The sequence below is a fragment of the Bacillus cereus group sp. Bc061 genome (assembly GCF_027715825.1).
Classification (GTDB): domain Bacteria; phylum Bacillota; class Bacilli; order Bacillales; family Bacillaceae_G; genus Bacillus_A; species Bacillus_A paranthracis.
This window is the reverse complement of the sequence record NZ_JAQFTZ010000003.1, coordinates 1-57,671: the sequence shown is the minus strand read 5'-3', so window position 1 is coordinate 57,671 and position 57,671 is coordinate 1. Positions and strand designations below refer to the sequence as shown.

The window sequence follows — 57,671 nt, the reverse complement described above, 5'->3', positions numbered from 1 at the left end:
CCGTGAACAAGTTCTTCAAATGTATGTTCATACGTCCCCGTCTTCTCTATTTCAACTCGAATTTCTTTCATGCGTTCTTCTATGAATTGTTCTTTATTAAGCTCTTTATAGCAAATCGTAATAAAATGACTCGCTTCCTCTATTAATTGCTTCGTTTTACTCATAAGCGATCTCCTTCTATTTCAACAAAACGTTATTACTTTACAGTATAAGCAAAAAGAATAAGAGTCACAAACGAAAGTCGAAGTGTTACTTTTATTGTACTATCTTTCAGAAAATTAAGAGATTACTATTGACTTTCATGAAAAATAGGTGTATTTTTTACTCAGGTAAATTATTTTTACCTAGACCAACTTTTAGAGAGAAAGGAGGAAATGTCATGTCTTCATTTCAATTGCCAAAGCTTTCATATGACTATGATGAACTAGAGCCATATATCGATAGCAATACACTTTCTATTCATCATGGAAAGCACCATGCGACATACGTAAATAATTTGAATGCCGCATTAGAAAACTATTCGGAATTACATAATAAATCTTTAGAAGAGTTACTATGTAATTTAGAAGCTTTACCAAAGGAAATTGTTACAGCTGTCAGAAATAACGGTGGTGGACATTATTGTCATAGTCTTTTTTGGGAAGTAATGAGCCCACGGGGTGGCGGCGAGCCTAATGGAGACGTTGCAAAAGTAATTGATTATTATTTCAATACCTTTGACAACTTAAAAGATCAACTGTCTAAAGCAGCAATTAGCCGTTTTGGAAGTGGTTATGGATGGCTTGTCCTTGATGGTGAAGAACTTACTGTAATGAGTACACCTAATCAAGATACACCTTTGCAAGAAGGCAAAATTCCATTACTTGTCATTGATGTATGGGAACATGCCTATTATTTAAAGTACCAAAATCGTCGCCCAGAATTTGTTACCAACTGGTGGCATACAGTGAACTGGGACCGGGTAAATGAAAAATATTTACAAGCAATTCAATCACAAAAACATTAGTCGTGCGTATAAGGTAAGTTTGGTAATGTAAAATTAGTATTGTCGAAATCCTCCAGAATCCCCCGGATTGCCACCGGGGGATTTATGATCATTTCATTGCATGTATGTAATAACGTAATACTTTTTCTATTTCTATTTTCAACCCTCGGAACGGGAATCCTAATTCATTAGCTTTTCCATTATGTAATGTACAATTAGTCAATTCATTATAAGGTGCTACATGATCTCCTACTTCTTGAATGAGTGATTTTATTCCCGTATTTTCTTCTATAAAATGAATAATTTCCCGAGTAGAAACTACCCCGTTGCTACAAGCATTAATTGGCCCTTCTATATCTTTCATCCCACACCAAGCTAAAAATTCCCCGGCTTCTTCTTCATGTATAAACGACAATTTTCCATCTAGATCATTCACTGCGACAGGTTCTTCTCTCACAATATGTTCAACGTAAAATTGTAACCTTTTCGTATAATCGTTTTCTCCAATAACAACCGGAAAACGAGCTGCAACAACTGGGAATGTTGCTTGTTGAAATACAACGGCTTCGGCTAATCTTTTTCCTTCACCATAATTGAAGTCATTCCTATCTCCATACGCAATTGCATACTCGTACGGATTAAAGTCTTCTTCTGATAAGCTTAGTGCAGGTTCATAGACAGCCATTGAAGATGTCATAACATACTTCTTCGTTTTCCCTCGTAACACTTCACATATTATCTTCGCTGCATTCGAGCTATAGCATAAATTATCGTATACAATATCATAACTTTTATCTGTTAGACGCTCTGTTAGTTGTTTTTCATCTTCTCTATCTACAATAAGTCTTTTTACTCTACTCCCAAAAAAATCTTCCGTAATTCCTCTCGTCGCAATCGTTACATCGTGCCCATCTTGCAAAAGTGTTTCTACTAAATGTTTACCAAAAAATCTAGTTCCCCCTAGCACCAATACTTTTTTCAACTTTATCATCCCCATTTCGATAAATTGTAAAATACTACCTCTCTATTATAAATGCTAACATATAAAAAGCATGGAATTCGTTTAACGATTCCATGCTTTTCTACAAAAAATATATTAACGTACTCGATATTTATAAATACAATAACAGAAGTATAAAATAGAAATTACAGATACATAAACCCATAATTCATATACGAATCCCTCTCCCCATACTCCCATAAAATAAAAGAGTGAAGGTAACGTCAATGTTACCCATGATTGTACGAAGGCAATCCTTCCAAGATATTGATTGATGTTCTTTTTTTGTGTATTTAATACAAAGAATAAATACCAAAGTAATGCCCACATAAACCACGTTAACGCATTCACAACATCGTGGAATTGAACAAATGAAACAACCATATAGAATAAAGCAATAATTGCTACCCAAATGCAGAACCAACCTAAACCGCTACTATCCATTCCTTTTATAAAAGTAACACCTACATATAAATAGGTTAATCCGAATAAGAAAGTAGCTGCATATGAATATACCGTCCAATTACTTTGATCAGAAATCATGATTAAATAGAACGGAATAATAATTTGTAGTGCACCCACAAATAAATTAAAAACACCTGCACTTTTCATCTCTGCTTTTCCTAATATAACGAGACTATTTAAAAATAAAGCTGCACCCGAAAGTAATAATCCTACGTAACCCATATGTATTCGTGTGAAAGTCTTTCCCTTTCACACTTTTAACCTCCCCACAATATAAAGTAATTCTTTATTATTTTTCTTCCTATTTAAAACTACATACATAATTTTTAATCCAAATAGGTCAGACTTCCTACCTTGAAGAACACCAAATTTAAAACGCTTTCAATCATAAATAACCCTATCAGAACATTAATAGGATTCCTTGATTATAAACGTACTCTAACCATGACACAAGTATTGATGTTATTTTAAATATTACGTTTTTTATTTCTATAAAAGTTAATAGGATAATGCACTTTTTCTATCTTATTCTACTAATTTCTAACATGGAATATTATAAAATGAGCTAGTCAGTAATACATTCATCTTTATAAGATAATCGTATACTGACCTAAACTTTCATATTCAATATTGATAGTTTCTCATCCCTAATAATTGCTATTTATCATAAATATCATTCGGATTAATTGTAGGAATAAATCCATTTATAGAACTATATTTTTTAGATACGGTATTTGGAGTAACGGTAAACGTTACAATCTTATTACTTTGTTGTTTAAAATAGTGCATCCAATTTTGACTCCATTCATCTTTCGTAATAACTTGTTTATTGAAGTCCTCCCACAATACACCATGTATAAAATTCAAGGATGTATTTTTGATTGTGTCAAATCCCCAATTCTGTATAAGAAGCAAATCAGAATTAACACCTTTTATTTCTTTTAATAAATTTACATATGCTTCGCGAAATTTCCCTTGTGTAACTGGCTGATCATAAAAATAGTCGTCAATATCACCAGCGGTATCTAAAAACACACCGTCTATTCCTTTTCCAATAATTTGCTGTTTCACCTTATTTACAACAATCCGTCGGTAATGTTCATCAGCTAAATTCATAATATATGTATCCCACTGCTCAATCTTCATTTTCTTACCGTCTCGATAATAATAGTCTGATTCAACTACTTGCGATTTATGCCACGATTCTAATTCTAAAACACTAACATACCCAAGGACTACTGTTCCTGATTTTTTTAATTGCTGAACTTGCTCTTTCGAAAATGCATATGGCTCTATAATGACCATGTCATACTTTGAAAGTCCCTCAATTACTTGCTCATTTGCTTCACCATAATAAATTTTATAACTTCGTACATTTTTTAAAACTGGTTCCACGACATTTGCTTGGGTGGATGTACTTGAGGAAAAAATAAAAGAAAATATAGCTAAAAAGCATATGGAACGTTTCCACTCCATAATAATATTCCCCCCCTATAAAACTGTAATTTTTTATCATTTTAAATATTAATACAAGTATAGTAATACAATAACATTTTACATTTTTTCAAGCTCGATATTTAATAAAAATCCCAATAAATACAATACATTAACAAAAATTAGAATTTATTTCACTTGAATTTACTACATCTCTGTTGATAAAATGATTTGGGCTTTATATATTTTAAAATAATTCTTTTAAATTATGTATTTTATTTCAGTGTACTATTCCTCAAAATTAAATTTGCAAACGAAAGAAGGGATTTTTTATGCACTATAGACAATCTAATTTATTACAAAAAATGATTGAACCTACGATTCTCTTTATTGCTCTATTTTTTCTCTCAATACTAACTGATTTTCTAACACCAACGTATGAATACTTCTTACTCTTATTTATTACATTAATTATTTCTAGCCGGTATGGCATATCTATCGCCCTTTTCACCTTTCTAGAAGCAATGATTTATATTTTTGTAAGCGGTATATATAAGGAAGATGATATATTACTGTACTTTTATTCATTAGATTACTGGATTAATTGGATTTTCTTACTTGTTATTAGTTTATGTTGTGGACTAATGAGTACTGCACAAAAGGAACGGTATGAAGATGTACATATGATAAATAATGAGCTAAAAGCCGAAAATAAAGAATTAAAATATGTTGTGAAACAATTGGATGAAACACGTATTACACTACGTTCTCGTGTACTTGAATCAAATAATCACTTATCTAAAATGTATCATATGTTTAAAGCTTTAAATCATACACATCCTGAAATTGTACTCGATGAGGGGATAAATGTATTAAAAATGTATTTCGGAGCAAAAAAAATTGGTATCTATCACGTCGATAACAATAAACAATCACTTCGTATTAAATTAAGAGCAGAAACTGGTAAAAATACCTTACCTCAATCCATTTTTGTTAAAAATGCTTCGCTAGTCATCAAAAATGCTCTAGCACATAATCGACCTTTTTTCCGTACAGAAGAGGATTTTCAAGACGCTCCACTTTTAGTTGGTCCCGTCCTATTCCAAGATGATGTACAATATGTCATTATATTAGACGAAATTGAATTTTCAAAAGTAACTTCTGAGCAATTCGAACTTTTCACATGGTATTTACGCTGGATGGGTGATCGTTTACAAAACGCTTCTAATCTTTGGCTATCAAGTCAAGAGGATCGTACATTCCCTAAAACGAGCATTTATTATGAAGATGAATTTGAACATTTACTAAAAATAGAAAAGAAACGTTACGAAACATTATCTTATCCATATTCCTATTTTGAATTTACTGTTCCACAAGATTCCTTAGAAATGATAAATTCTATTTTAAAAGATCATTTGCGTGATATTGATATATTCGGTTATAGCACGACCGAACAAAAAGTTATGATTCTATTACCTGGCACTGAAGAAAAATTTTTATTACCAGTCAAAACTCGTATACAAAACGCTCTTTCTTCTAAAGGAGTGGTATTCTAATGATTTTACTCCTTCTTTACTTTATTTATGCTATTTTGGTTTTTCTTTTATTTCGATTTACGAAAGGTTTGATTACTGAAGATAAGAAAGGAATTATTGAGTTTTGCTTGATTATCTCTCTCCTTTTCCCGCTTGTCGGACTTATTGTATCAGCAATCATGTTATTACTGAATATAAGACGCTCCAAGACCGAGTGGTTACAGCAATACTCTGAGTATGTTTCCTTTCAAGTTGATCATTATGAAGATATTTTGGCATCAGCAAAACAAGATATGGACCTAATTTCATTTTCTTCTGGATTAGAACTAGATAAGCCTGAATTACATAAACAACTCATTGTACAATTAAGCTCCTCCCCTATTTCCAATGAAGGAGGCTTATTGAAAGAAGCCATTCACCATAAAGATCCTGAAACTGTACATTACGCAGCAACTACTATTAATTTACTAAATGAACGGTACGAAAAACAGATCGAATACTTAAATAAGCAATTCCTACAAAATCCACAAAATGAAATTGCAAAAGAATTGGTTTCTAACTATTTAAGATATGTAGACAGTGGTCTTCTTTCTAATCAGCAAAAGGAAAAAATAATCGCCGAATTTATGAATTTTATTACACAAAGTGTAGAACTATTCCCTACCGAACCTCTTTATCCTTTCCACCTTGGAAATCTGTTTCTACATACAAAACAATATGCAAAGTCTGAAGAACAATTTTTAAATCTTATTCATTTCTATCCTGAATCATATTACGGTTACGTTGGGTTACTTGAAATATATTATGAGCAAAAGTTATGGGACGAGCTCTATAACTTAATCAATAATCTAGCAGCTGCAAAAAGAGTTCATATACTACCGCGTAAATATCAATTATTTGTAAGGCAGTTTGGAGGCGCACACATTGAAAAAGGGGATTAATATATATCGGAATTGTTAGTATCATTTTATTTCTCTTAATTATATCCATCCTTATATATCGAACAGAAAATTTCTATCAAAAGTTTTCTGTTCCTAAAACTAAAGAAACAGATACTGTTAAAACACTCAAAGCAAAAGATGTAGCCCAAAATGGACAAAAAATGCAATTATACGTTTTAAAAACGGATAATACATTAGGGCAACAAGTCGAATTTAATACGAAAAAGGCAATGGATTACGCACACCTACACTATAAAAATATTACAGCCAATGAAATTAAGGGACTTACTCCCTCTCCCTATACAGGAATTATTATTACAGGTGAAATAATGGCGCAACTTCCACAAGCCGATATTCAAAATTTTGTACAAATGGGCGGAAGAATTATTATCGCAAACCGACTTAATTCAGATTCTTCCTGGAACACATTATTTGGTATTACAAAAAAAGAAGGCTTCAAAGATGTGAAGGGATTAACCTTTGAAGAAGTTTTATTCCCTGGTTATCCTGATCTCTCAAGTTCTTCTCCATTGTTCACTCATAGCTCAATGAATATTACGCTAGATGAGAATACAACTAATACTTGGATTACTGCAGAAGATACTCCCATCCTTTGGACCAATGACTACGGTGAAGGAAAAGTCTTATATTGGAATACAACAGCATTGAACGATAAATTAGGTAGAGGTATGTTCGTTCAATCACTGGGTACTATTTTCCCGACTTTCGCTACAGTACAACTTGGAGCGGAGATTATGTATATCGATGACTTCCCATCTCCAATTCCAAGTGGAGAACTAAAAAACTTAACAACAGAAAAAATTTCTGTTGAAGAATTTTATAAAAAACATTGGTGGAAAAATATGAAGGATATCTCTGAAGAGCTTGATATTAAATATACAGGGGTTGCAATTGGGACATATCAAAATAAAGTAACGCCACCCTTTGAAAATTTTACAGGTAAAAATAGAAATACCTATTTATTATTTGGGAGAGAATTATTAAGTCACGGTGGAGAAATCGGTATTCATGGCTATAACCATCAACCTTTATTATTATCACCAGACCCAGTAGATAAAGCACTTGAATATGTTCCATGGAATTCAAAAGAGGACATGGAGAGATCCTTAGATGCTTTACAAAGACTCGTGTATAACTTCTTTCCAAACGAAAAACTGAAAACCTATGTACCACCATCCAATATTATAAATACGACTGGATTAAGTGCATTAAACGACGCGGTCCCAACTATGGAAACAGTTGCTTCTCTATATGTGGGAAGTAAAAGTAACGGCAGTTTAATTCAAGAATTTGGACCAGACGAGCACAACAAAAATATTTATCACTTCCCACGTATTACGAGTGGCTATGCCATTTCAGATGAAGAACAATTTATTTTAGCTGATGTTACTGCAAATTTAGGGGTTATCTCACATTTCGTCCATCCAGATGATATCCTTGATGAAAAACGTTCGGGTAATTTAACGTGGGAAGAATTATTTAAAGCTTATAAAACGACAATTAAAGAAATACGAGAAAGATATCCTTATATAAAAAGTATGACACAAAGTGAAGCAACTGCTTCCATGAAAATTTATCAAACCGGTGATTTAGCTGTTTCTTATGAAGATGATGCTGTTCACATTGCATATAAAGGATTACCAAACCACACTGCAACAATTATACGTGTGGAAGAAGGGAAAAAATTAAAAACCGGTTCATTCCCATACGGCACAGTTACAAAGCTAGATTCACAAATTTATAGCGTTATATTAAAACAAGCTAACGCTACAATTCCAATTAAAGGGGTATAGCAGATGAGAATAGGTTTAGTCGTTGAAGGAAGTTATCCTTTTGTCAGTGGCGGAGTAGCAAGTTGGGTACAAATGATTATCCAACAATTTAAAGAACATGAATTCACCATCTTTGCGATCGTACCGCAAATAAAAACAGAAGAGGAATATCAATATGAAATTCCTAACAATGTAAAAGATATCATTATGATTCCCTTACAATCAGAAAGTGACTCAAACCATATAAAAACCAATTTAACGACTGATGAAGTACAAACACTTCAAAAATGGTTTACATTCCAAGCTAACGACACAGAAGCATTACAAATATTAGGGAACAAGCAAAAGCTAGGAACACTACATTCCTTCTTCGAAAGTCGTGAATTTTATGAAATAGTGAAAGAAAGCTATTTGTATGAAGAAAGTAGTGGTTCTTTCTTAAATTACTTTTGGATGTGGAGATCTATGTTCACACCAATCATTCAAATTTTACAAATTGATTTTCCTGAATTAGATCTTATCCATTCTGTATCTACAGGCTATGGTGGGCTTCTTGGAGCTGCAATTAGTGCCAAATCTGACATACCATTTATTCTAACAGAGCATGGTATTTATTCTCGGGAACGTGAAGAGGAAATACTCCAATCAACTTGGATACCAATCGAATACAAAAAAAGATGGGTTTCTTTCTTCCATCATTTATCTCACCAAGCATATGAACAAGCTGCTGATGTGATTACATTATTCAGACGGAATAGTACATATCAAAAAGAACTAGGAGCTCCGGCCCATAAACTAAAAATTGTTCCAAATGGTGTTACTTTATCTGATTATAAAGGGCTACGTAAGCCAAAACATAATTCAGATAAACTCATTATTTCTGCTATTATACGAGTTGTGCCAATTAAAGACGTAAAAACAATGATTTATGCAGCTAAATTATTATTAGAAAAAGATATTCCGTTTATCTTCTACTTATTAGGTCCTGATACAGAAGAACCAGAGTATGCCCAAGAATGTCGTGATTTAATTCAGCAACTTGGATTAAAAGAACATGTAATAATGACTGGCAGAGTAAACATTAAAGATTACTTAAAACAAACGGATATTCTCGTATTAACTAGCATATCTGAAGGGCAACCACTAGCTATGTTAGAAGGAATGGCATCGGGATTACCATGGGTTGTTACAGACGTTGGTTCTTGTAAGGAGTTAATTTATGGACAAGATGAAGATCCTTACGGCCAATGTGGCTTTGTTGTACCACCTGTATCTCCTGAACAAGTTGCCACCCACTTAGAATGGTATTATCGCCACCCTGAATCCATTCAACAATTCGGAAACAATGGGCGTAATCGTATTGAAGCATATTATCAATTATCAGGTGTTGTTGATAGTTATCGTAAGCTTTATTTAGAAAGGGGTGCGAAAACATGGCAGGTATAGGATTTCGATTACAAAAATTATTTCAGGAAGACTACTATTCTTCAAGGGTAAAAGCTTATGGATTTTCGTTATTTGTTACAGCTGGTCCTTGGTTAGTCGTTATTTTAGCAGTAACAACTATTAGATTCATTTTGAGTTTATTTCATTCTATTTCAATTGAAGAACAGCGTCTTTTCACTATTTCAATTTCATATTGCTTTATTTTTTCTCAAATTATTTACGGAGCATTGCAGCTCATTGTAACTAGATATGTAGCTGACCTTTTATACGAACAAAAAGCTGATAAAGTATTTTCTTCATTTTTAGGAATGACGAAGATCACACTTTTTTTAGCTATTATGTTATGGCTTTTGTTTGCATTTTTCACACCGTTAGCTTTATATTATAAAATCGTGATGCTATTTTTATTTTTAGCTTTAAATATCATCTGGATTCAGTCCATTTATTTAACAGCAGCTAAAGATTATCAATCAATTGCACTGGCATTTTTAATCGGATCCATTTTTTCCCTATTAGGAATTATCCTAGTAGCTTACTGGCACCCTACACTTGGGTTAGAACATGGATCTGCCCTATTGCTTTTAATTTCTTTTACAATTGGTACTTTCATTACACTAGTATGGTTAAGTATCGTTATTGTACGAATGTTTCCAAATAGCGATGCTACTGAACAATTTACCTTTCTTTCTTATTTAGATAAATATCCAGAGTTATTTTGGTCAAGCCTATTTTACAATGTGGGTATTTGGGTATGTAATTTTGTTATTTGGTTTGGAGACGGTCGGGGAAATATTGAAAACACATTTATTTATCATCAAATTTATGATACTGCTGTTTTCTGGGCGTATTTAAGTATTATCCCAACCTATATTTTCTTTGTAGTATCCATTGAAACCAGGTTTTATGAAAGATATAAAAAGTTCTTCGGTTCGGTAAACAATGGCGGAACATTACATACGCTTTTACAATTAAAAGATTCCATGAACTTTGTCTTAAAGCAGGAAATGGAACGTATACTTCGTAATCAAGGTATTTTTTCCTTACTTATTATTTTTATAATATGGATGTTTAGTTCGCAATCTGGAAACACAACACTTAATTACTCTATTCTGCAACTAACTATAGTTGGTGCTTATGCAAATGGAATGGTGCTCGTTATTACATTACTACTCCTATACTTTGAGGATCGTAAAGGGGCATTTCGAACATCAGCTATTTTCTTTTTTGCAAACTTGTTATTAAGCCTCATCCTGCTTCCATTTGGATTCAATGGTTACGGCATTAGTTTCGCAGTTGGATCTTCTATTACATTCCTATATGCTATTTCTAGACTCTTTACTTACATTAAAGATATTGATTATTATACATTTTGCCAGTCAAATATTCCTATAAAACAGCGGACCTTTTTTACCAAATTAGCTAATAAACTTAACGGGAAATAGATACAAAAATGACCTTTGCTCATGCAAAGGTCATTTTTTATATCTACATATTAAACTTCCAAATAGCCATTTTTATTATTTGATTGCCATCTCCAAGAATCTGCACACATTTCTTCTAATCCACGTTTTGCTTCCCATCCTAGTTCACGTTTTGCCTTTGATGCATCTGCAAAACATATTGCCACATCGCCAGGACGACGCTCTGTAATTTTATAAGGAACCTTTTTTCCTGAAACCCTTTCAAATGCTTCAACCATCTCAAGTACACTATACCCTGTACCTGTGCCCAAATTATAAGCATCTACTCCTGTTGTATTCAGTACTTTCTCTAGCGCTTTTACGTGACCTTTTGCTAAGTCTACAACATGTATGTAGTCACGGATGCCTGTTCCATCTTTCGTTGGGTAGTCATTTCCAAATACACTTAATTCTTTTAGCTTACCTACTGCCACTTGTGTGACATATGGCATTAAGTTATTTGGAATTCCATTTGGATCCTCTCCAATACGTCCACTTTCATGTGCACCAAATGGGTTGAAATAGCGAAGTAATGCGATACTCCATTCTCTATCTGCAAATGCTACATCACGCATAATTTGCTCAATCATTAATTTCGTTTGACCATATGGATTTGTTGCACTTAATGGAAACTCCTCTGTAATCGGTGACGTTTCCGGGATACCATATACAGTTGCGGATGAACTAAAAATCATCTTCTTTACATTATGTTTCTGCATTACTTCACATAGCACTAAAGTGCTCGTAATGTTGTTATGATAATATGTTAATGGAATTGCTACTGATTCCCCTACAGCTTTAAACCCTGCAAAGTGAATAACTGCTTCGATTGCATTTTCTTCAAAAATCGCGTCAAGTGCTTCTTGATTTAAAACATCTTCTTTATAAAACTTAAATTGCTTTCCTGTTATTTCTTTCACTCGATTTATAGATTCTACCGAGCTATTCGAAAGATTATCAACTACTATAATTTCGTAACCGCTATTTAGTAATTCTACACATGTATGACTACCAATATACCCTGCTCCACCTGTTACAAGTATTGCCATAATTATAGTCCTCCATATTTCATTCATTATAAACTTCTCAAAGTATATCACATATTTCTTATCCTATGTTTAATATGCGAACACAGAAACTTACATTTTATCCCATAATAATTTTATAACATATACGATTCCAATCAAGTAATAAGAAAAACGCCACATAATTTTTGTTATGTGGCGTTTTTCTTATTAAATTACGTAACAATATACACTTAGAAAATGTGCAAGACTACCTAATAATACAAAAACGTGAAAAATCTCATGATGTCCCATATATTTAAACTCTAGCCATTTTGGCTTTGTTCCATAAATAAATCCACCAATTGTATAAAAAATGCCCCCAAGTACTAAGAAAACAATGCCCCCTGTACTTAAATTCTCAGCTAACGGTGCAAAGAATAAAACAATTAACCAACCCATCGTAATATAAATTGCTGTCGATAACCATCTTGGACAATTAAACCAAAACATTTTAAACACAATGCCACAAATCGCAGTTGCATAGACTAAACAAAATAATAGCAAACCACTTGCTGAATTTAATGTAATTAAGCAAAAGGGTGCATATGTACCTGCAATTAATATAAAAATCATAGAATGATCTAGCTTCCTAAAGAAGTAAATAACACGTTCATTGGCCACAACACTATGATATACAGCTGATGCCGTATAAAGGACCATCATTCCAATCCCAAACAAAATAACAGCTGTAATTGCAGCAAATGATGGCATCTTGATAGAAACTTTCACAAGCATAGCTAATAAGGCAATAAATGATAATATCGCTCCACCTAAGTGAGTAAATGCATTAACTGGTTCCCTTACGTAAGCATTCATAATAACACCCCTCATATAATTACATGTAGTTTTAATAACTACATGTAATTATATATACATTTCTTTTTAAGGTCAACATTTACAATTTATTTGTTTCGTAATACCATATTTAAGGATGTATTAGACATTAAGTTCCACTAAGTTATAAAAGTGAGGGATTCTACGTGGAAAATATAAATGAATTACTTGAGACATTGCATTTAGAAAAAAATATTAAACTTGAGGATATTCCAAATGTCGACTTATATGTAGATCAAGTTGTCCAACTATTTGAGAATACTTATGCAGATACAACGAGAACGGATGATGAAAAAGTATTAACAAAAACGATGATTAATAATTACGCAAAAGGGAAACTATTCATCCCTATCAAAAATAAAAAGTATTCAAAAGAGCATATGATTTTAATTAGCTTAATTTATCAATTAAAAGGTGCTCTTTCCATTAACGACATAAAAAGTTCATTAGAAACTATAAATGACTCCTTATTAAATGATGATTCATTCGAATTAAATACGTTATACAAAAATTATCTTGCTCTTACTGAAAGCAATGTCGAAAGCTTTAAACAAGACGTAAATAACCGTGTTACAGAAGTAAATGAGATTTCTTCCTTAGAAGACACAAAGCTAGAAAAATTTCTACTACTAACATCCTTCGTGACTATGAGTAATATGTATAGACGTTTAGCGGAGCAACTAGTGGATGATTTAAAAGAATCATAAATAAAAACTATCCACCTATTAAAGTGGATAGTTTTTATTTACTTAATTGCTTCATGAACTTTTAGTTGTTTCCCTTTAATCGTTGTAGTCTTCATGACTTTCAAGACAAGTGGTCCTTTTCCATTTAATATTTCAACGTAAGAAACATTATCTTGTATCGTAATAATGCCTATATCTTCTGCTGTAATACCTTTAATTTTAGCGATTGTACCGACGAAATCTACCGCCCTAATTTTCTTTTTCTTCCCGCCATTAAAGTAAAGCTTCATAATGCCTTTGTTGATGTCTGCATTTTTATCTTTCTTTATAATTGGTTTAGCATGTATCTTTTCTTCAAATGCAGCTTTCCCTTTCATAACTTCTTCTTTTGAAGGTCCAATTGCCTTTGGAATTTCAAAGCCAATATACTCCTCAATCTCTTCTAAAAATCTATTTTCATATGGTGTTATAAATGTAATAGCTTTTCCACTATTTCCAGCTCGTCCCGTTCTTCCAGTACGATGTACATAGCTTTCTTTTTCAAGTGGAATATCATAATTAATAACATGTGTAATATTATCAATATCAATTCCCCTCGCAGCCACGTCTGTTGCTACTAAATAACGAAATTTTCCTTTTCTAAAATCATCCATGACTTCAAAACGATCTTCTTGTACCATACCACCATGTATTTTGTCACAAGGATAGTTAGCTCGTTTTAATTGTCTATATACATGATCTACATTTTCTTGTGTACGGCAGAAAATAATACAGCTATCAGGATTCTCAATCGTTGTTACATCTTTAAGTAGTGAAAGCTTCTCGTCTTCTATCGCCTCAAAAAGAGTATGTTCAATTTTATCCGTCGTAATCCCAGCCGCTTTAATTTCAATATGAGTTGGTGCATTCATATATGTACGTGATAACCTTTCAACATCTTCCGGTAAAGTTGCTGAAAATAGCATTGTCATTCTATTTGTAGGTAATTCATCAATAATTGCCTCTACTTGATCGATAAAGCCCATGTTTAGCATTTCATCCGCTTCATCAATCACTAAATATTTTAATCGCTCTAAAGAAAGGGTCCCTTTTTCAATATGATCCAATACACGCCCTGGAGTCCCTACTACAATATGCGTCTTTTGCTTTAACTCTAATTTTTGACGTGCAAATGGGGATTTACCATAAATTGCGGCGGCTTTAATTCTTTTGAATCGCCCTATATTTGTAATATCTTCTTTCACCTGTACCGCAAGCTCTCTCGTTGGTGTTAAAACTAATGCTTGTGGTTTATTCTCTGCCCACTCCACCATTTCACAAAGTGGAATACCAAATGAAGCTGTTTTTCCACTTCCCGTCTGGGACTTCACAACAAGATCCTTCTTTTGTAATGCGACTGGAATAACCTTACCTTGTACTTCTGTTGGATGATCATACCCTAAGCCAGTAAGTGCCCTTACAATTTCTTTACTTAATTTATACTCAAAAAACCCTTTTTTACTCATATATTAACCTCATTTTATTCTGTATTATTTTCTTTTTTATCTTTTGTATACGTTACTATCGCCCTACTTATTATACTTGAAACCTCACATAAAAAGATGGATTATGCCAGATTCATCTTTTTACATAGAAATAAACCTTATCATTTCATATATTGTTCAACTACTTGATAACATCTTTTGCTCGTATTGTTAGCATTAACCTTTTCATAGAATCCTACATCCACTCAAAAAAAATAAAAAGAATACATACATCCTTATATAATTATCTTAATTTTTCAACCTTTTTATAGACGAACAATATAAAACAAAAAACATTTTAAATTCGTTTTTAACGTTGTTTTTTACATATAAAATCTACTTTTTAAAAAAACGTTAAGAAATCCTTTGACTTTTTAATGAAAACAATGTAAATTATCATATGGACGAACATTTTTAATTAATAAAAATAAAATATTCGTATTTTAGGGGTGTGAATGATGGAAAACGTATTCGACTATGAAGATATTCAATTAATTCCTGCAAAATGTATTGTAAATAGCCGCTCTGAATGTGATACAACTGTCACTTTAGGAAAACATAAATTTAAATTACCTGTCGTACCTGCAAATATGCAAACGATTATTGATGAAAGAATTGCAACGTATTTAGCTGAAAATAATTACTTCTATATCATGCATCGTTTCCAACCAGAGAAACGAATCTCATTCATCAGAGATATGCAATCACGTGGATTAATCGCTTCTATTAGCGTTGGTGTAAAAGAAGACGAGTATGAATTCGTACAACAATTAGCTGCTGAGCACCTTACGCCTGAATACATCACGATTGATATCGCGCATGGACATTCTAATGCTGTAATCAACATGATTCAACATATTAAAAAGCATTTACCAGAAAGCTTCGTTATCGCTGGAAACGTTGGAACTCCAGAAGCGGTAAGAGAATTAGAAAACGCTGGTGCTGACGCAACAAAAGTTGGTATTGGACCTGGTAAAGTTTGTATTACTAAAATTAAAACAGGCTTTGGAACTGGTGGTTGGCAACTAGCTGCACTTCGCTGGTGTGCAAAAGCTGCAAGTAAACCAATTATCGCTGACGGTGGTATTCGTACACATGGCGACGTAGCTAAATCTATTCGATTTGGGGCGACTATGGTTATGATCGGTTCTCTATTCGCTGGTCATGAAGAGTCTCCAGGGGAAACAATCGAAAAAGACGGCAAACTTTATAAAGAGTACTTCGGTTCAGCTTCTGAATTCCAAAAAGGTGAGAAGAAAAACGTTGAAGGTAAGAAAATGTTCGTTGAGCATAAAGGTTCTTTAGAAGACACTTTAATCGAAATGGAACAAGATCTTCAATCTTCTATCTCTTACGCTGGTGGAACAAAATTAGACTCCATTCGTACTGTAGATTATGTAGTCGTAAAAAACTCTATTTTCAACGGTGATAAAGTATATTAATTTTTAAACTTAACTCGAAGGACAAGCAGTTTTATGCTTGTCCTTTTTCATATATAGAAATGTAAAATATTTTCATTTTACTGAATTTTCTAGTATCATATTTTTAGATACTTATAATAAGGGGGATATAATATATGAAAGATGTAATTGAGAAACGCTATATTCGTGCAGAAGTTCCTACTGAATTAACATGGGACCTCTCTGATTTATACGAATCTGATAAAGAGTGGGAAACTGCATTACGTGTATTAACAGATGATATAAAAAAACTTGATGCGTTTAAAGGACAATTACACAATAGCCCTACCACCTTATTACATTGCCTACTTTTAGAAGAAGAGCTTTTAATGAAGTTAACAAAACTATATTCATATGCAAATTTAAAAGAATCTACTGATCGTACAAATCCAGTTATTCAAGCGAACTCTTCCAAAATTGCCGCTTTATGGACGAAAGTACATACGGCGCTATCCTTTATTCATAATGAAATTCTCTCATTAGAAGAAGGCACAATTGAAAAATATTTAACGGAAGAAACAAAACTTGAACCTTTCCGTAAATCATTACTAGACATATTACAAAAAAGGCCGCACACGCTCTCTCCTGAAACTGAAGAAGCACTTGCTGCACTTGGCGAAGTACATAGTTCTCCATACAAAATTTACGGTATGACTAAATTAGCCGATATGGATTTTAACTCCATACAAGATGAACAAGGAAATGAACTCCCTGTGTCGTTTGCATTATTTGAAAGCAAATATGAGTTTTCTCCAAGCGCAGACATACGTAGGAAAGCATACTCATCATTTGTTTCCACCTTGAAACGATATAAGAATACAGTGGCAACAACATATGCGACTGAAGTAAAAAAACAAGTAACACTCTCTCGCTTACGCAAATTTGAATCTGTTACTCATATGCTTTTGGAACCTCAAAAAGTTCCACTTGAAATGTATAACAATCAACTCGATATTATTTATAAAGAATTGGCGCCTCATATGCGCCGTTTTGCAGATTTAAAAAAGAAAGTATTAGGACTCGATGAAATGCTGTTCTGCGACTTACACGCACCTTTAGATCCCGAATTTAATCCGACAATTACTTACGAAGAAGCTGGAAAACTTATTCAAGACTCTTTACAAGTACTCGGGGATGAATATAGTTCCATTATCGAAAAAGGATTCAAAGAAAGATGGGTCGACCTTGCAGATAACGTAGGCAAGTCAACTGGAGCATTTTGTTCAAGTCCATATGGTTCTCATCCGTACATTTTAATTACATGGCAAAATACGATGCGCGGCTGTTTCACATTGGCTCATGAATTTGGGCATGCTGGTCATTTTTATTTAGCAAATAAAAACCAGCGTATTATGAATGTACGTCCATCTATGTACTTCGTTGAAGCACCATCTACAATGAATGAATTACTATTAGCCCAGCATTTATTAGCGACGAATGACGATAAGAGAATGCGTAGATGGGTGATCCTGCAACTACTCGGCACATATTATCATAACTTTGTTACTCACTTACTTGAGGGAGAATATCAAAGAAGAGTATACAGCCTAGCAGAAGAAGGTGGAGCACTTACAGCTACAACTTTAACTGAAATAAAAGCAAATGTACTTTCAACATTCTGGGGAGATTCCGTAAAAATTGATGAAGGTGCTGGATTAACTTGGATGCGTCAACCTCATTATTATATGGGCTTATATTCTTACACGTATTCCGCAGGCCTCACTGCATCTACTGCGGTGGCTCAAATGATTAAAGAAGAAGGACAACCTGCTGTTGATCGCTGGTTAGATGTACTTCGCGCTGGTGGTACGATGAAACCACTGGAATTAATGAAACATGCTGGAGTCGATATGTCAAAACCAGATACAATCCGCAGAGCTGTTTCTTACGTTGGTTCCTTAATTGATGAATTAGAAAGCTCTTATCAAGAATAAAGTGAAACTTTAATCAGTGGGGGCCATCCCCCACTGATTATTAGCCCTCACCAATCGGGCTTTTACGGACAGTTGATTCCCTACCTAACTTCTTTGCTTCCGCTGAATTTTGAGGTAGGAATCTTACTGCCCGGCAAATAGCGGGATAAAAAATAAGCCCTCGCTTTATGAGGGCTTATTTCATGTTTACTTTCCAAATCTTTTACGGTATCCACATTTTCTACATAGCTCTTCAACTGCAACTCTTCTGGAAAATCCATCAACAATGTTTGTTGCTCTTTCGCCTTCTATAATGTTAGAGAATGAATCATTATTAATATTTCCAAGGTTAATAATCCCTTCACCATCTAAACAACAAGGAATAACCGTTCCGTTCGCTAAAATACCAGCTTGATTTCGAAGCCCATGACAGAATCCTTTTCCATCATCCTCTTCTTCATGCAATGCTGGCCACTGGAATTCATAGTCTTGATTAATAAAGACACGTTCCGCAATTTTTATACCTTTTCCTGGTGTAAGCTTCTCTTCAATTTGATAAGATAAATTAAACTCATTTTCAATGATAGATAATAACTCTCTATTCTTCTGGATTTCAGCATTTGTTTTATTATCCTGCGTTAAGTTCCATAATCTAAGTGAAACGATTAAATCCGATTGACTTGTCGCCTCTCTAATGAAGGAAAGTATACTTCTTACATACCCCTCTTTGTCTTGTGAACCTGGGTGCCCATCAAAACTATGCAGTGAAAAATTCATTTGTCTTAAAGCAGGCTTATTTAACAATCTATGCCTTCTCTTATTAATTAACGTTCCGTTCGTTGTAATATTAACTTTAAACCCTTTTTCATGGCTTAAATCTAACAATTGATCTATTTTTGGATGCAGCAACGGCTCACCCTTCACGTGCAAATAAATGTAGTCTGTGTGTGGTTTAATTTGGTCTAACCTTTTCGCAAAATCCTCCACAGAAATGAATTGCTTCTGTCTTTCCGTCGGCGGACAAAAGCTGCACGCAAGATTACATACACTCGTAATCTCCAAGTAAAATTTCTTAAACTTCTTCACCTTTAACTCCTCACTTCTATGACTACTTATACTTTTTCCTCTTCATATTACAGCATACTTTTTTAGAAATAGAAACATACTTATTTTAGGAAATATAGAAAACGGCCACATCTGTAGCCGTTTGAATGTACTATTACTATTTATGATACGGTTCTCCACGATTAATCCGAAACGCCCTATACACTTGCTCAAGCAATACTAATCGCATTAATTGATGTGGTAACGTCATCTTTGAAAAAGAAAGAGATTCATTTGAACGCTTCATTACTTCTGAACTTAGTCCAAGTGATCCGCCAATTACAAAGGCAACTTTACTCTTCCCATATGTAGCAAGACGATCTAAGCTTACTGCAAATTCTTCTGATGATTTTTGCTTTCCTTCTATCGCTAACGCAATGACATGCGTATCATCAGAAATTTTATCTAGTATACGTATACCTTCTTTTTCTTTTACAATTAACATTTCTGCTTCACTTAAATTTTCTGGTGCCTTTTCATCTGGCAATTCAATTACTTCTACTTTTGCGTATGCAGATAATCGTTTTAAGTATTCTGCTATACCTTGTTTTAAATATTTTTCTTTTAATTTCCCAATTGAAATAATCGAGATATTCACACGTATTCCCCACCTTACAAACATGTTATCCACATAACTTATCCACATATCCACAATTGTTACCCACATATTGTGTGAGAATCTGTGTTCGATACAACATATGTCGCCTCATTTTGACAAAATTCACATGTTTTTTTCTCTTTTTCTGAGTTATCCACATTGTTAATAACTGGCGCGACTTCACACTCATCCACAATAATATCTAAAGCTAATTCAACATGTTCTAAACAACAAGGTAAGTTCATATTCTTCACCTCACTTTTCTACAATAGAAAACAGGAGGTAGGCCCTCCTGTTTTTAATACTTTTGAATGCCTAGTTTAACCGTTGTTGTTGCTCGTTTTGTACCACGATAAAACGTAAGAGTCATTTTATCATTAATTTTTTTATCATATAAGGCCGTACGGAATCCGATAATATCGCGAACTGGTTTCCCATCTACTGCTACAATCACATCGTGTTCTCGCAAACCAGCATCTGTACCTGGCGAAGGGCTTTTCACATCTAAAATGCAAACTCCCTCTGTTACATTGCCTGGTAAATGCAATGTTTTTGACCAATAGTAGTTTGGAATTTCATTTAATGATCTCAGTTCAATTCCAACATACGGTCTTCTTACTTTTCCGTACTTCTCTAATTCATTCATAATTGGAACAGCTCTAGTAACAGGAATAGCTAGCCCAATTCCTTCTACTTCTTTTGCCGCAATTTTCATTGAGTTAATACCAATTAATTGACCTGCTGCGTTTACAAGCGCACCACCACTATTACCCGGATTAATTGCTGCGTCTGTTTGCAATACTTCTACTTGCCAATCATAATGTCCATCTTGATCTAAATCTACAGGGACAATACGCTCATTAGCCGAGATAATACCTTGTGTGACGGTTCCAGAAAATTGGAGCCCGAGCGGGTTTCCAATCGCAATGACTGGTTCTCCTCTACGAACAGTATTAGAATCGCCAATCTCAATTACTTTTTTCACATGCTTTGCATCTATTTCTAGTACAGCCAAATCTGTGACCACATCGGTTCCTAATACCTTTCCAGGAACCTTCTTACCATCACTTAAACTTACTTCAATACGATTTGCTCCAGCAACAACATGATTATTCGTTACAATGTAAGCTTGACCATCTGTCTTCTTATAAATTACACCTGATCCCGTACCTGCTTCTGAATCTGCCTCTGAAAAATTATCTCGTTGAATATTAATAACTCCAACAACAGCTTCAGACGCACGATCAACAGCATCCACAAAACTAATTTGTTTAATGCCTTGAGCTTCCGCCATATTACTTCCACTTGCTTCAGCTTGCGGAAACGCGTCCGTATCATTTGAAAATAAAGGAGCTCCAAATGCAAATAAAGAAGCTCCTACAATTGTTCCTGCTATGCTAGAAATAACAATACCTTTATGCTTCTTTTTTCTTGCACGTTTCATACGATAATTTTCTTCATCAATAAAGGACATATTTGTTCACCTATCTTCCTGAAAACAACTATATTCACCTTTATTGTTTACTAAAATGAAGAATTATACGTATTGAATTTTTGTCGGCATTTTTGGATCTGTATCGTGAATTTCAAAGGCTTCGCCCACTCCAAATCCCTTTTCCTCTAATACTTGTGATACTGACATACGCGCTAGTTCTTTCATGTTATTATCTAAACTTAAATGGGCTAAATAAATATGTTTTGTCTCATCTGTAATTACATCCGCCATTGCTAATGCAGCATCTTCATTACAAACGTGCCCCACATCACTTAAAATACGTCGTTTAATACTCCATGGATAACGTCCCATACGAAGCATTTCTACGTCATGATTACTTTCAAATACGAAAGCATTAGCTCCCTTAATAACACCTTTCATACGGTCACTCACGTACCCTGTATCTGTAATAAGGGCTAATTTTCTATTATTGTTATGAAAAGCATAGAACATCGGCTCTGCCGCATCATGAGACACCCCAAATGACTCGACCTCAATATCACCAAATGTTTTCACATCCCCAACTGAGAAAATAAACTTTTGCTCAGTTGGGATATTTCCTATTAAGTGTTCCATTGCATTCCATGTTTTCTCATTTGCATAAACAGGTAAATCATATTTACGTGCCAATACACCTAAGCCTTTAATATGGTCACTATGTTCATGTGTTACAAGAATACCCGATACATCATTTATATTTAATTCTGCCTGTTTAAATAAAGCCTCTGTTGCTTTACCACTTAAACCTGCATCGACAAGTAACTTCTTTTCATCTGTTCCTACATATAGCATATTCCCTGTACTTCCACTTGCAAGTACGCTAAAATGCAAACCCATTCTTTCTCACTCCAGTATGTTCATCAACCACTTGATTTTCCTTTTCCCCTAATTCCATAACTTGTCCTTCAATTGCATTTACAAAGAAGTCCTGCTTCTGCTCCGTCTTTAAGTTCCACGTTGGAGCAAGTACTTGGTTATTAGAAGTAGATGCGGTAAGGTTGGCATAACCAATTTGCGCTTCTTTTACATGTGTATTCCCATGAATTTTATTTTTTAAATACAGATTTTCTAAAGCGGTTTGGGCAGTAATAATTTCTTGCTGTTTCGTTTTTTCACTTTCGCCCATTTCTTTTAAATCTGTTAACATCGTCTGCGTGTACGACACAAGTTCATTTTTTTCATTTAATTCCACAACAATCATCGCCTGATCGTTATAGAAAATAGGCTTATCTTTATATTTTTGGAAGAAGTAAATTTTAGAATCTTTCATCGCTCCAAACTCATACTTTTGTCCATCCAATACATAGTTCTTCAAAAAATCATTATACTTATCTTTTGATAACGATTTTGTATTTAAAAAGGGCTCTTTTAGCTTACTTTCTATCTTGTACATATTTTGTATATGCGCCGTTTGATTTTTTAAAGACTGTATGTCTTCTTCTTTAAATGCCTTGTTTTCAGCCCTAATAAATGACTCTTTTTTCGGTTCTTTAGGGAAATTACCCATAGTAATTTTGTTTGCTTTTAATTCTTGATCTATCTTTGTTTCTGCAATAAGCTCCAATTGATTACTATCTTGCTTTTGAATGAATTGAAAAATGAGAAAGAGGTCCAAAACAAAAAAGGTCACAATAAATATGGTTTTAATCCGATCCCAATCCATTTAGTCCCCCCTCATTCCACTCATATATTTTTTGTTTGCCAGCTTCATCTTCAACAAACTTTACATACCAAATTGGCTGTAGTCGCGCTACTTGCCCATCTAGTGATAATTTGTATCCAATCCCAATGTCTTTAATGGATCTTTTATCTACCGCGGCATTATTTTCTAAGGATGCTATTACAACATGACCTGACGGAAGAGTAACCTTCTGCTCTATACCTTTCGTATTTAAAGAAAGCAACGGTCTTTCATATTCCATTACTTCTTCTGATCCCCATACTTGTCTCAATTCAGCTAATCCATCAGTATTGAATACGGGATATCCATCTTCCTGTAAGCGGAATACTGTCTGTCCTTTATTCATATAGTCCAAACGATATGAATCCAAACTCCCACTGTGACCATTTACAAAATCAAAACTTTTTTGTAAAAGCATTAAATTATCTGGCTTCTTCTCACTTAAAACAGAAGAATTTTTATACTTTAGCATATGCTGATCATTTTCAATCTCCATAGACCTAATACCATCTGTAAATATTTCTTTCGATCCCTCGATAATAGGGCTTAAATAACGTGGGTCACTAAAAAGAGCATTCTTAAATGTATCAACCGCCAAATTAGATGAAATATATGTTATATTACTTAATTCTGTCGTTCCATCTGGTAAAAATAGCTTTTTCATATCATTAATTTGATAGTCAAAATAAGGTTTCGCTGATACTATAAATTGATTTTGTGCATTTACAATATCTTTTAAATACACACCACTTAATTTTGCTTCATATATTCTAGAGTTATCACCATCGGAAACAAAATTAATTTTAATTTCTTGATCCCTACTTCTAGAAGGGTCAAGAATAATTCGATTAAAGTGTTTAGGCTTATCTATACTCTTTTCTTTCATACTAAACATAGATTTAACTGCATCAAATGGGATGTTGGTAGGGAAAATAAGTTCAATTTTCCCTTCACCATGCACATAAGAAAGAAAGTCAGCCTTAGCAATCGATATCTCTTTGAACTCATGTAATTCCCCTGCTTCCAAAGTTCTATAGATTGATTCTATATCTCCCTCTCTTTTGCTCCCGTAATGATTTTTATCTTTATGCACAATGATAGAAGTAGGGCGGACAACATCAGCGATTTTCGTTTGAGTATTTCCCTCATTCCCCTGTACAAATTTTGCGTTTTGCATAGATGTGGAATCTGGCACATACGTCCATAAGTTAAAAGTAAGAAATAGACTAATTACAACTAAATTAATTAAAACTATCGTTTTAACATTCTCCATACTCATTCCCATTCGTCCTCTTCATCTGCTGCCATAGGCAATGTGAAATAAATCGTTGTCCCTTTTCCTTCCTCACTCTTTGCCCAAATCGAGCCACCATGTGCCTCAATCATTTCTTTCGCAATTGCTAATCCAAGTCCTGTACCGCCCATTTGTCTTGAACGTGCTTTATCTACGCGATAAAAACGTTCAAAGATTTTATCGACGTTTTCTTTCGGAATACCCATTCCTTGATCACTTACACTAATCTCCAATAATTCTCCGCGATCACGTAAACGATATGTTACTGTTCCACCTTCTGGTGAATACTTTAATGCATTCGAAATAATGTTATACAATACTTGCGTAATTTTATCCGTATCCATATCAATAAATCGAGATTTTTTAGAGAAAGATCGTTTGAAGCTTACGTTTTGCTCTTTAGACATTTCAAAACGATCAATAATGTTATTAAAGAAGTCAGTAAAGTCGACCCATTCTTTCATTAAACGATGTTCTGTACTATCGAGTTTAGATAGTTGCAATAACGCATTTACAAGTCTAATCATTCTTTCTGTTTCTTCTTGTGTAACTGTTAAAAACTGTGGTGCAATATTTGGATCTTGCCACGCACCGTCTGTAAGTGCCTCTAAGTAACTGCGCATTGTCGTTAATGGCGTTCTTAATTCATGAGAGACGTTTGCTACAAACTCGCGGCGTTCTCTTTCTATACGCTCCTGCTCAGTCACATCATATAATACGGCAATTAAACCATTTGCTTTCCCTGTCTCTTTTTGAATAACAGAGAAACTAGCGCGTAAAATATATGGCTCATTTCTCGTACTAAAATCTAATAAAACAGAATCCGGCTCTTCGTATAAATGATCGAGCGTAAATTCTTCTTGTATTCCCAATACTTCTAAAACAGATTGATCGAGCGCCGTTTCACGCGAAACATTTAGCATCTTTTCCGCAGGATCATTTAATAAAATAATGTCCCCTTTTCGGTCAGTAGCAATTACTCCATCTGTCATATGTGATAATACGGATGACAATTTACGTCTTTCACTTTCTGTTGAAGAACGAGCTTGTTGTAATTTTTTTGATAAATTATTGAAAGATAATGCTAATTGTCCAATTTCATCATGGCTATGCACTTTTACTTTTCTTGAATAGTTTCCTTTTGCCATTTCAATTGCTTGTCTTCGCATATCAGAGATTGGTCTCGTAATCGTTTGAGCTAACAAAATTCCAAGTACAGCTGTTACGAGTAATGCAATAACGGTTCCGGTCGCAAAGATTTGATTAATATCCTTCATCTGCTTATAAACATCTTCCATGGATGCAACAACGTAAATAGCACCAAGTGCATCTTTGTTATTATCATCCATAATAGGAGTAATCATAACTTGTACACGATGACCTGTACGACCATCCTTCTCAATTTTTACTTCTGGTTTTTTTTGTACCAATACCCGCTGAACAGCTATATCAGTTGACGTTCTATTTACCTTGTTTTGCTTTGACTCATCTGAAATAGCGAGCAGCTTTCTATTCGCATCAAATACACTTACCTCTTGAATATCCTTCTTTCGATCAGAGGCAAATTTTCGAATGGAAGTTTTAATCGTTTCACCTGTTGATTCTGTCTCTGCTTTTGTATAACTTTTTTTAAACTCTTGTTTCAAGTTATACGATAATAAGTTCGTTTGTTGCGTTAAAGAATCTCTAAAACCTTGTACAAGACTCTTTTCTAACTCTCTTACGAAATATACCCCAATAACTTGCATAGCTATCAATATTAATAGCATATATATGAGTACAAATTTTAAATGAATAGATTGAAAAAAACCGACTTTCTTCATATACTATTCCTGCTCTGGGTCACGCAAGTAATACCCTACTCCACGTCTAGTGACAATTAATGTAGGATGACTTGGATTATCTTCAATTTTTTCACGCAGACGACGTACTGTTACATCCACTGTACGTACATCTCCAAAATAGTCATAACCCCAAACTGTTTGCAATAAATGTTCGCGTGTCATAACTTGTCCTAAATGTTTTGCTAAATAATGTAATAGCTCAAATTCACGGTGTGTAAGCTCAATATTTTCCTCACGTTTCGTTACACTATACGCATTTGGATTGATAACAATTGGTCCAATAACCATTTCCGTATTTTCTTCTTTTTCTGCCGCACCACCTTGCTGATGACGACGTAAATTCGCCTTCACGCGAGCAAGTAATTCCCTCGTACTAAATGGCTTTGTTACATAATCATCTGCGCCAAGCTCAAGTCCTAATACTTTATCAATTTCAGAATCCTTCGCTGTAAGCATAATAATCGGCATTTCTGAGCTTTTACGTATTTCACGGCAAACCTCTAAGCCATCCTTACCTGGTAGCATAATATCTAATAAAACCATATCTGGCTGTTCTTCAGTCGCTTTTTCAATTGCCTCATCACCATCGTGCGCCATTACAATTTCAAAACCTTCTTTTTCTAGGTTGAACTTCAAAATATCTGCAATCGGCTTTTCATCATCAACTACTAAAATTTTCTTTCCCATCATCGTCTATTTCCTCCTTATAAAGTGAAACTTTAATCAGCCCTCACCAATCGGGCTTTTACGGGCAGCTCGCTTCCCACCTAACTTCTTTGCTTTCGCTGAATTTTAAGGTGGGGGTCTTACTGCCCGGTAAATAGCGGGGTAAAAATATGGTCAATATCCCTAAACACATTGATGTCTACATAGTATGTCCCTATATGACCGCATCTTTTGCTTAAGTACTTTCTCCTCTATTCTCACAGACTCATGTATGATCCACTTTTACACGGAATCCTATACGATCTATAGAAAAACCTCTAGCTTCAACTGCTAGAGGCTCCTCATTCTATTTTAAAATAACTACTCAATTTTGTAAAATTACACAAATAAAAAGGATATTAAGTGGGCCCACTTAATATCCTGAGAGTGGCTCGGGACGGAATCGAACCGCCGACACGAGGATTTTCAGTCCTCTGCTCTACCGACTGAGCTACCGAGCCAAAACTATATATAAAACCACTAATGGTGGTATAAACAAAAGTGGCGGTCCCGACCGGGGTCGAACCGGCGATCTCCTGCGTGACAGGCAGGCATGTTAACCACTACACCACGGGACCAAAAATGAACATAAAAAAACATGACCCGTACGGGATTCGAACCCGTGTTACCGCCGTGAAAGGGCGGTGTCTTAACCACTTGACCAACGGGCCACGAAAAATAAAATGGTGAGCCATGAAGGACTCGAACCTTCGACCCTCTGATTAAAAGTCAGATGCTCTACCAACTGAGCTAATGGCTCATACTCACCAACGTCATATTTTCGTGACGACAAGATGTATCATAACATGTTTTATTTATTTTTTGCAATACCTTTTTTTATTTTTTATAAAAAACAAGAAAAAACTCATGCGGACATGAGTTTTTCCTTAAAAATATCAATTAAGCTTCGTATACGTTACGAACGATATTCGTTTGATTACGATCTGGTCCAACTGAGAACATAGATAATTGAATTCCTGTTAACTCAGAAACACGTTCTACGTATTTTCTTGCATTCTCAGGAAGTTCGTCTAATGATCTTACACCAGTAATATCTTCTGTCCAACCTGGAAGCTCTTCGTATACAGGCTCACATTTCGCTAAAATGTTTAAGTTTGCTGGAACTTCATCGATAACTTCGCCATTGTATTTGTAAGCAACACAAATTTTAAGAGTTGGAATACCAGTTAGAACGTCGATAGAGTTTAATGATAAATCTGTTAAACCACTAACACGACGCGCATGTCTTACAACAACGCTATCAAACCAACCTACGCGGCGTGGACGACCAGTTGTCGTTCCATACTCACGACCAACTTCACGAATTTGATGACCAATTTCATCATGAAGCTCAGTAGGGAATGGACCATCACCTACGCGGCTTGTATATGCTTTACATACACCTACAACGCGAGTAACTTTTGCAGGGCCAACTCCAGTTCCAACTGTTACACCACCAGCAATTGGGTTAGAAGATGTAACGAACGGATACGTACCGTGGTCGATATCAAGCATAACACCTTGTGCACCTTCAAATAATACACGGTGATTATTATCTAATGCATCATTTAATACAACAGACGTATCACACACATATTGCGCGATTTGTTGTCCGTACTCGAAGTACTCTTCGAAGATTTCTTCTACACTGAAACCTTCTGTATCGTACATTTTTTCAAACAAACGATTTTTTTGTGCTAAATTGCGCTCAAGCTTCTCTTTAAATGCTTCACGGTCTAAAAGATCAGCCATACGAATACCAATACGAGCAGCTTTGTCCATGTATGCAGGACCGATACCTTTTTTCGTTGTACCGATTTTGTTATCACCTTTACTTGCTTCTTCTAACTCATCTTGTTTTAAGTGATAAGGCAAAATAACGTGCGCACGGTTACTTACGCGTAAATTATCAGTACTTACACCACGATCGTGTAAGTATTTTAACTCTTCAAGTAACGCTTTCGGATCTACTACTAAGCCGTTTCCGATTACACAAATTTTCTCTTTATAGAAAATACCAGATGGAATTAAGTGTAATTTATATTTAACTCCGCCAAAAACAATTGTATGTCCTGCGTTATTTCCACCTTGATATCTTGCAACTACTTCCGCATGCTCAGAAAGAAAATCAGTGATTTTACCTTTTCCTTCGTCGCCCCATTGTGTTCCTACAACTACTACTGAAGACATTATTAAAGCACCTCCGCAATTTTCAAACGATCTATTCAAACAATATAATTGTACCAAAACCGAAAAAGAAGTCAACCAAAAAGCGAACATTTTTTTATCAAAAAACTTTTTCGTTCGTAAGAATTATATTTTCACACTATGAAAGCCTTATCTTTTCTATAAAAAAAAAGAAACACATCTTATTATAAGAAATGCGTTTCTTTTTTATACTATCGTTATGCCGGCGGCGCATGTCCATCTTCGAAACGACGTTCTAAGTTAACGAACTTATTGAACTCTTTAACGAATGCGAGCTCTACTGAGCCTACTGGACCATTACGCTGCTTTGCAATAATAATTTCAATCGTATTTTTATTTTCCGTTTCTCGGTCATAGTAATCTTCACGATATAGGAAGGCTACGATATCGGCATCCTGCTCGATACTTCCCGATTCACGAATATCAGACATCATCGGACGTTTATCTTGACGAGATTCTACACCACGAGATAACTGTGACAAGGCAATAACAGGAACTTGTAATTCACGCGCAATCCCTTTTAGTGTACGAGAAATCTCAGATACTTCCTGCTGACGGTTCTCCCCTGATTTCCCACTTCCTTGAATAAGCTGTAAGTAGTCAATCAAGATCATACCAAGACCCTGTTCTTGTTTTAATCTACGACATTTTGCTCGAATCTCATTTACTTTAATCCCCGGCGTATCATCAATATAAATACCAGCATTAGAAAGGCTACCCATTGCCATCGTTAATTTCGCCCAATCATCAGAAGTTAACGATCCGGTACGAAGTCTTTGCGCATCAATATTTCCTTCTGCACAAAGCATACGCATAACAAGCTGATCAGCACCCATCTCTAGACTAAAAATCGCTACATTTTCATCCGTTTTCGTTGCTACGTTTTGTGCGATATTTAATGAAAATGCCGTTTTACCTACCGACGGACGTGCCGCCACGATGATTAAATCATTTCGCTGGAATCCTGCCGTCATCTTATCTAATTCAGTAAATCCAGTCGGTATCCCGGTCACTTCACCTTTTTGATTATGCAAAAGTTCGATTTTATCGTAAGCATCTACAAGAACGTCTTTAATATTTTGGAATGCTTTCGCATTCGTCTGATGAGATACTTCTAATATTTTTTTCTCAGCCTCATTTAAAAGACCATCCACATCATCTTCTCTCTCATATCCATCAGACACAATATGAGTCGCCGTTCGAATTAAACGACGTAACAGTGCTTTTTCAGCGATGATTCTTGCATAATACTCTACGTTAGCAGCAGTTGGAACAACTTCTGCTAATTCTGCTAAGTAAGAAACCCCACCAACTTCTTCTAGTAATCCTTGATCAGCCATTGCTGACGTCATCATTACTAAGTCAATTGGCTCCCCCTTATCAGATAGCCCAAGCATGACTTCAAAAATCTTTTGATGTTTCGTTCGATAAAATGAGTCAGGTACTAATAGTTCCGATGCCGATGTTAACGCATCCTGATCAATCAATATAGCACCTAAGACTGCCTGCTCAGCTTCTATATTATGCGGAGGGGTACGATCAGCCATTACATCACTCATACGCAATCCTCCTTGCTTAACTTAGTTTTATTGTTCACTAACATGAACTTTTACTGTTGCTGTTACTTGCGGATGCAATTTCACAGTAACGTTTGTATAGCCTAATGCACGAATTGCATCATCCATTTCAAATTTACGCTTATCAAGTTTAATATTGTGAGATTTTTGCATTGCATCTACGATTTGTTTACTTGTGATTGAACCGAATAGACGGCCACCTTCTCCAGATTTAGCCTTTAATTCTACAGTTAATTTCTCTAACGTTTCTTTTAATTGTTTTGCATTTTCAAGCTCTGCTGCTGCATCTTTTTCTTCTTTGCGCTTTTGAGCTTCTAAAGTTTTCATACTGCTATTCGTCGCTTCAGCAGCTAATCCTTGTTTTAGTAAGAAGTTATTTGCATAACCATCTGGTACGTTTTTTACTTCCCCTTTTTTCCCTTTACCTTTTACGTCTTTTAGAAAAATTACTTTCATGATTGTGTGCCTCCCTGTAAATAGTCATCAATAACAAATCGAAGCTTCTCCTCAGCTTCGTCTACTGTAATATTTTTCATTTGTGTGGCTGCATTCGTTAAATGCCCGCCACCACCTAAGTTTTCCATAATTAGCTGCACATTCACTTCACCTAAAGACCTGCCGCTAATTCCAATGAAATTCTCGCCACGTTTTGCAATAACAAATGATGCAATAATTCCTGTCATTGTTAATAATGTGTCCGCTGATTGCGCAATAAGCACTTGATCGTAGTAATCATCGCTATCAACTTTTGCAATCGCAATTCCATTTTTATAAATGTACGCATTTTTAATAGCTTTTGCAACCCGTAAATACTGATCCATATCTTCTTTTAAAAGCTCTTGTACAAGTACAGTATCTGCACCGTGTGAGCGTAAATAAGAAGCAGCATCAAACGTACGAGCACCTGTCCGGAATGTAAAGCTTTTCGTATCAACAATAATACCTGCTAATAATGCTGTTGCTTCTAACATTGTCATTTTTAAATTTTTCGGTTGGTATTCAAGTAATTCCGTAACAAGTTCCGCCGTGGAAGAAGCGTATGGCTCCATGTAAACAAGCAATGGATCTTCAATAAAATCTTCTCCTCGGCGATGATGGTCAATAACAACTACATTTTCAATTTTGCGTAACAGCTTTTCTTCCATCACCATTGAAGGCTTATGCGTATCAACAACAACAAGTAATGAATCATCATTTGCAAATTCCATCGCTTGTTCTGGTGTAATAAAGTGAGACCATAACTCTTCATTTTGTTTCACTTTATCCATTAAACGCTTAATTCCCTTATCAGAATCATTTTCATCGAGCACAATATATCCTTTGCGCTCATTTAATTGCGCTACCTTTAAAATACCAATCGCAGCACCAATTGCGTCCATATCAGGAGCCCTATGCCCCATTATAATGACATTGCTACTTTCTAATACTAAATCCTTTAATGCATGCGAAATCACTCTGGCACGTACACGAGTACGTTTTTCCACCGGATTTGTCTTACCACCATAAAACTTAACTTTACCTGTCGCTTGTTTAATAGCTACTTGATCTCCACCACGCCCAAGCGCAAGGTCTAGACCTGATTGAGCCATCGCCCCAAGCTCGGATAAAGGTAAATCACCTGATCCAACACCTACACTTAATGTAAGTGGTATATTCCTTTTGGATGTTTCTTCACGTACTTGGTCTAGAATACTAAATTTCCCTTTCTCCATCTGCGCTAAAATACTTTCATTTAGTACAACGAAGAATCTTTCCGAAGATGCACGTTTTAAATATGCCCCATACTTAACGGCCCATTCATTTAGACGGGATGTCACAAGACTTGTTATATTCGTACGTAATTGATCATCTAATCCTTGTGTAACTTCATCATAATTATCTAAATAAATGACAGCTAAAACAGTACGTTGATCCTCGTACATCTTTTCAATCTCTGTTTGTTCTGTTACATCAAAGAAATAAATTAACTTTTCTTCTTTCCTTACAAAGACACGAAACTTTCGATTATTTAAAGAGACTATATCATCGGATGTTTCTCCCTTAATAAAAAGAAGTAACGTTTCTGATACATCATAAAGGTGCCATCCAGCTAATGCATGCTGCCCCAGACATGAAGATAAATAAGGATTTGCCCAATCAATCCCATAATCCTTATTGTATAACAAAATACCAATCGGCATCTGGTTAAATGCCTCATTACTCACTTTCTTTACCCTTGTAATCATATCTGTCGTATGTTTTTCAAAATTCTTTTGGAAAGTAAGTTCAAATCGTACAACAACAAAAAGGACGATACAAAAAATAAAGAAGGAGACTATCCCCATTAGTAAATGAAAATAACAGAGGATTGAAATGAGCACAAACACAAAAAATGCCAATACGTAAACAGGATATAAAAACCACTGTTTCTTATAAAATTCAGGCATGTATACAACTCCTATAAAGTAAAACTAACTTATCTTCCAGTTAGTAATACAGATTAAAATAGTATAAGGAATATTATTTTATCCTCCTATTTTAGAACGCAATGAAATCCCTAAATCAATTATACCTAAGATTGTCACAAGAGGAAACAGCATCGGGATAAACATGCAGGCGATAAAACTAATAATAGGAACCCCTTTCGTAAAACCTTTGCTATGCGCCAGAAAAGCGATAAACGTCAAACCTTGCAGCACGAGTAGTAAAGCAAATATGACATATAGGTTAGAAAATACCATATGTAAATATGATGTCGGTTCTACTTTTATAAAAGTTGATAGCAAAATAAATACAACGTAATACCAAACAATACTCTTTGGTAATTGTATATCCTTAAATTTAGGCCAAGGTATGACATCGTGTTTTAACTTTCTCAAAACACTACCTGATATCATAACTGTAATCCAAGAAAAACATACTGAGACCATGACAAGTAAACTTGGGAATAACGTTTGTAACACATCATTAAATTGTGCAAATAGCTCTTTTTGCTCTTTACTAATAGGCATGCCCGCAGCTGTAACTATCTTTTCGCTTTGCGCCATACTTTCATTAAACATATTTTGCATTTGCTTCATTAAATCTATGTTAAAAAACTTTATACTCGCAACATAAATGAGCATAATACCAATTAAGTAAGCAAGCGTCCCTGCCATCAAAATTTCTACTGGCTTCTTTTGTTTTTTATACATATGTCCTAAAACGATACCTATTAATCCAAACATAGTTGTCTTTACTAGGTTCATCGGTTGACTAACAATAACAGTAATAAAAAGCGCTGCCGTAAAAATTACAAAAGCATTAGATATTTTATATCTTATCGTTAGCAATATAAATGGCAACGGCAACGCAAACGTTACAACTGTGCCTAAAATTGGAACATACATAGATATAAGCAATAACATTGCATATATTGCTAACAACGCCGCACCTTCAGTAATAAATTTCGTATTCCTCATCATCTAACCTCTCTTTCAAAAAAGAAAAGCATAGCAAAATGCACAGTAGAGTCCGACTCTACTGTGCATTTCATACGCTATTATTCACCAACATATGGTAAAAGTGCCATTTGACGAGCACGTTTAATTGCAACTGTAAGTTTGCGTTGGTATTTTGCGCTTGTTCCTGTTACACGACGAGGTAAAATTTTACCACGCTCAGAAACGAAACGTTTTAATAAATCAACATCTTTATAATCGATGCGAGTGATGCCGTTAGCTGTGAAGAAACACACCTTACGACGTTTCGCACGTCCACCTTTGCGTCCTGCCATGTCTATTTCCCTCCATTCTTTGTTAAAACTAACAAATTTACTGTATTAGAACGGTAAATCGTCGTCGGAAATGTCGATCGGTTGACCTACATTTGAAAATGGATCGTCATTCTTCGTAAATCCAGAGTTTCCTTGGTTACCTTGGTTGCCTGAATTACTAGATTGACCAAATGGGTTAGAGCTTTGGTTACCGAAACCAGCTCCTGATGGTTGCTGATTAAATGAACCACGTTGCTCCCCACCGCCATTACGCGGCTCTAAAAATTGTACGCTTTCCGCAAGAACTTCTGTTACATATACACGTTTACCATCTTGTCCCTCGTAATTACGAGTTTGAAGACGCCCATCTACGCCTGCTAAGCTACCTTTTTTCAAATAATTTGCTACGTTTTCTGCTTGTTTACGCCATATTACACAATTAATAAAGTCAGCTTCACGCTCACCTTGTTGATTCGCAAATGCGCGATTCACAGCTAACGTAAAAGTAGCTACTGCAACACCATTGGGCGTGTAACGTAAGTCAGGGTCCTTAGTTAAACGACCAACGAGGATAACACGATTCATCAATCGAACCACTCTCCCTTATATATCAATTATTTTTCTTCTTCTTTAACAACGATATGACGAAGGATATCTTCGTTGATCTTAGCTAAACGATCGAATTCGTTAATCGCTTCTGCGTTAGCATTCACGTTTAAGATCATGTAGAAACCTTCACGTAAGTCGTTGATTTCGTAAGCTAAACGACGCTTACCCCACTCTTTCGTGTTAATGATTTCTGCACCATTGTTTGTTAAAACACCTGCAAAACGTTCAACTAAAGCTTTTTGAGCTTCTTCTTCAACGCCAGGACGAATGATGTACATAATTTCGTACTTTCTCATTACACTTTCACCTCCTTTTGGTCTAAACGGCCCGTAATGGGCAAGGAGCAATTAATTTATAGTAATTACTCACGAGTTTAGATTATATCATAGTAAGTTAGATGAATCAACTCACCCATACATAAAAAACTTGGCAAACACATAATATATTTGCCAAGTTCATATCTTTATTTTTCCTAGGAAATATTAAATTAAACGTTGAAACGGAAATGCATAACGTCTCCGTCTTTTACGATATACTCTTTTCCTTCTAAACGAACTTTACCAGCTTCTTTTGCAGCTGTCATAGAACCGTTTGTCATTAAGTCTTCGTAAGAAACTGTTTCTGCACGAATAAATCCACGCTCAAAGTCTGTATGAATTACGCCGGCACATTGTGGTGCTTTCATACCTTGTTTGAACGTCCATGCACGTACTTCTTGCACACCTGCTGTGAAGTAAGTAGCAAGTCCTAATAAATCATATGCAGCACGAATTAATTGATCTAAACCAGATTCCTCAATGCCCAGTTCTTCAAGGAAGACTTTTTTCTCTTCCTCGTCTAGCTCAGCAATTTCTGATTCGATTTTTGCACATACAACGATTACTTGAGAATTTTCATTTGCAGCAAATTCTTTTACCATTTGTACGTATTTGTTTTCAGAAGGATCGATAACATCGTCCTCGCTTACGTTTGCTACGTATAACATTTCTTTCGTTGTCAGTAAATGAAGACCTTTAACAATCTTCATTTGCTCTTCTGTAAATTCAACAGTACGAGCTGGTTTACCCTCTTCAAAAGCTTCTTTTAAACGTACTAAAATTTCATGCTCATATACTGCTTCTTTATCCTTTTGTCTTGCTAATTTCGCAACACGTTCGATACGTTTATCAACAGATTCTAAGTCTGCTAAGATTAGCTCTAAGTTGATTGTTTCAATATCATCAATTGGGTCTACTTTACCTGAAACATGCGTAATATTTTCGTCTTCAAAACAACGAACAACTTGGCAAATTGCATCTACTTGGCGAATGTGAGATAAGAATTTATTTCCTAAACCTTCACCTTTACTCGCACCTTTTACGATACCTGCAATATCAGTAAACTCAAATACAGTCGGAACAGTTTTTTTCGGTTCTACTAATTCCGTTAATTTATTTAAACGCTCATCTGGTACTTCTACAATTCCTACGTTTGGATCAATTGTACAGAATGGATAGTTTGCAGATTCTGCTCCTGCTTGTGTAATTGCATTAAATAAAGTGGACTTTCCTACGTTAGGTAATCCAACAATCCCAGCCGTTAATCCCATATTTTTCACTCCTATGTCTCAATCTTTCATCATTATAGATAGTAACGAAAAAAATGACAAGTTTCCTCCAAACGAAAAAAAGTAACAGCTACCCACTGTAACTGTTACTTTCTCTCTATTCTTCGTGCTTCACAAGTATTTTTTTCACCTTACGATCAAACTCTCTTCGAGGAATCATTACTGAATGGTCACATCCCTCGCACTTAATGCGGATATCCATTCCCATACGAATAATCTTCCAACGATTCTCCCCACATGGGTGGGCTTTCTTCATTTCCACAACATCGTACAAGTTATACTGCTTTTGCTCCATTCTCCAAACCCCTCTCCATATTAAATTGCTTTTCCACTCACTAACTCTTCACGATTATATAAAACCATACGTGGATATGGAATTTCAATACCATGTAAATCTAGACGATTTTTAATTTCTTTACGAAGTGCCCTTGCAATAACTGCATGTTGCATCGGCTCTACTTCTGCAATAACACGTAATATAACTTCTGATGCAGCTAATGTTTGCACGCCTAATAACTGAGGCGTTGTTACCATTTGCTCATATTGTGCAGGTAATTCTTCTAATAATTCTTCAATGACTTGCTCTGCTTTTGCTATATCAGCCTCATACGAAATAGATACGTCAACAAATGCTACACTATTACTAACTGAATAGTTGGTAACCTGAACAATACTTCCGTTTGGTAAAGTATGAATTTCACCTGTCCAACTTTTCACTTTCGTTGTACGAAGTCCAATTTCTAAAACGACACCTTCAAACTGACCAATTTTCACATAGTCACCAACTGAAAATTGATCTTCTAACAAGATAAATAACCCTGTAATAACATCTTTCACTAAACTTTGAGCACCAAATCCGACTGCTAAACCAATTACCCCAGCACCGGCTAATAAACCTGATGCATTAATATTAAACACACCTAAAATCGCAATTAACATAATGAACATAACAACGTATGCCACAATATTTTCAAGTAACTTCGCTACTGTAACTGTACGACGTTCTGAAATTTGAATTGGAGAACGACTTCCCATACGAAACGCATTTCGTACAACCGCTCTTGCAATTCGCACTACAATTGCACCAATTGTTAAAATGATACATATTTTTAATGTCGCAATTCCAATATGAGCCCAACGATCAGCATCTAATAAATACTGTTTCGTAGCATTAAACCACTTCGTTAATACATCCATGTACCTCTACCTCTCCAGCCAAAATTTCTTTTTAGTTATCCTTCTTATTGTATCAGAAGTCTCCTAATTGCTGAAAAAATTTTATGTCTTTAATTCCATTTGTTAACCGCCATGCAGGTATAAAATGGAACGAATATATATATACTAGTACTATTATTTCCGTTCTCACTTAAGTTTTACAGCAAGTACGCACTTATAGTTTTCCATTTTACTCACCATATAACATATTTTGAAAATTTATTAAAAGGATGGGTGCTTCATGAATATTGGAAGTTTTCGCTTACCTTTTTTCGAAAAAGAAACTCAAAATGTTATGCACCAAGATTTAGAAGCCTCCGAGACAATTAGTAACTTCTTACTTTCCCATATCCCTATTAAAACTCATATACCAATCATTCTCGTTTGTATCGGAACAGATCGTTCCACAGGAGATGCACTCGGTCCGTTAGTCGGTACGAAACTAGAACAAGTAGAAATTACAAACTTCCAAGTGTTCGGCACACTAGATGATCCAGTACATGCGCTAAACTTAGAGGAAAAAATTCAGAATATACAGAAAGATAATCCTACTTCATTTATCATTGCGGTTGATGCCTGTTTAGGAAAGTCTCAAAGTATCGGTTCCATCACTACCGGAATGGGACCTAGTAAACCCGGAGCTGCTATGAACAAGAAATTACCAGCAGTTGGTGATTTACATATTCATGGCATCGTAAATCTAAATGGTTTTATGGAGTTTTTCGTCCTGCAAAATACAAGATTAAGTTTAGTTATGAAAATGGCTGATGTAATTGCACAAAGCATAAAAGAAACAGACCAAAAATTATCTGTATTAAAAAAAGCAAACCATCTATAAATAATAAGATGGTTTGCTTTTTAGTTTTGCTGCGCTAATAATTCTAAAATGCGATTTAAATCTTCTTTATTGAAAAATTCAATTTCGATTTTACCTTTTTCCTTTTTTGTTTCTTTAATTTTTACCTCTGTGCCAAACTTTTCTCTTAAGAACGTTTCGCGTTCTACGAAAAATATGTTTCTCTCTTTTTTTACTTGTTTTGTTTCACGTGAAACGCGTTGATTAATCTCCTGAACAATTTTCTCTAATTGACGAACATTTAATCCTTCTTTTTCAATTCGTTTCAGTAAAGATTTCAACTGCTCTTCATCTTTTATCGTAAGTAAAGTTCTCCCATGAGCCATTGAAAGTTGACCGTTTGCAATCATATCTTGCACAAAAGAAGGGAGGCTTAATAATCGCGTATAGTTTGCAATGTAAGGTCTACTCTTACCAAGACGTTTTGCTAATTGTTCTTGCGTCACATTTAACTCATTCATTAACATTTGATATGCCATTGCTTCTTCCATTGGATTTAAATCTTCTCGTTGTAAGTTTTCAAGCAATGCAAACTCCATCATTTGCTGCTCATTTAATTGTCTTACAACGGCAGGTACTTTTTCGAGTCCCGCTTCTTTAGCAGCACGATATCTTCTTTCACCTGCAACAATTTCATATCCTTTAATACTCTTTCTAGCAATTAATGGTTGTAATATGCCGTGCTCTTTAATAGAGGCCGATAATTCCTGAATCGCCTCTTTATTAAAGTGTTTACGTGGTTGATATGGATTCGGTCTTAATTCAGTTATCGTAATCTCCTGAATTGTCTCTTCTTCTTTCACATCTAAATCAGGAAAAAACACATTGATTCCTCTTCCTAATCCTTTAGCCACCTGCAATCACTTCCTCTGCTAAATCTATATATACTTCTGCCCCTCTTGATTTAGCATCATACTGCATAATTGGTTTCCCATGACTTGGTGCTTCACTCAAACGAACATTACGAGGGATAATCGAACGGTATACTTTATCTCTAAAGTATTTTTTCACTTCATCTATAACCTGAATCCCTAAATTTGTACGGGCATCTAACATTGTTAGCAATACGCCTTGAATTGCTAGATTTTTATTTAAGTGCTTTTGCACAAGTCGAACTGTATTTAATAGCTGACTTAACCCTTCTAGTGCGTAATATTCGCATTGAACAGGAATAATAACAGAATCTGCTGCAGTTAATGCATTAATCGTTAATAACCCTAAGGACGGGGGACAGTCGATAATAATATAATCATATTCATCTCGAACTGGCTGTAATGCCCTTTGCAAACGTACTTCCCGGGAAATAGTCGGTACCAATTCAATTTCAGCACCTGCTAATTGAATTGTAGCGGGTAGAACATCTAAGTTTTCAGTTGCGGTTTTCTGTATAACCCCTTGAACATCTGCATCTTCCACAAGAACATTGTAAATACATTGATCTAATTCGGATTTTTCAATTCCCACACCCGTCGTTGCATTTCCTTGAGCATCAATATCTACAAGAAGGACCTTTTTACCTACTTGTGCCAATCCAGCCCCTAAATTAACAGATGTTGTTGTTTTTCCAACGCCACCCTTTTGATTGGCTATAGCAATGATTTTTCCCATGATGTCACCTACTTTCAACCTTTCTATCTTATTCTAGTAACAATTACGTTTATTGTAACATGAAATAAAAGTTTTTCTTTTACGTCCTTATTAAACTTCAAAATTTATTTGTAAACTCCTTCTTCATCTAACAAGAAAATATAGTAAAAGAGACCTATCCAATAGGATCAGGTCTCTAACACACCATTATTATTTTTTCTTCGGAATTTGAATTGTAATTTGATAGTACTCGTCAAACTCTTCTTCCTCAGAATTAACATTTAAACCACTGTCAGCAACCATTTGTAATGACTGCCTAATTGTATTCATGGCAATTCTCGTATCTCGACTTACTGCTTTTTGCTTTGCCTTACGCTTCGGTTTTGCTTCCTCTAGTAATTTCGCAATTCGTTCCTCTGTTTGCTTTACATTCAGTTGTTTCTCCACAATTTCCTGTAAAACCTTCAGTTGTAATTCCTCATTCTTTAAAGGGATGAGCGCACGGGCATGGCGTTCTGTAATACTTTTTTCTAATAACGCATTTTTTATTTCTTCAGGCAACTTTAACAATCGCAACTTATTTGCGATTGTGGATTGTCCTTTTCCGAGTCTTTGTGCCAATGCTTCTTGCGTTAAATTATGTAACTCAATTAGCTTTTGATATGCCACAGCTTCCTCGATTGCTGTTAGTTCCTCACGTTGCAAGTTTTCAATTAAAGCCACAGAAGCTGTTTCTGTATCATTTAAGTTTTTTATAATTGCAGGAACCTTTTCCCACCCTAACTTTGTTGCTGCACGAAAACGCCTTTCTCCAGCAATAATCTCGTACTTCTCATCCTCATATTGCCTCACAACAATTGGCTGAATAAGTCCGTGTGTACGAATCGTTAATGCTAGTTCCTCAATACGCGCGTCATCAAAAACTGTTCGTGGTTGATAACGGTTAGGGGTAATATTTACTATCGGAATTTCTTGTATTTCTTCATATACCTTTTTATCTATTTCTTCATGGCTTTCGTCTTGTAATTCGAATTCGCTCTCTTTATCTCCAAAGCCAAATAAACGAGAAAACGTATTTTTCATACATATTCCACCACCTTTAGGCCTATTGACTATTCTCCATAAAATGTTTCCTATGAAACATTTACGTTTTCATTTATATAATTTAATCTTACGTCTAATAAGATTTATTTTTCAATAGGTAATTTATTGGGTGTTCCCGGTTTGCGTGGATATTTCTTTGGTGTCTTGCGCTTTTTCTCGATTAATAAAATATTACGTTCACTTTCTTCAAATGGTAATTGGAACGTAGATATTTCTTTTAAATCCCCGCCTAGCACCTCTAAAGCATACTTGCCATTTTCAATTTCTTCGTTTGCTGCAGCACCTTTCATTGCAATGAATGTTCCCCCAACTTTTACAAGTGGTAAACACAGCTCACTTAATACTGAAAGACGTGCGACTGCACGTGCCATTACAATGTCGTACGCTTCACGTACACCTTCTTTTTTTCCAAATGTTTCAGCACGATCATGACAAAACGCGACGTCACTCAATTCCAACTTTTGTGCTAAATGATTTAAGAAATTAATACGTTTTTGTAATGAGTCTACAATCGTCACTTTTAAATGCGGGAAACAGATTTTTAAAGGAATACTTGGGAATCCAGCTCCTGCGCCAACATCACAAATTGAGAATGGTTTAGAAAAATCGTAATAAAAAGCAGCTGTAATGGAATCAAAAAAGTGTTTTAAATATACTTCCTCTTTTTCCGTAATAGCCGTTAAATTCATTTTTTCATTCCATTCTACTAATGTTTCGAAGTAGATTTCGAACTGCTCTAACTGTCTAGAAGAGAGGGTGATACCCTTCTCTTCTAGCATAGATTGAAATTGTTCTATGTTCATCTAACAATATCTCCTTACTATTTATTGGTTCGATACTCGCGCAATTTTTCCTTGTTCAATATACACAAGTAAAATGGAAATGTCTGCTGGATTTACGCCCGATATACGTGAAGCCTGCCCCACTGAAAGTGGACGAACATCTTTCAATTTCTGTCTAGCTTCTGATGCAAGGCTAGAAATCGCATCATAATCAATATCGACAGGAATTTTTTTACTTTCCATCTTCTTCATACGCTCTACTTGCTGTAAAGATTTTTCGATATATCCTTCGTACTTAATCTGAATTTCAACTTGTTCTGTAACTTCATCACTTAATTCTACTTCACTTGGTACTAAAAGATGGATATGCTCATATGTCATCTCTGGACGACGTAATAAGTCACTTGCACGTATTCCATCTTTCAATTCACTTCCACCAATATTGCGAATTAATTCTTGAACTTCAGGACGTGGTTTAATAATAATGCTACTTAAACGTTCCTTTTCCTGTTCAATTTGTAATTTTTTATTTGTAAATCGCTCATAGCGTTCTTCTTTAATTAATCCAATTTCATGACCAATTTCAGTTAAACGAAGATCCGCATTATCATGGCGTAATAATAGACGATACTCTGCACGAGACGTTAATAAACGATATGGTTCATTCGTCCCTTTCGTTACAAGATCATCAATTAAGACACCAATATAAGCATCCTCACGACCTAAAATAACTTCTTTTTTACCTAAAGAACGACATGCTGCATTAATTCCGGCCATAAGCCCTTGTCCTGCTGCCTCTTCGTAACCAGAAGTTCCGTTAATTTGTCCTGCTGTATATAAATTTTTAATTTTTTTCGTTTCAAGTGTTGGCCATAGTTGCGTTGGCACAATTGCATCATATTCAATTGCATAACCTGTACGCATCATTTCAACATTTTCTAGACCAGGGATTGTTCTAAGCATATCACGCTGTACGTCTTCTGGTAAGCTTGTGGATAAACCTTGTACGTACACTTCTTGTGTGTTACGTCCCTCTGGCTCTAAGAAAATTTGATGACGTGGTTTATCATTAAACCTTACTACTTTGTCTTCAATTGAAGGACAATATCTAGGACCTGTTCCCTTAATCATACCAGAATACATAGCTGAGCGATGTAGGTTTTCATCTATTAAACGATGTGTTTCCGTACTTGTATACGTTAACCAACATGGAATTTGATCCATAATAAACTTTGTCGTTTCAAAAGAGAAAGCGCGTGGCTTATCGTCACCTGGCTGAATTTCTGTTTTACTGTAATCAATCGTATTACTATTTACGCGCGGAGGTGTACCTGTTTTAAATCTAACAAGATCAAATCCAAGCTCCTCTAAATGTTCCGATAACGTAATAGATGGTTGTTGATTATTTGGACCACTCGAATATTTTAAATCTCCCATAATAATCTCACCACGTAAAAACGTACCAGTCGTAATTACGACTGTTTTTGCTGTATATTCAGCACCAGCTTGCGTAATTACCCCTTTACATTCGCCATCTTCAACGATCAAACGCTCTACCATTCCTTGGAACAACGTTAAGTTTGGTGTTTCTTCAATTGTTTTCTTTAATTCATGCTGGTAAGAGAACTTATCTGCTTGTGCTCGCAGTGCACGTACAGCTGGCCCTTTACCTGTATTTAACATACGCATTTGAATATGCGTTTTATCAATGTTGCGTCCCATTTCTCCGCCTAATGCATCAATTTCACGAACAACAATCCCTTTTGCTGGTCCACCAACAGAAGGGTTACATGGCATAAACGCTACCATATCTAAGTTAATTGTTAACATTAATGTTTTGGAGCCCATTCGTGCTGCCGCAAGACCAGCTTCACATCCTGCATGACCTGCACCGATTACTATGACATCGTATGAACCGGCATTGTATCCCATTGTTTATTCCTCCTAATAATCTCTATCTTTCTGAAACATCACTATATTATTTTCCTAAACAAAATTGAGAGAACAACTGGTCAATTAAGCTCTCATGAACGGTGTCACCAGTAATTTCACCAAGTATTTCCCACGTTCTTGTTAAATCAATCTGCACCATATCAATTGGAACACCATTTTCTATCGCCTCAATTGCATCTCCAATTGTTTTTCCTGCTTGTGTTAATAATCCAATATGTCTCGCGTTAGAAACATATGTTACATCTGCAGAATCAATTGTTCCTTCAAAGAATAAATCAGCGATTGCCGTTTCAAGCTCATCTATTCCCTGTTCCTCAATTAACGACGTTGTAATAACACGATTCCCCGCTGCTAATTCTATAACACGTTCCATATCAATTGCTTGCGGTAAATCTGTCTTATTTACAATAACAATGAAATCTTTTCCTTGTACGGCACGGAATAGATCTTCATCCTCATTCGTTAAAGCTTCGCTATAATTAACGACAACTAACACTAAATCAGCTTGACTCATCATTTCTTTTGAACGCTCTACACCAATTCGTTCAACAACATCTTCTGTTTCACGAATTCCGGCCGTATCTATAAGTTTAAGTGGTACACCACGCACATTAACGTACTCTTCAATAACATCACGAGTTGTTCCTGCAATATCAGTTACAATTGCCTTTTTCTCCTGAACGAGACTATTTAATAGCGATGATTTCCCAACATTAGGTCTACCAATGATTGCAGTAGCAATACCTTCACGTAAAATCTTTCCTTGCTTTGATGTTTCTAATATTTTTGCAATTTCAGCACGAACATGTGTAGCTTTCTCAATTAAAATATTATGTGTCATTTCTTCCACATCATCATATTCCGGGTAATCTATGTTTACCTCAACATGAGCTAACGTTTCTAATATATCCTGACGCAGACGGCCGATTAATTTAGATAATCGTCCTTCCATTTGATTAATCGCTACGTTCATTGCTCGATCTGTTTTTGCACGGATTAAGTCCATAACAGCTTCTGCTTGTGATAAATCAATACGGCCATTTAAAAAAGCACGTTTTGTAAATTCACCAGGCTCCGCTAATCGTACTCCTTGCGCTAAAATAAGCTGCAATACTTTATTTACCGAAACAAGCCCACCGTGACAGTTAATTTCTACTATATTTTCACGTGTAAAAGTCCTCGGTGCACGCATAATAGACACCATTACTTCTTCAATAACCTGATTTGTATCTAAATCAACAATATGACCATAATGAATTGTGTGAGAAGGAACCTCTGTTAAATCCTTCCCTTTAAAAATACGATTAACCTTTTCAACCGCATCATCCCCACTTACTCGAACAATGGCAATTGCACCCTCTCCAAGCGCTGTGGAAATCGCGGCAATTGTATCAAATTCCATGTCCTTTCACCTCACTTGCTTATTTATCTCTATTTCAACATGATTATTTTCTTCACTAAATTATTAGAATACCATAACGAACCTATCTACAAAAGAATAATAACTCATTTTATTATGTCCTCATGTAAAAAACACTAAACTTATTCACAGTGGATAAGTTTAGTGTTTTTTAGTTATCCACACCTATTTTCCCCTCAAAAAAACCGGCACTCAATTGAGTAACCGGTCACTTGGAAGATATTACAACATGTCGATGTGGTTCTTTTCCTTCAGAAGTTGTAATGATATTTTGATGATTAGATAATGCTTGGTGGATAATCTTTCGTTCAAAAGATGGCATAGGCTCCAATACAACTCTTTTTTTCGTACTTACTACTTGTTTGGCTAATCGATAAGAAAGTGCTTCTAGCGTAGCTTTTCTTTTACTACGATAATTTTCAGCATCTAATGTGATACTAATGTACTGCTTCGTATTACGATTCGCCACAAGTTTTGTTAAATACTGTAAAGAATTCAAGGTATTCCCTCTTTTTCCAATCAAAACACCCACATTTTCGCCGTAAATTGTAAATTCAACTTCGCGTCCTTTTACAATTTTACTAATCTCAGCTTCCACACCCATATCGTGAATAACATTTTTTAAATATTCTTCACATTCTTGAATTGGATCTTTCTTCAATACAACTTCTACTACTGCAGGTCGGTTCCCAAATAAACCTAAGAACCCTCTCTTACCCTCATCGATAATATTTATATCTACTCGGTCTTTTGAAACATTTAATTGTCTTAAAGCATCCTGTACTGCCAGCTCGACTGTTTGTCCTTTAGCAGTAATTATACTCACTTGCTTGATCCTCCTGCCTTACTAGCCTTAATTTCCGGCCCTTTGATCAAGTACATTTGAGCGATACCAAAGATATTACCAACAACCCAGTAAAGTGATAATGCAGCTGGGAAGTTAATTGCAAAGATTAAAATCATGATTGGCATTAACCAAATCATCATTGCCATTTGCGGATTTTGACCAGCAGTTCCTGCCATTGCAAGTTTTTGCTGAATAAATGTCGTAATTGCCGCAACAACCGGTAAGATATAGAACGGATCTGCTTGTCCTAAGTCGAACCATAAGAATGTATGCTTACTAATTTCTGATGTTCTCATAATCGCATGGTAAAACGCGAATAAAATAGGCATCTGAACAAAGATTGGTAAACATCCTGCTAATGGATTTACACCATTTTTTTGATACAACTGCATCATTTCTTGTTGTAGTTTTTGCTGCGTTGCTTGATCTTTAGAGCTATATTTCTCTTTTAACTTCACCATTTCTGGTTGTAACGCTTGCATTGCTTTCGTACTCTTCGTTTGTTTAATCATTAATGGTAATAATGCAAAACGAATGATAAGAGTTGTAACAACAATCGCTAAACCGTAATTACTACCAAATAAGTTGGCAAAATACGTAATTAACTGAGAAAGCGGGTATACGAAGTATTCATTCCAAATTCCAGTGCTTTTTGGTGTAATTGGCTGATTTACTTCACTACAGCCAGCAGTAATCGCCATTAATACAACAACCATGGCTAGTAAACCTAATTTCTTTTTCAAAGCCTACTCCTCCTTGTATCGGTATGTATATAGTGTAATTCATTTCCTTACGCTACTTTTTTATTCTTTTCATACCAGAGCGTTTAAAGACATGAATTAAGCTTTTCTTTACTTCTTCATATGTCATCTCTGCACAAGGCTTCCTTGCTATTATAACAAAATCTTTTCCAGAATCTATCTCATCTTTTAATTCTGTGATCGACTGGCGAATCATACGTTTAATTCGGTTACGCACTACTGCATTTCCTATTTTCTTGCTGACAGAAAGGCCAATACGAAAGTTTGGCTGCTCTTCTTTATCTAGTTGATACACAACAAATTGACGATTCGCAGTCGATTTTCCTTTTTGAAAAACCGTCTGGAATTCATCATTCTTTTTTATACGATGTTTTTTCTTCATATCAATTGACACTCCTGTAGTTCATCAGCGGAAATTCACTATTATTAGAAAAAAAGACCACTGAACGATCAGTGGTCTACGCAGATAATACTTTTCTTCCTTTACGACGACGAGCTGCTAGCACTTTACGTCCGTTCGCTGTGCTCATACGGCTGCGGAAACCATGTACTTTGCTGCGCTTACGTTTATTTGGTTGGTAAGTTCTTTTCATTATATGACACCTCCCTGAGGAATATCTGTTAAAGACAGTCTTATAAATTATAGTTAATCAACTAGGAAAATGTCAATGGTTCTAGAAATTTTCATCAAATATTCATTTTGAACCTATTCACATACTTTTTCACAGACGCTATATTTCCTTGTGGATAAATGTTTTTTTCTGTTTTTTATATCCACAAACTCTTTTCGTACTTTTACACAGTATATCGTGTTGTGGACAAGTTTATTCCACAAGGTATTGATTTTGTGGATAACTTTCTTAATTTCATTGCTATAGCTACTTTTTTTTGATATTATAGTTGTGTTTTCACTTTGAATAAGTTTTCCACATCATTATCTTATCCACAATTTGTGTATAACATGTGGACAGTTTTAATCACATGTGGGTAAATGATTATCCACATTTGCTTTTTTGTCGAAAACCCTATCTCATATACAAACGACGTTTTTAGGTTTTAAAATACGTTTCGTATAAATATACATTTTATATTTATTTAGGTTGTACATTTGTTGCGCAACCTTATTCTTTTACCATCTTAGTAAAGGAGGGACACCTTTGGAAAACATCTCTGATTTATGGAACAGCGCCTTAAAAGAACTAGAAAAAAAGGTCAGTAAACCAAGTTATGAAACATGGTTAAAATCAACGACCGCACATAATTTAAAGAAAGATGTATTAACAATTACGGCTCCAAATGAATTCGCCCGCGATTGGCTAGAATCTCATTATTCAGAGCTAATTTCAGAAACACTTTATGATTTAACAGGGGCAAAATTAGCTATTCGCTTTATTATTCCCCAAAGTCAAGCCGAAGAGGAGATTGATCTTCCTCCTTCTAAACCGAATTCAGCACAAGATGATTCTAATCATTTACCACAGAGTATGCTAAATCCAAAATATACGTTTGATACGTTTGTTATTGGCTCTGGTAACCGTTTTGCTCACGCTGCTTCATTGGCCGTAGCCGAAGCGCCAGCTAAAGCATATAATCCCCTCTTTATTTATGGGGGAGTTGGACTTGGAAAGACCCATTTAATGCATGCAATTGGTCATTATGTAATTGAACATAACCCAAATGCCAAAGTTGTATATTTATCATCAGAAAAATTTACAAATGAATTCATTAATTCTATTCGTGATAATAAAGCTGTCGATTTTCGTAATAAATACCGCAATGTGGATGTTTTATTGATAGATGATATTCAATTTTTAGCGGGAAAAGAACAAACTCAAGAAGAGTTTTTCCATACATTCAATGCATTACACGAAGAAAGTAAACAAATTGTAATTTCCAGTGATCGGCCACCAAAAGAAATTCCAACTTTAGAAGATCGTCTTCGTTCTCGCTTTGAATGGGGACTCATTACGGATATTACGCCACCAGATTTAGAAACGCGGATTGCAATTTTGCGCAAAAAGGCAAAGGCTGAAGGACTTGATATACCAAATGAGGTCATGCTTTATATTGCAAATCAAATCGATTCAAATATTCGTGAACTAGAAGGTGCACTCATCCGAGTTGTAGCTTATTCATCTTTAATTAACAAAGATATTAATGCTGATTTAGCAGCCGAAGCACTTAAAGATATTATTCCAAATTCTAAACCAAAAATTATCTCCATTTATGATATTCAAAAAGCTGTAGGAGATGTTTATCAAGTAAAATTGGAAGATTTCAAGGCGAAAAAGCGAACGAAATCAGTTGCCTTCCCTCGCCAAATTGCAATGTATTTATCACGTGAACTGACAGACTCCTCCTTACCTAAAATAGGTGAAGAATTTGGTGGACGTGATCATACAACAGTTATCCATGCTCATGAAAAAATTTCTAAGCTACTTAAGACGGATACGCAATTACAAAAGCAAGTTGAAGAAATTAACGATATTTTAAAGTAGTAGCTGAATAGTGTGAATAACTTTCCTTGTTTTACGCACAGTCTATCCACATGTAGATAGACTGTTTTTACATCCTTTAACAGGGTTATCCACATATCCACAAGCCCTATTACTATTACTACTATTTTTTATCTTTATTAATTAAATAAAATCTTATACTTACCGGAGGTTTTTCTTTATGCGTTTTACAATACAAAAAGACTATCTTGTAAGAAGTGTACAAGATGTAATGAAGGCTGTTTCTTCTCGTACAACAATTCCGATCCTTACGGGGATTAAAGTTGTCGCTACAGAAGAAGGAGTTACATTAACAGGAAGCGATGCTGATATTTCAATTGAATCTTTCATTCCAGTTGAAGAGAATGGAAAAGAAATCGTAGAAGTGAATCAATCAGGAAGTATTGTTTTACAGGCTAAATATTTTAGTGAAATTGTAAAGAAGTTGCCTAAAGAAACTGTAGAAATTTCTGTGGAAAATCATTTGATGACAAAAATAACTTCTGGAAAATCAGAGTTTAATTTAAATGGTTTAGATTCTGCAGAATATCCATTGTTACCACAAATTGAAGAACATCATGTTTTTAAGATTCCAACGGATTTACTTAAACATATGATTAGACAAACTGTATTTGCAGTTTCCACTTCTGAAACAAGACCAATCTTGACAGGTGTAAACTGGAAGGTATATAACAGCGAACTAACTGGCATTGCTACAGATAGTCACAGACTAGCTCTTCGAAAAGCAAAAATTGAAGGCATTGCAGATGAGTTCCAAGCAAATGTTGTTATTCCAGGAAAAAGTTTAAATGAATTAAGCAAAATTCTAGATGAGTCTGAAGAAATGGTAGATATCGTTATTACGGAGTATCAAGTATTATTCCGTACAAAACATTTATTATTCTTCTCAAGATTGTTAGAAGGAAATTACCCTGATACAACTCGCTTAATTCCAGCGGAGAGCAAAACAGATATTTTTGTAAATACAAAAGAATTTTTACAAGCAATTGATCGTGCATCTCTTTTAGCAAGAGATGGTCGTAATAATGTTGTAAAATTATCAACTTTAGAGCAGGCAATGCTAGAAATTTCCTCGAATTCACCAGAAATCGGAAAAGTAGTAGAAGAAGTTCAATGTGAAAAAGTAGATGGAGAAGAGTTAAAAATATCTTTTAGTGCAAAATATATGATGGATGCACTAAAAGCATTAGATAGTACTGAAATTAAGATTAGCTTTACTGGAGCAATGAGACCATTCTTAATTCGTACAGTAAATGATGAATCCATTATTCAATTAATTTTACCGGTTCGTACTTACTAAGTAAGAAATAAGGGTTGCTAGTTTTCAGATGCTAGTAGCCCTTATTTGATTTTTGGGTATTACTTTCCTAATGCTAGTTTATTTAGTACAATGAAAGAATGAACACTTTCAGAAAGTGAGCGATTTTATGAAACGTATTAAAATTTCAACAGAGTATATTACACTAGGGCAATTTTTAAAGTTAGCCGATGTAATTGATACAGGTGGCGCTGTAAAATGGTTTTTACAAGAATATGAAGTGTACGTGAATCAAGAACTTGAAAATAGAAGAGGTCGCAAACTATATGCGAACGATATTATTGAAATTCCAGGAAGCGGAAGTTTCCAAGTTCAGTCATAAAGGGGGAGCCCTTTGTTTATTTCAGAAATACAATTAAAAAACTATCGCAATTATGAAAAGTTAGAGCTTTCCTTTGAAGATAAGGTAAATGTAATTATCGGCGAGAATGCGCAAGGGAAAACGAATTTGATGGAAGCTATTTATGTTTTAGCGATGGCGAAATCTCATAGAACCTCTAATGATCGCGAACTTATCCGTTGGGATGAAGATTTCGGTCAAATTAAAGGAAAGCTACAAAAGAGAAATAGTTCTTTGTCTTTGGAATTAAATATCTCGAAAAAAGGTAAAAAGGCAAAATTAAATCAACTTGAACAACAAAAATTGAGTCAATATATTGGCGTGATGAATGTTGTCATGTTTGCCCCAGAAGATTTAAATCTTGTAAAAGGAAGCCCTCAAGTAAGAAGACGCTTTTTAGATATGGAATTAGGCCAAATAGCTCCGGTCTATTTGTATGAATTGAGTCAATATCAAAAGGTGCTCACACAACGAAATCACTTGCTAAAAAAGATGCAAGGGAATAGTAAGAATGAGGAAACGATGTTGGATGTATTTACACTTCAACTTATTGAGCATGGTACAAAAATTTTGCAAAAACGCTTTGAATTTTTGCATTTACTACAAGAATGGGCAGCTCCAATTCATCGTGGTATAAGCCGTGGGTTAGAAGAATTAGAAATTGTCTATAAACCGAGTGTAGATGTATCAGAATCAATGGATTTGTCGAAAATAAAAGAAGTATACTATGAAAGTTTTCAATCCGTGAAACAACGTGAAATTTTCCGTGGTACGACTTTAATTGGTCCTCATCGTGATGATTTACAATTCTTCGTTAATAGTAAAAATGTTCAAGTCTTTGGTTCGCAAGGACAACAACGAACGACCGCACTGTCCCTAAAATTAGCTGAAATTGAATTGATTTACTCAGAAGTTAAAGAATATCCGATTCTTCTATTGGATGATGTATTATCAGAATTAGATGATTATCGTCAATCGCATCTGTTAAATACAATTCAAGGAAAAGTGCAAACATTTGTGACAACGACGAGTGTCGACGGAATTGAACACGAAACATTAAAAGAAGCGAAAACAATTCATGTAACGAACGGCACGGTAGATTGTGAAATAGATAGGGCGTAATCCCTGTTTAAATGGAAAAGTAGGTGATCTTTGTGTCAATGGAACAAAAGCAAATGCAAGAAAATTCATATGATGAAAGTCAAATACAGGTACTTGAAGGGCTAGAAGCAGTTCGAAAACGCCCTGGTATGTATATTGGATCTACAAGCGGAAAAGGACTTCACCATCTTGTATGGGAAATCGTCGATAATAGTATTGATGAAGCACTTGCAGGTTACTGTGATGAAATTAACGTTAGTATCGAAGAAGATAATAGTATTCGTGTAACGGATAATGGACGTGGTATTCCAGTTGGTATACAAGAAAAAATGGGACGTCCTGCTGTAGAGGTTATTATGACCGTTCTTCATGCTGGTGGTAAGTTTGGCGGCGGCGGTTATAAAGTTTCTGGTGGTTTGCATGGTGTTGGGGCATCTGTAGTAAATGCCCTATCAACAGAACTAGAGGTATTTGTACATCGTGAAGGTAAAATCCATTATCAAAAATACGAAAGAGGTATTCCGGTTGCGGATTTAAAAGTCATTGGTGACACAGATCAAACAGGAACGATAACTCGATTTAAACCAGATCCAGAAATTTTTCAGGAAACAACAGTATACGAATTTGATACGCTCGCAACTCGTATGCGTGAATTAGCATTTTTAAATCGTAATATTAAATTAACAATTGAAGATAAACGTGAACATAAGCAAAAGAAAGAATTCCATTATGAAGGTGGAATTAAATCATACGTCGAGCATTTAAATCGCTCAAAACAACCAATCCATGAAGAACCTGTATATGTAGAAGGATCAAAAGATGGTATTCAAGTTGAGGTTTCCTTACAGTATAACGAAGGATATACAAATAATATTTACTCATTTACGAATAACATTCATACGTATGAAGGTGGAACACATGAAGTAGGGTTTAAAACAGCTTTAACTCGTGTGATTAACGATTATGGACGTAAAAATAGTATTTTAAAAGATGCAGACAGTAACTTAACGGGTGAGGATGTTCGTGAAGGTTTAACTGCAATTGTATCAATTAAACATCCAAACCCACAATTTGAAGGACAAACGAAGACGAAACTTGGGAATAGTGAAGCAAGAACGATTACAGAGTCTGTGTTTTCAGAGGCATTTGAAAAGTTCTTACTAGAAAACCCGAATGTTGCACGAAAAATCGTAGAAAAAGGTACGATGGCAGCACGTGCACGTGTTGCAGCGAAAAAAGCACGTGAATTGACACGCCGCAAGAGCGCATTAGAAGTTTCAAGTTTACCTGGTAAATTAGCAGATTGCTCTTCGAAAGATCCAGCAATTAGTGAAATTTACATTGTAGAGGGTGACTCTGCTGGTGGATCAGCAAAACAAGGGCGTGATCGTCATTTCCAAGCGATTTTACCGCTAAAAGGTAAAATTATTAACGTTGAAAAAGCAAGATTGGATAAAATTTTATCTAACGATGAAGTGCGTACAATTATTACTGCAATTGGTACGAACATTGGCGGCGATTTTGATATTGAGAAAGCTCGTTATCATAAAGTTATTATTATGACGGATGCCGACGTAGATGGTGCGCATATTCGTACCCTATTATTAACGTTCTTCTATCGTTATATGCGTCAAATTATTGAACATGGTTATATCTATATTGCACAGCCACCGTTGTTTAAAATACAACAAGGTAAAAAAATTCAATATGCTTATAATGAGAAAGAGCTTGAAAAGATTTTAGCTGAATTACCAGCTCAACCTAAACCCGGGATCCAACGTTACAAAGGTTTAGGAGAAATGAATCCAGCTCAGCTTTGGGAAACGACAATGGACCCAGAAGTGCGTTCATTACTTCAAGTTTCCCTTCAAGATGCAATTGAAGCAGATGAAACATTTGAAATTTTAATGGGGGATAAAGTAGAGCCACGTCGTAACTTTATCCAAGAAAATGCAAAATACGTGAAAAACCTTGATATTTAAATGAGTAATGACAGGAATCTGAGTATTCCTGTCTTCTACATATAAATCAATGTATGTGTAACGGAAATGTAAGAGGAGGTGCTCGTTGATGTCAGACAATCAACAACAAGCACGAATTCGAGAAATTAATATTAGTCATGAAATGCGTACCTCATTTTTAGATTACGCAATGAGTGTTATCGTATCTCGTGCATTACCAGATGTTCGTGATGGATTAAAACCTGTGCATCGTAGGGTTTTATATGCGATGAATGATTTAGGAATTACGGCTGATAAAGCGTATAAGAAATCAGCACGTATTGTTGGTGAAGTAATTGGTAAGTATCACCCTCATGGTGATTCGGCTGTTTATGAAACAATGGTACGTATGGCGCAAGATTTCAGTCAACGTTATATGCTTGTTGATGGGCATGGTAACTTTGGATCTGTCGATGGAGATTCAGCAGCAGCAATGCGTTATACAGAAGCAAGAATGTCTAAGATTTCTATGGAGTTAATACGTGATATTTCAAAAAATACGATTGATTATCAAGATAACTATGATGGTTCTGAAAGAGAGCCAATTGTATTACCAGCGCGTTTTCCTAACTTACTAGTAAATGGTACGACAGGTATTGCAGTTGGTATGGCAACGAATATTCCGCCGCATCAACTTGGCGAAGTAATTGATGGGGTATTGGCATTAAGTCATAATCCTGATATTACTATTGCAGAATTAATGGAGTGCATTCCAGGACCAGATTTCCCGACGGCAGGTTTAATTTTAGGAAGAAGTGGTATTCGTAGAGCGTATGAAACAGGACGCGGTTCTATTATACTTCGTGCTAAAGTTGAAATTGAAGAGAAGTCAAATGGCAAACAATCTATTATCGTAACGGAACTACCTTATCAAGTAAATAAGGCGCGATTAATTGAAAAAATTGCAGAATTAGTTCGCGATAAGAAAATTGAAGGTATTACAGATTTACGTGATGAATCAGATCGAAATGGTATGCGTATTGTTATGGAAGTACGTCGTGATGCCAATGCTAATGTATTATTAAATAACTTATATAAACATACAGCACTTCAAACAAGTTTCGGTATTAACATGCTGTCTCTTGTAAATGGAGAGCCACAAGTGCTGAACTTAAAACAAAATTTATATCATTACTTGGAACATCAAAAGGTAGTAATTCGTAGACGTACAGCTTATGAACTAGAAAAAGCAGAAGCGCGTGCTCATATTTTAGAAGGATTACGAATTGCCTTAGACCATCTGGATGAAGTTATTACATTAATTCGTAGTTCGAAAACAGCGGAAATTGCAAAGCAAGGTTTAATGGAACGTTTCGGCTTAAGTGAAAAACAAGCGCAAGCTATTTTAGATATGCGTTTGCAACGTTTAACAGGTTTAGAACGCGAAAAGATTGAACAAGAATATCAGGACTTAATGAAGTTAATCGCTGAATTAAAAGCAATCTTAGCAGATGAAGAAAAGGTTCTTGAGATTATTCGTGAAGAATTAACGGAAGTAAAAGAGCGCTTCAATGATAAGAGACGCACAGAAATTACAATTGGTGGTATGGAGTCTATTGAAGATGAAGACTTGATTCCAGAACAAAATATCGCCATTACGTTAACTCATAATGGTTATATTAAGAGGTTACCAGCTTCCACGTATAAAACACAGAACCGTGGTGGACGTGGTGTGCAAGGAATGGGGACAAATGATGATGATTTCGTAGAGCATTTATTAACTACTTCTACGCATGATCATATTCTATTCTTCACTAATAAGGGGAAAGTATACCGTACGAAAGGATATGAAATCCCAGAGTATAGTCGTACAGCGAAAGGTATACCTATTATTAACCTATTAGGTGTAGATAAGGGTGAATGGATTAACGCCATTATTCCAATTCGTGAATTTGGTGACGATGAATTCTTATTCTTCACAACAAAACAAGGTATCTCTAAGAGAACACCACTTTCATCATTTGCAAATATCCGTACGAATGGTTTAATTGCAATCTCTCTTCGTGAAGAGGATGAAGTAATATCTGTACGTTTAACATCTGGTGATAAGGATATTATTGTAGGAACAAGCAATGGTATGTTAATTCGTTTTAACGAGCAAGATGTGCGTTCTATGGGACGTAACGCGGCTGGTGTAAAAGCAATTACATTAGGTGAAGAAGATCAAGTTGTAGGTATGGAAATTGTCGAAGAGGATGTAAATGTTTTAATTGTAACGAAAAATGGTTATGGAAAACGTACGCCAATTGATGAATACCGTCTACAAAGCCGTGGTGGTAAAGGTCTGAAGACTTGTAATATTACAGATAAAAACGGGAAATTAGTAGCTGTTAAATCTGTAACAGGTGAAGAAGATATTATGTTAATTACAGCAGCGGGTGTTATTATTCGTATGCCAGTTGATCAAATCTCTCAAATGGGACGTAATACACAAGGTGTTCGTCTAATTCGATTAGAGGATGAGCAAGAGGTAGCGACAGTAGCAAAAGCACAAAAAGATGATGAGGAAGAAACGAGCGAAGAGGTTTCTTCAGAAGAATAAGAGGGGAGATATCTCCCCTCTTTATTTTTTTATAATAATACTTGCATAGGGAAGGGAAAGCCTATATAATAGGCAGAGTCAGCAAATGAGAGATATAAGTTATCGAAAAAACTTGTTGACGAAAATAATATACTATGATATATTATAAAAGTCGCTGAAACGCGATGTTGAACTTTGAAAACTAAACGAAACAAACAACGTGAAACGTCAATTTTTATTTTAGATGCTAGACAAACTAACTTTATTGGAGAGTTTGATCCTGGCTCAGGATGAACGCTGGCGGCGTGCCTAATACATGCAAGTCGAGCGAATGGATTAAGAGCTTGCTCTTAT

The 57,671-nt window shown here is 35.2% G+C and carries 52 protein-coding genes, 4 tRNA genes, 1 rRNA gene and 1 pseudogene (1 of these 58 running past the window's edge); 17 read left to right on the top strand and 41 right to left on the bottom strand.

The window, feature by feature from the left end; all coding sequences use genetic code 11:
- A protein-coding gene (locus PDQ40_RS14620) for a nitric oxide synthase oxygenase (RefSeq protein ID WP_000047608.1) crosses the window boundary here: on the bottom strand, positions 1-164 show its 5' portion. 907 nt of this gene lie to the left of the window's left edge; the window shows 164 of its 1,071 coding nt (coding positions 1-164); its start codon is at positions 162-164; its stop codon lies beyond the left edge, outside the window.
- 215 nt (positions 165-379) lie between these two features.
- Between PDQ40_RS14620 and sodA the strand changes: the two genes are divergently transcribed.
- Positions 380-1,006 (top strand): superoxide dismutase [Mn], encoded by a 627-nt coding sequence (gene sodA, locus PDQ40_RS14615; protein ID WP_000094046.1) that lies wholly within the window; start codon positions 380-382, stop codon positions 1,004-1,006.
- Positions 1,007-1,094: 88 nt separating this feature from the next.
- Here the strand turns inward: sodA and PDQ40_RS14610 are convergent, their stop codons facing one another.
- The 3 genes from PDQ40_RS14610 to PDQ40_RS14600 all read right to left on the bottom strand — a co-directional run bounded on the left by PDQ40_RS14610 (position 1,095) and on the right by PDQ40_RS14600 (position 3,926).
- On the bottom strand, positions 1,095-1,976 hold the full coding sequence (locus PDQ40_RS14610) for an NAD-dependent epimerase/dehydratase family protein (protein ID WP_061535970.1): 882 nt from the start codon (positions 1,974-1,976) through the stop codon (positions 1,095-1,097).
- 105 nt (positions 1,977-2,081) lie between these two features.
- Positions 2,082-2,672, bottom strand: coding sequence for an AmiS/UreI family transporter (locus PDQ40_RS14605; RefSeq protein ID WP_000542569.1), 591 nt, complete (start codon positions 2,670-2,672; stop codon positions 2,082-2,084).
- Between the two features lie 435 nt (positions 2,673-3,107).
- Positions 3,108-3,926 (bottom strand): endo alpha-1,4 polygalactosaminidase, encoded by an 819-nt coding sequence (locus PDQ40_RS14600; protein ID WP_000454997.1) that lies wholly within the window; start codon positions 3,924-3,926, stop codon positions 3,108-3,110.
- 290 nt (positions 3,927-4,216) lie between these two features.
- Between PDQ40_RS14600 and PDQ40_RS14595 the strand changes: the two genes are divergently transcribed.
- The 5 genes and pseudogenes from PDQ40_RS14595 to pelG all read left to right on the top strand — a co-directional run bounded on the left by PDQ40_RS14595 (position 4,217) and on the right by pelG (position 11,041).
- The gene (locus PDQ40_RS14595) at positions 4,217-5,440 is read left to right on the top strand and encodes a hypothetical protein (protein WP_000559346.1); all 1,224 of its coding nucleotides are present in this window, start codon (positions 4,217-4,219) and stop codon (positions 5,438-5,440) included.
- A complete protein-coding gene (locus PDQ40_RS14590; RefSeq protein ID WP_000601986.1) occupies positions 5,440-6,360 on the top strand; it encodes a tetratricopeptide repeat protein in 921 nt (306 codons plus the stop codon). Before PDQ40_RS14595 ends, PDQ40_RS14590 begins: the two co-directional genes overlap by 1 nt.
- Positions 6,344-8,174: pseudogene (locus tag PDQ40_RS14585) on the top strand (DUF2194 domain-containing protein). The gene PDQ40_RS14590 and the pseudogene PDQ40_RS14585 overlap by 17 nt, the downstream one beginning before the upstream one ends.
- Before the next feature lie 3 nt (positions 8,175-8,177).
- Positions 8,178-9,599: a GT4 family glycosyltransferase PelF gene (pelF, locus tag PDQ40_RS14580; RefSeq protein ID WP_242301941.1), complete on the top strand. Its 1,422-nt coding sequence runs from the start codon at positions 8,178-8,180 to the stop codon at positions 9,597-9,599.
- On the top strand, positions 9,587-11,041 hold the full coding sequence (pelG, locus tag PDQ40_RS14575) for an exopolysaccharide Pel transporter PelG (protein WP_000907292.1): 1,455 nt from the start codon (positions 9,587-9,589) through the stop codon (positions 11,039-11,041). The genes pelF and pelG overlap by 13 nt, the downstream gene beginning before the upstream one ends.
- A gap of 50 nt (positions 11,042-11,091) precedes the next feature.
- Here the strand turns inward: pelG and galE are convergent, their stop codons facing one another.
- Entirely contained in the window at positions 11,092-12,108 is a 1,017-nt protein-coding gene (galE, locus tag PDQ40_RS14570; protein ID WP_000996533.1) for a UDP-glucose 4-epimerase GalE, read from the bottom strand.
- Positions 12,109-12,294: 186 nt separating this feature from the next.
- Positions 12,295-12,942 carry a PAQR family membrane homeostasis protein TrhA gene (gene trhA / locus PDQ40_RS14565; RefSeq protein ID WP_000995364.1) on the bottom strand — a complete coding sequence of 216 codons (648 nt, stop codon included), beginning with the start codon at positions 12,940-12,942 and terminating at the stop codon, positions 12,295-12,297.
- Between the two features lie 164 nt (positions 12,943-13,106).
- Here trhA and PDQ40_RS14560 point away from each other — a divergent pair, with 164 nt between their 5' ends.
- Positions 13,107-13,667, top strand: coding sequence for a DUF1836 domain-containing protein (locus tag PDQ40_RS14560; RefSeq protein ID WP_000427879.1), 561 nt, complete (start codon positions 13,107-13,109; stop codon positions 13,665-13,667).
- Positions 13,668-13,705: 38 nt separating this feature from the next.
- Here PDQ40_RS14560 and PDQ40_RS14555 read toward each other — a convergent pair whose 3' ends face one another.
- Complete coding sequence (locus PDQ40_RS14555) at positions 13,706-15,151, bottom strand: DEAD/DEAH box helicase (RefSeq protein WP_061131925.1); 1,446 nt, start codon at positions 15,149-15,151, stop codon at positions 13,706-13,708.
- 476 nt (positions 15,152-15,627) lie between these two features.
- Here PDQ40_RS14555 and guaC point away from each other — a divergent pair, with 476 nt between their 5' ends.
- Positions 15,628-16,611 carry a GMP reductase gene (gene guaC, locus PDQ40_RS14550; protein WP_000432434.1) on the top strand — a complete coding sequence of 328 codons (984 nt, stop codon included), beginning with the start codon at positions 15,628-15,630 and terminating at the stop codon, positions 16,609-16,611.
- 134 nt (positions 16,612-16,745) lie between these two features.
- A complete protein-coding gene (gene pepF / locus PDQ40_RS14545) occupies positions 16,746-18,563 on the top strand; it encodes an oligoendopeptidase F (RefSeq protein WP_000655851.1) in 1,818 nt (605 codons plus the stop codon).
- A 186-nt stretch (positions 18,564-18,749) separates the two neighbouring features.
- Here pepF and PDQ40_RS14540 read toward each other — a convergent pair whose 3' ends face one another.
- The 24 genes from PDQ40_RS14540 to PDQ40_RS14425 form a co-directional block, all read right to left on the bottom strand.
- A complete protein-coding gene (locus PDQ40_RS14540) occupies positions 18,750-19,628 on the bottom strand; it encodes a radical SAM/SPASM domain-containing protein (protein ID WP_000713636.1) in 879 nt (292 codons plus the stop codon).
- Between the two features lie 136 nt (positions 19,629-19,764).
- Positions 19,765-20,244: a 23S rRNA (pseudouridine(1915)-N(3))-methyltransferase RlmH gene (rlmH, locus tag PDQ40_RS14535; protein WP_001027003.1), complete on the bottom strand. Its 480-nt coding sequence runs from the start codon at positions 20,242-20,244 to the stop codon at positions 19,765-19,767.
- Positions 20,245-20,303: 59 nt separating this feature from the next.
- A complete protein-coding gene (locus tag PDQ40_RS14530; RefSeq protein WP_001052827.1) occupies positions 20,304-20,489 on the bottom strand; it encodes a CxxH/CxxC protein in 186 nt (61 codons plus the stop codon).
- Positions 20,490-20,542: 53 nt separating this feature from the next.
- Positions 20,543-21,718, bottom strand: coding sequence for a S1C family serine protease (locus tag PDQ40_RS14525; protein WP_000008039.1), 1,176 nt, complete (start codon positions 21,716-21,718; stop codon positions 20,543-20,545).
- Positions 21,719-21,781: 63 nt separating this feature from the next.
- The gene (locus tag PDQ40_RS14520) at positions 21,782-22,576 is read right to left on the bottom strand and encodes an MBL fold metallo-hydrolase (protein WP_000522836.1); all 795 of its coding nucleotides are present in this window, start codon (positions 22,574-22,576) and stop codon (positions 21,782-21,784) included.
- Positions 22,560-23,402, bottom strand: coding sequence for a two-component system regulatory protein YycI (locus PDQ40_RS14515; RefSeq protein WP_000383723.1), 843 nt, complete (start codon positions 23,400-23,402; stop codon positions 22,560-22,562). Before PDQ40_RS14515 ends, PDQ40_RS14520 begins: the two co-directional genes overlap by 17 nt.
- On the bottom strand, positions 23,383-24,699 hold the full coding sequence (locus tag PDQ40_RS14510; protein ID WP_000061586.1) for a YycH family regulatory protein: 1,317 nt from the start codon (positions 24,697-24,699) through the stop codon (positions 23,383-23,385). Before PDQ40_RS14510 ends, PDQ40_RS14515 begins: the two co-directional genes overlap by 20 nt.
- Positions 24,696-26,537: a cell wall metabolism sensor histidine kinase WalK gene (gene walK, locus PDQ40_RS14505; protein ID WP_000755380.1), complete on the bottom strand. Its 1,842-nt coding sequence runs from the start codon at positions 26,535-26,537 to the stop codon at positions 24,696-24,698. Before walK ends, PDQ40_RS14510 begins: the two co-directional genes overlap by 4 nt.
- Before the next feature lie 3 nt (positions 26,538-26,540).
- A complete protein-coding gene (gene walR, locus PDQ40_RS14500; protein ID WP_000971872.1) occupies positions 26,541-27,248 on the bottom strand; it encodes a cell wall metabolism DNA-binding response regulator WalR in 708 nt (235 codons plus the stop codon).
- A gap of 403 nt (positions 27,249-27,651) precedes the next feature.
- Positions 27,652-27,724 (bottom strand) — tRNA-Phe (locus tag PDQ40_RS14495).
- 41 nt (positions 27,725-27,765) lie between these two features.
- Positions 27,766-27,841, bottom strand: a tRNA-Asp gene (locus PDQ40_RS14490).
- A gap of 21 nt (positions 27,842-27,862) precedes the next feature.
- Positions 27,863-27,934, bottom strand: a tRNA-Glu gene (locus PDQ40_RS14485).
- A gap of 13 nt (positions 27,935-27,947) precedes the next feature.
- Positions 27,948-28,023: transfer RNA gene (locus tag PDQ40_RS14480), tRNA-Lys, on the bottom strand.
- Between the two features lie 140 nt (positions 28,024-28,163).
- Positions 28,164-29,453: an adenylosuccinate synthase gene (locus PDQ40_RS14475; protein ID WP_000100224.1), complete on the bottom strand. Its 1,290-nt coding sequence runs from the start codon at positions 29,451-29,453 to the stop codon at positions 28,164-28,166.
- A 215-nt stretch (positions 29,454-29,668) separates the two neighbouring features.
- Entirely contained in the window at positions 29,669-31,030 is a 1,362-nt protein-coding gene (gene dnaB / locus PDQ40_RS14470; RefSeq protein ID WP_001286244.1) for a replicative DNA helicase, read from the bottom strand.
- Between the two features lie 27 nt (positions 31,031-31,057).
- Positions 31,058-31,504, bottom strand: coding sequence for a 50S ribosomal protein L9 (gene rplI / locus PDQ40_RS14465; protein WP_000864231.1), 447 nt, complete (start codon positions 31,502-31,504; stop codon positions 31,058-31,060).
- Complete coding sequence (locus tag PDQ40_RS14460) at positions 31,501-33,474, bottom strand: DHH family phosphoesterase (protein WP_001113896.1); 1,974 nt, start codon at positions 33,472-33,474, stop codon at positions 31,501-31,503. The genes rplI and PDQ40_RS14460 overlap by 4 nt, the downstream gene beginning before the upstream one ends.
- A gap of 78 nt (positions 33,475-33,552) precedes the next feature.
- A complete protein-coding gene (locus PDQ40_RS14455) occupies positions 33,553-34,488 on the bottom strand; it encodes a YybS family protein (RefSeq protein ID WP_001246427.1) in 936 nt (311 codons plus the stop codon).
- An 80-nt stretch (positions 34,489-34,568) separates the two neighbouring features.
- On the bottom strand, positions 34,569-34,802 hold the full coding sequence (gene rpsR, locus PDQ40_RS14450) for a 30S ribosomal protein S18 (protein ID WP_000918873.1): 234 nt from the start codon (positions 34,800-34,802) through the stop codon (positions 34,569-34,571).
- Between the two features lie 45 nt (positions 34,803-34,847).
- Entirely contained in the window at positions 34,848-35,369 is a 522-nt protein-coding gene (ssb, locus tag PDQ40_RS14445; protein ID WP_000981967.1) for a single-stranded DNA-binding protein, read from the bottom strand.
- Between the two features lie 26 nt (positions 35,370-35,395).
- Complete coding sequence (rpsF, locus tag PDQ40_RS14440) at positions 35,396-35,686, bottom strand: 30S ribosomal protein S6 (RefSeq protein ID WP_001233779.1); 291 nt, start codon at positions 35,684-35,686, stop codon at positions 35,396-35,398.
- Between the two features lie 191 nt (positions 35,687-35,877).
- Positions 35,878-36,978: a redox-regulated ATPase YchF gene (ychF, locus tag PDQ40_RS14435; RefSeq protein ID WP_000524669.1), complete on the bottom strand. Its 1,101-nt coding sequence runs from the start codon at positions 36,976-36,978 to the stop codon at positions 35,878-35,880.
- Positions 36,979-37,093: 115 nt separating this feature from the next.
- Positions 37,094-37,291 carry a DUF951 domain-containing protein gene (locus tag PDQ40_RS14430; protein ID WP_000436051.1) on the bottom strand — a complete coding sequence of 66 codons (198 nt, stop codon included), beginning with the start codon at positions 37,289-37,291 and terminating at the stop codon, positions 37,094-37,096.
- Positions 37,292-37,311: 20 nt separating this feature from the next.
- Positions 37,312-38,193 carry a mechanosensitive ion channel family protein gene (locus tag PDQ40_RS14425; RefSeq protein WP_000382911.1) on the bottom strand — a complete coding sequence of 294 codons (882 nt, stop codon included), beginning with the start codon at positions 38,191-38,193 and terminating at the stop codon, positions 37,312-37,314.
- Between the two features lie 259 nt (positions 38,194-38,452).
- Between PDQ40_RS14425 and yyaC the strand changes: the two genes are divergently transcribed.
- A complete protein-coding gene (gene yyaC / locus PDQ40_RS14420; protein ID WP_001020719.1) occupies positions 38,453-39,049 on the top strand; it encodes a spore protease YyaC in 597 nt (198 codons plus the stop codon).
- Between the two features lie 20 nt (positions 39,050-39,069).
- Here yyaC and spo0J read toward each other — a convergent pair whose 3' ends face one another.
- The 10 genes from spo0J to rpmH all read right to left on the bottom strand — a co-directional run bounded on the left by spo0J (position 39,070) and on the right by rpmH (position 48,114).
- Positions 39,070-39,921: a stage 0 sporulation protein Spo0J gene (gene spo0J / locus PDQ40_RS14415; protein ID WP_001051838.1), complete on the bottom strand. Its 852-nt coding sequence runs from the start codon at positions 39,919-39,921 to the stop codon at positions 39,070-39,072.
- Positions 39,914-40,675, bottom strand: coding sequence for a sporulation initiation inhibitor protein Soj (gene soj, locus PDQ40_RS14410; RefSeq protein WP_000516114.1), 762 nt, complete (start codon positions 40,673-40,675; stop codon positions 39,914-39,916). Before soj ends, spo0J begins: the two co-directional genes overlap by 8 nt.
- Before the next feature lie 189 nt (positions 40,676-40,864).
- Positions 40,865-41,737, bottom strand: coding sequence for a nucleoid occlusion protein (gene noc / locus PDQ40_RS14405; RefSeq protein ID WP_000799029.1), 873 nt, complete (start codon positions 41,735-41,737; stop codon positions 40,865-40,867).
- A 104-nt stretch (positions 41,738-41,841) separates the two neighbouring features.
- Positions 41,842-42,561, bottom strand: coding sequence for a 16S rRNA (guanine(527)-N(7))-methyltransferase RsmG (rsmG, locus tag PDQ40_RS14400; protein WP_193655809.1), 720 nt, complete (start codon positions 42,559-42,561; stop codon positions 41,842-41,844).
- 21 nt (positions 42,562-42,582) lie between these two features.
- On the bottom strand, positions 42,583-44,472 hold the full coding sequence (mnmG, locus tag PDQ40_RS14395) for a tRNA uridine-5-carboxymethylaminomethyl(34) synthesis enzyme MnmG (RefSeq protein ID WP_000541033.1): 1,890 nt from the start codon (positions 44,470-44,472) through the stop codon (positions 42,583-42,585).
- 46 nt (positions 44,473-44,518) lie between these two features.
- Entirely contained in the window at positions 44,519-45,895 is a 1,377-nt protein-coding gene (gene mnmE / locus PDQ40_RS14390) for a tRNA uridine-5-carboxymethylaminomethyl(34) synthesis GTPase MnmE (protein ID WP_000393773.1), read from the bottom strand.
- Between the two features lie 226 nt (positions 45,896-46,121).
- Complete coding sequence (jag, locus tag PDQ40_RS14385) at positions 46,122-46,739, bottom strand: RNA-binding cell elongation regulator Jag/EloR (protein WP_270691467.1); 618 nt, start codon at positions 46,737-46,739, stop codon at positions 46,122-46,124.
- A complete protein-coding gene (gene spoIIIJ, locus PDQ40_RS14380; protein WP_000727751.1) occupies positions 46,736-47,503 on the bottom strand; it encodes a YidC family membrane integrase SpoIIIJ in 768 nt (255 codons plus the stop codon). Before spoIIIJ ends, jag begins: the two co-directional genes overlap by 4 nt.
- Positions 47,504-47,555: 52 nt before the next feature.
- Positions 47,556-47,903 (bottom strand): ribonuclease P protein component, encoded by a 348-nt coding sequence (rnpA, locus tag PDQ40_RS14375; RefSeq protein WP_000726630.1) that lies wholly within the window; start codon positions 47,901-47,903, stop codon positions 47,556-47,558.
- A gap of 76 nt (positions 47,904-47,979) precedes the next feature.
- Positions 47,980-48,114, bottom strand: coding sequence for a 50S ribosomal protein L34 (gene rpmH, locus PDQ40_RS14370; protein ID WP_000831901.1), 135 nt, complete (start codon positions 48,112-48,114; stop codon positions 47,980-47,982).
- A 564-nt stretch (positions 48,115-48,678) separates the two neighbouring features.
- On the opposite strand from rpmH, the gene dnaA reads away from it, so the two are divergent.
- The 7 genes from dnaA to PDQ40_RS14335 all read left to right on the top strand — a co-directional run.
- Positions 48,679-50,019, top strand: coding sequence for a chromosomal replication initiator protein DnaA (gene dnaA / locus PDQ40_RS14365; protein WP_000428025.1), 1,341 nt, complete (start codon positions 48,679-48,681; stop codon positions 50,017-50,019).
- Between the two features lie 178 nt (positions 50,020-50,197).
- A complete protein-coding gene (gene dnaN, locus PDQ40_RS14360; RefSeq protein WP_001212896.1) occupies positions 50,198-51,337 on the top strand; it encodes a DNA polymerase III subunit beta in 1,140 nt (379 codons plus the stop codon).
- A gap of 127 nt (positions 51,338-51,464) precedes the next feature.
- Entirely contained in the window at positions 51,465-51,677 is a 213-nt protein-coding gene (gene yaaA, locus PDQ40_RS14355; RefSeq protein ID WP_000821367.1) for a S4 domain-containing protein YaaA, read from the top strand.
- 12 nt (positions 51,678-51,689) lie between these two features.
- Positions 51,690-52,817: a DNA replication/repair protein RecF gene (gene recF, locus PDQ40_RS14350; RefSeq protein WP_000470750.1), complete on the top strand. Its 1,128-nt coding sequence runs from the start codon at positions 51,690-51,692 to the stop codon at positions 52,815-52,817.
- Between the two features lie 38 nt (positions 52,818-52,855).
- Positions 52,856-54,778: a DNA topoisomerase (ATP-hydrolyzing) subunit B gene (gyrB, locus tag PDQ40_RS14345; protein ID WP_000435990.1), complete on the top strand. Its 1,923-nt coding sequence runs from the start codon at positions 52,856-52,858 to the stop codon at positions 54,776-54,778.
- 88 nt (positions 54,779-54,866) lie between these two features.
- The gene (gene gyrA / locus PDQ40_RS14340; RefSeq protein ID WP_001282851.1) at positions 54,867-57,338 is read left to right on the top strand and encodes a DNA gyrase subunit A; all 2,472 of its coding nucleotides are present in this window, start codon (positions 54,867-54,869) and stop codon (positions 57,336-57,338) included.
- Positions 57,339-57,579: 241 nt separating this feature from the next.
- Positions 57,580-57,671, top strand: a 16S ribosomal RNA gene (locus tag PDQ40_RS14335); the annotation flags it as partial.

Excerpts from the sequence above, each read along its gene's own strand:
- PDQ40_RS14430 (WP_000436051.1), bottom strand. The coding sequence starts at position 37,291 with ATGGAGCAAAAGCAGTATAACTTGTACGATGTTGTGGAAATGAAGAAA.
- pelG (WP_000907292.1), top strand. The coding sequence starts at position 9,587 with ATGGCAGGTATAGGATTTCGATTACAAAAATTATTTCAGGAAGACTAC.
- gyrB (WP_000435990.1), top strand. The coding sequence starts at position 52,856 with ATGGAACAAAAGCAAATGCAAGAAAATTCATATGATGAAAGTCAAATA.
- PDQ40_RS14590 (WP_000601986.1), top strand. The coding sequence starts at position 5,440 with ATGATTTTACTCCTTCTTTACTTTATTTATGCTATTTTGGTTTTTCTT.
- PDQ40_RS14455 (WP_001246427.1), bottom strand. The coding sequence starts at position 34,488 with ATGAGGAATACGAAATTTATTACTGAAGGTGCGGCGTTGTTAGCAATA.
- dnaB (WP_001286244.1), bottom strand. The coding sequence starts at position 31,030 with ATGAGTGATGTAATGGCTGATCGTACCCCTCCGCATAATATAGAAGCT.
- rplI (WP_000864231.1), bottom strand. The coding sequence starts at position 31,504 with ATGAAAGTAATTTTTCTAAAAGACGTAAAAGGTAAAGGGAAAAAAGGG.
- ychF (WP_000524669.1), bottom strand. The coding sequence starts at position 36,978 with ATGGGATTAACGGCTGGGATTGTTGGATTACCTAACGTAGGAAAGTCC.
- guaC (WP_000432434.1), top strand. The coding sequence starts at position 15,628 with ATGGAAAACGTATTCGACTATGAAGATATTCAATTAATTCCTGCAAAA.
- dnaN (WP_001212896.1), top strand. The coding sequence starts at position 50,198 with ATGCGTTTTACAATACAAAAAGACTATCTTGTAAGAAGTGTACAAGAT.
- PDQ40_RS14510 (WP_000061586.1), bottom strand. The coding sequence starts at position 24,699 with ATGAGTATGGAGAATGTTAAAACGATAGTTTTAATTAATTTAGTTGTA.
- galE (WP_000996533.1), bottom strand. The coding sequence starts at position 12,108 with ATGGCAATACTTGTAACAGGTGGAGCAGGGTATATTGGTAGTCATACA.
- PDQ40_RS14605 (WP_000542569.1), bottom strand. The coding sequence starts at position 2,672 with ATGGGTTACGTAGGATTATTACTTTCGGGTGCAGCTTTATTTTTAAAT.
- PDQ40_RS14555 (WP_061131925.1), bottom strand. The coding sequence starts at position 15,151 with ATGAGTAAAAAAGGGTTTTTTGAGTATAAATTAAGTAAAGAAATTGTA.
- mnmG (WP_000541033.1), bottom strand. The coding sequence starts at position 44,472 with ATGGGATACAATGCCGGTTCATACGATGTCATAGTAATCGGTGCAGGT.
- PDQ40_RS14425 (WP_000382911.1), bottom strand. The coding sequence starts at position 38,193 with ATGGATGTATTAACGAAGTGGTTTAATGCTACGAAACAGTATTTATTA.
- PDQ40_RS14460 (WP_001113896.1), bottom strand. The coding sequence starts at position 33,474 with ATGCCTGAATTTTATAAGAAACAGTGGTTTTTATATCCTGTTTACGTA.
- pepF (WP_000655851.1), top strand. The coding sequence starts at position 16,746 with ATGAAAGATGTAATTGAGAAACGCTATATTCGTGCAGAAGTTCCTACT.
- PDQ40_RS14530 (WP_001052827.1), bottom strand. The coding sequence starts at position 20,489 with ATGAACTTACCTTGTTGTTTAGAACATGTTGAATTAGCTTTAGATATT.
- PDQ40_RS14515 (WP_000383723.1), bottom strand. The coding sequence starts at position 23,402 with ATGGATTGGGATCGGATTAAAACCATATTTATTGTGACCTTTTTTGTT.
- PDQ40_RS14595 (WP_000559346.1), top strand. The coding sequence starts at position 4,217 with ATGCACTATAGACAATCTAATTTATTACAAAAAATGATTGAACCTACG.
- noc (WP_000799029.1), bottom strand. The coding sequence starts at position 41,737 with ATGAAAAATACGTTTTCTCGTTTATTTGGCTTTGGAGATAAAGAGAGC.
- trhA (WP_000995364.1), bottom strand. The coding sequence starts at position 12,942 with ATGAATGCTTACGTAAGGGAACCAGTTAATGCATTTACTCACTTAGGT.
- PDQ40_RS14600 (WP_000454997.1), bottom strand. The coding sequence starts at position 3,926 with ATGGAGTGGAAACGTTCCATATGCTTTTTAGCTATATTTTCTTTTATT.
- sodA (WP_000094046.1), top strand. The coding sequence starts at position 380 with ATGTCTTCATTTCAATTGCCAAAGCTTTCATATGACTATGATGAACTA.
- rpsF (WP_001233779.1), bottom strand. The coding sequence starts at position 35,686 with ATGAGAAAGTACGAAATTATGTACATCATTCGTCCTGGCGTTGAAGAA.
- rnpA (WP_000726630.1), bottom strand. The coding sequence starts at position 47,903 with ATGAAGAAAAAACATCGTATAAAAAAGAATGATGAATTCCAGACGGTT.
- yyaC (WP_001020719.1), top strand. The coding sequence starts at position 38,453 with ATGAATATTGGAAGTTTTCGCTTACCTTTTTTCGAAAAAGAAACTCAA.
- yaaA (WP_000821367.1), top strand. The coding sequence starts at position 51,465 with ATGAAACGTATTAAAATTTCAACAGAGTATATTACACTAGGGCAATTT.
- walK (WP_000755380.1), bottom strand. The coding sequence starts at position 26,537 with ATGAAGAAAGTCGGTTTTTTTCAATCTATTCATTTAAAATTTGTACTC.
- PDQ40_RS14525 (WP_000008039.1), bottom strand. The coding sequence starts at position 21,718 with ATGTCCTTTATTGATGAAGAAAATTATCGTATGAAACGTGCAAGAAAA.
- rsmG (WP_193655809.1), bottom strand. The coding sequence starts at position 42,561 with ATGAACATAGAACAATTTCAATCTATGCTAGAAGAGAAGGGTATCACC.
- walR (WP_000971872.1), bottom strand. The coding sequence starts at position 27,248 with ATGATGGGAAAGAAAATTTTAGTAGTTGATGATGAAAAGCCGATTGCA.
- mnmE (WP_000393773.1), bottom strand. The coding sequence starts at position 45,895 with ATGGAATTTGATACAATTGCCGCGATTTCCACAGCGCTTGGAGAGGGT.
- PDQ40_RS14520 (WP_000522836.1), bottom strand. The coding sequence starts at position 22,576 with ATGGGTTTGCATTTTAGCGTACTTGCAAGTGGAAGTACAGGGAATATG.
- pelF (WP_242301941.1), top strand. The coding sequence starts at position 8,178 with ATGAGAATAGGTTTAGTCGTTGAAGGAAGTTATCCTTTTGTCAGTGGC.
- PDQ40_RS14610 (WP_061535970.1), bottom strand. The coding sequence starts at position 1,976 with ATGATAAAGTTGAAAAAAGTATTGGTGCTAGGGGGAACTAGATTTTTT.
- rpmH (WP_000831901.1), bottom strand. The coding sequence starts at position 48,114 with ATGAAAAGAACTTACCAACCAAATAAACGTAAGCGCAGCAAAGTACAT.
- gyrA (WP_001282851.1), top strand. The coding sequence starts at position 54,867 with ATGTCAGACAATCAACAACAAGCACGAATTCGAGAAATTAATATTAGT.
- rpsR (WP_000918873.1), bottom strand. The coding sequence starts at position 34,802 with ATGGCAGGACGCAAAGGTGGACGTGCGAAACGTCGTAAGGTGTGTTTC.
- PDQ40_RS14475 (WP_000100224.1), bottom strand. The coding sequence starts at position 29,453 with ATGTCTTCAGTAGTAGTTGTAGGAACACAATGGGGCGACGAAGGAAAA.
- soj (WP_000516114.1), bottom strand. The coding sequence starts at position 40,675 with ATGGGAAAAATCATTGCTATAGCCAATCAAAAGGGTGGCGTTGGAAAA.